54 protein-coding genes and 1 pseudogene (1 of these 55 running past the window's edge) are annotated in these 54953 nt (G+C 68.1%); 20 read left to right on the top strand and 35 right to left on the bottom strand.

What is annotated here, in order from left to right:
• The 4 genes from AC3WRN_RS02775 to dusA all read right to left on the bottom strand — a co-directional run.
• Positions 1-804 carry the 5' portion of an ATP-binding protein gene (locus AC3WRN_RS02775; protein ID WP_068095852.1) on the bottom strand. The gene continues 615 nt to the left of window position 1, outside the view, so 804 of the gene's 1419 nt are visible here — the first part of the coding sequence; it begins with the start codon at positions 802-804; its stop codon lies beyond the left edge, outside the window.
• A complete protein-coding gene (locus AC3WRN_RS02770; RefSeq protein WP_492621801.1) occupies positions 770-1462 on the bottom strand; it encodes a response regulator transcription factor in 693 nt (230 codons plus the stop codon). The genes AC3WRN_RS02775 and AC3WRN_RS02770 overlap by 35 nt, the downstream gene beginning before the upstream one ends.
• Positions 1462-1821 (bottom strand): PepSY domain-containing protein, encoded by a 360-nt coding sequence (locus AC3WRN_RS02765; protein WP_492621800.1) that lies wholly within the window; start codon positions 1819-1821, stop codon positions 1462-1464. Before AC3WRN_RS02765 ends, AC3WRN_RS02770 begins: the two co-directional genes overlap by 1 nt.
• 89 nt (positions 1822-1910) lie before the next feature.
• Positions 1911-2930, bottom strand: a complete 1020-nt coding sequence (gene dusA / locus AC3WRN_RS02760) for a tRNA dihydrouridine(20/20a) synthase DusA (protein ID WP_492621799.1) — start codon at positions 2928-2930, stop codon at positions 1911-1913.
• A 239-nt stretch (positions 2931-3169) separates the two neighbouring features.
• Here dusA and AC3WRN_RS02755 point away from each other — a divergent pair, with 239 nt between their 5' ends.
• The 3 genes from AC3WRN_RS02755 to AC3WRN_RS02745 all read left to right on the top strand — a co-directional run bounded on the left by AC3WRN_RS02755 (position 3170) and on the right by AC3WRN_RS02745 (position 6372).
• The gene (locus tag AC3WRN_RS02755; protein ID WP_492621798.1) at positions 3170-3946 is read left to right on the top strand and encodes a ferredoxin--NADP reductase; all 777 of its coding nucleotides are present in this window, start codon (positions 3170-3172) and stop codon (positions 3944-3946) included.
• 103 nt (positions 3947-4049) lie between these two features.
• Positions 4050-4535, top strand: a complete 486-nt coding sequence (locus AC3WRN_RS02750; RefSeq protein ID WP_492621797.1) for a DUF456 domain-containing protein — start codon at positions 4050-4052, stop codon at positions 4533-4535.
• A 64-nt stretch (positions 4536-4599) separates the two neighbouring features.
• Positions 4600-6372 (top strand): DUF885 domain-containing protein, encoded by a 1773-nt coding sequence (locus AC3WRN_RS02745; RefSeq protein ID WP_492621796.1) that lies wholly within the window; start codon positions 4600-4602, stop codon positions 6370-6372.
• Between the two features lie 3 nt (positions 6373-6375).
• Here the strand turns inward: AC3WRN_RS02745 and AC3WRN_RS02740 are convergent, their stop codons facing one another.
• The 3 genes from AC3WRN_RS02740 to AC3WRN_RS02730 all read right to left on the bottom strand — a co-directional run bounded on the left by AC3WRN_RS02740 (position 6376) and on the right by AC3WRN_RS02730 (position 7890).
• On the bottom strand, positions 6376-6702 hold the full coding sequence (locus AC3WRN_RS02740) for a TfoX/Sxy family protein (RefSeq protein WP_492621795.1): 327 nt from the start codon (positions 6700-6702) through the stop codon (positions 6376-6378).
• A 2-nt stretch (positions 6703-6704) separates the two neighbouring features.
• Positions 6705-7370, bottom strand: coding sequence for a PAQR family membrane homeostasis protein TrhA (gene trhA, locus AC3WRN_RS02735; protein ID WP_492621794.1), 666 nt, complete (start codon positions 7368-7370; stop codon positions 6705-6707).
• Between the two features lie 91 nt (positions 7371-7461).
• Positions 7462-7890 carry a hypothetical protein gene (locus AC3WRN_RS02730; RefSeq protein ID WP_492622036.1) on the bottom strand — a complete coding sequence of 143 codons (429 nt, stop codon included), beginning with the start codon at positions 7888-7890 and terminating at the stop codon, positions 7462-7464.
• A 368-nt stretch (positions 7891-8258) separates the two neighbouring features.
• Here AC3WRN_RS02730 and AC3WRN_RS02725 point away from each other — a divergent pair, with 368 nt between their 5' ends.
• The 4 genes from AC3WRN_RS02725 to cls all read left to right on the top strand — a co-directional run bounded on the left by AC3WRN_RS02725 (position 8259) and on the right by cls (position 12475).
• A complete protein-coding gene (locus tag AC3WRN_RS02725) occupies positions 8259-8927 on the top strand; it encodes an energy transducer TonB (protein WP_492621793.1) in 669 nt (222 codons plus the stop codon).
• A 169-nt stretch (positions 8928-9096) separates the two neighbouring features.
• A complete protein-coding gene (locus AC3WRN_RS02720; RefSeq protein WP_492621792.1) occupies positions 9097-9675 on the top strand; it encodes a cysteine dioxygenase in 579 nt (192 codons plus the stop codon).
• Between the two features lie 31 nt (positions 9676-9706).
• Positions 9707-11074: an FAD/NAD(P)-binding protein gene (locus AC3WRN_RS02715; protein ID WP_492621791.1), complete on the top strand. Its 1368-nt coding sequence runs from the start codon at positions 9707-9709 to the stop codon at positions 11072-11074.
• 30 nt (positions 11075-11104) lie between these two features.
• Positions 11105-12475, top strand: a complete 1371-nt coding sequence (cls, locus tag AC3WRN_RS02710) for a cardiolipin synthase (RefSeq protein ID WP_492621790.1) — start codon at positions 11105-11107, stop codon at positions 12473-12475.
• Positions 12476-12569: 94 nt separating this feature from the next.
• Here the strand turns inward: cls and AC3WRN_RS02705 are convergent, their stop codons facing one another.
• Complete coding sequence (locus AC3WRN_RS02705; RefSeq protein ID WP_492621789.1) at positions 12570-12938, bottom strand: hypothetical protein; 369 nt, start codon at positions 12936-12938, stop codon at positions 12570-12572.
• Between the two features lie 123 nt (positions 12939-13061).
• On the opposite strand from AC3WRN_RS02705, the gene pncA reads away from it, so the two are divergent.
• Positions 13062-13715, top strand: a complete 654-nt coding sequence (gene pncA, locus AC3WRN_RS02700) for a bifunctional nicotinamidase/pyrazinamidase (protein ID WP_492621788.1) — start codon at positions 13062-13064, stop codon at positions 13713-13715.
• A 3-nt stretch (positions 13716-13718) separates the two neighbouring features.
• Here the strand turns inward: pncA and AC3WRN_RS02695 are convergent, their stop codons facing one another.
• The gene (locus tag AC3WRN_RS02695) at positions 13719-13907 is read right to left on the bottom strand and encodes a CPXCG motif-containing cysteine-rich protein (protein ID WP_492621787.1); all 189 of its coding nucleotides are present in this window, start codon (positions 13905-13907) and stop codon (positions 13719-13721) included.
• Between the two features lie 83 nt (positions 13908-13990).
• Positions 13991-14449 carry a putative toxin-antitoxin system toxin component, PIN family gene (locus AC3WRN_RS02690; RefSeq protein ID WP_068097152.1) on the bottom strand — a complete coding sequence of 153 codons (459 nt, stop codon included), beginning with the start codon at positions 14447-14449 and terminating at the stop codon, positions 13991-13993.
• 65 nt (positions 14450-14514) lie between these two features.
• On the opposite strand from AC3WRN_RS02690, the gene AC3WRN_RS02685 reads away from it, so the two are divergent.
• Positions 14515-14769, top strand: a complete 255-nt coding sequence (locus AC3WRN_RS02685; RefSeq protein WP_068097149.1) for a hypothetical protein — start codon at positions 14515-14517, stop codon at positions 14767-14769.
• A gap of 160 nt (positions 14770-14929) precedes the next feature.
• Here AC3WRN_RS02685 and AC3WRN_RS02680 read toward each other — a convergent pair whose 3' ends face one another.
• From AC3WRN_RS02680 to AC3WRN_RS02670, 3 genes are read right to left on the bottom strand one after another with little or no spacing between them, the layout of a single operon-like run.
• Positions 14930-15646: an HAD family hydrolase gene (locus AC3WRN_RS02680; RefSeq protein ID WP_492621786.1), complete on the bottom strand. Its 717-nt coding sequence runs from the start codon at positions 15644-15646 to the stop codon at positions 14930-14932.
• Between the two features lie 28 nt (positions 15647-15674).
• Positions 15675-16196, bottom strand: a complete 522-nt coding sequence (locus tag AC3WRN_RS02675; protein ID WP_492622035.1) for a DUF6630 family protein — start codon at positions 16194-16196, stop codon at positions 15675-15677.
• Between the two features lie 2 nt (positions 16197-16198).
• The gene (locus AC3WRN_RS02670; RefSeq protein ID WP_068097141.1) at positions 16199-16573 is read right to left on the bottom strand and encodes a YciI family protein; all 375 of its coding nucleotides are present in this window, start codon (positions 16571-16573) and stop codon (positions 16199-16201) included.
• Positions 16574-16640: 67 nt separating this feature from the next.
• Here AC3WRN_RS02670 and tsaA point away from each other — a divergent pair, with 67 nt between their 5' ends.
• Positions 16641-17207 carry a tRNA (N6-threonylcarbamoyladenosine(37)-N6)-methyltransferase TrmO gene (gene tsaA, locus AC3WRN_RS02665; RefSeq protein WP_492621785.1) on the top strand — a complete coding sequence of 189 codons (567 nt, stop codon included), beginning with the start codon at positions 16641-16643 and terminating at the stop codon, positions 17205-17207.
• On the opposite strand, the gene AC3WRN_RS02660 is transcribed toward tsaA, so the two are convergent.
• Both AC3WRN_RS02660 and AC3WRN_RS02655 read right to left on the bottom strand, forming a co-directional pair.
• Entirely contained in the window at positions 17202-17447 is a 246-nt protein-coding gene (locus tag AC3WRN_RS02660) for a hypothetical protein (protein ID WP_068097138.1), read from the bottom strand. The two genes, tsaA and AC3WRN_RS02660, sit on opposite strands and share 6 nt — an antisense overlap.
• A gap of 270 nt (positions 17448-17717) precedes the next feature.
• Complete coding sequence (locus AC3WRN_RS02655; protein ID WP_492621784.1) at positions 17718-19382, bottom strand: L,D-transpeptidase family protein; 1665 nt, start codon at positions 19380-19382, stop codon at positions 17718-17720.
• A 154-nt stretch (positions 19383-19536) separates the two neighbouring features.
• Here AC3WRN_RS02655 and AC3WRN_RS02650 point away from each other — a divergent pair, with 154 nt between their 5' ends.
• Entirely contained in the window at positions 19537-20238 is a 702-nt protein-coding gene (locus tag AC3WRN_RS02650; protein ID WP_492621783.1) for a murein L,D-transpeptidase catalytic domain family protein, read from the top strand.
• Between the two features lie 7 nt (positions 20239-20245).
• On the opposite strand, the gene AC3WRN_RS02645 is transcribed toward AC3WRN_RS02650, so the two are convergent.
• Positions 20246-21949 carry a trehalase family glycosidase gene (locus AC3WRN_RS02645; protein ID WP_492621782.1) on the bottom strand — a complete coding sequence of 568 codons (1704 nt, stop codon included), beginning with the start codon at positions 21947-21949 and terminating at the stop codon, positions 20246-20248.
• 263 nt (positions 21950-22212) lie between these two features.
• On the opposite strand from AC3WRN_RS02645, the gene AC3WRN_RS02640 reads away from it, so the two are divergent.
• Positions 22213-23220 carry a transporter gene (locus AC3WRN_RS02640; RefSeq protein WP_492621781.1) on the top strand — a complete coding sequence of 336 codons (1008 nt, stop codon included), beginning with the start codon at positions 22213-22215 and terminating at the stop codon, positions 23218-23220.
• Between the two features lie 18 nt (positions 23221-23238).
• On the opposite strand, the gene AC3WRN_RS02635 is transcribed toward AC3WRN_RS02640, so the two are convergent.
• From AC3WRN_RS02635 to AC3WRN_RS02600, 8 genes are all read right to left on the bottom strand, one after another.
• Positions 23239-24369, bottom strand: coding sequence for an acyltransferase family protein (locus tag AC3WRN_RS02635; RefSeq protein ID WP_492621780.1), 1131 nt, complete (start codon positions 24367-24369; stop codon positions 23239-23241).
• 229 nt (positions 24370-24598) lie between these two features.
• Positions 24599-26791 carry a M3 family metallopeptidase gene (locus AC3WRN_RS02630; protein ID WP_492621779.1) on the bottom strand — a complete coding sequence of 731 codons (2193 nt, stop codon included), beginning with the start codon at positions 26789-26791 and terminating at the stop codon, positions 24599-24601.
• A 117-nt stretch (positions 26792-26908) separates the two neighbouring features.
• Complete coding sequence (locus AC3WRN_RS02625) at positions 26909-27403, bottom strand: DUF2127 domain-containing protein (protein ID WP_492621778.1); 495 nt, start codon at positions 27401-27403, stop codon at positions 26909-26911.
• Between the two features lie 79 nt (positions 27404-27482).
• Positions 27483-28184, bottom strand: coding sequence for an alpha/beta fold hydrolase (locus AC3WRN_RS02620; protein ID WP_492622034.1), 702 nt, complete (start codon positions 28182-28184; stop codon positions 27483-27485).
• A gap of 101 nt (positions 28185-28285) precedes the next feature.
• Positions 28286-28507 carry a TonB-dependent receptor gene (locus AC3WRN_RS02615; protein WP_492621777.1) on the bottom strand — a complete coding sequence of 74 codons (222 nt, stop codon included), beginning with the start codon at positions 28505-28507 and terminating at the stop codon, positions 28286-28288.
• Between the two features lie 93 nt (positions 28508-28600).
• Entirely contained in the window at positions 28601-29116 is a 516-nt protein-coding gene (locus AC3WRN_RS02610; protein ID WP_492621776.1) for a GNAT family N-acetyltransferase, read from the bottom strand.
• Positions 29117-29323: 207 nt separating this feature from the next.
• A complete protein-coding gene (locus tag AC3WRN_RS02605) occupies positions 29324-30715 on the bottom strand; it encodes a sensor histidine kinase (protein WP_492621775.1) in 1392 nt (463 codons plus the stop codon).
• Complete coding sequence (locus AC3WRN_RS02600) at positions 30712-31371, bottom strand: response regulator transcription factor (protein WP_068097107.1); 660 nt, start codon at positions 31369-31371, stop codon at positions 30712-30714. The genes AC3WRN_RS02605 and AC3WRN_RS02600 overlap by 4 nt, the downstream gene beginning before the upstream one ends.
• Before the next feature lie 405 nt (positions 31372-31776).
• On the opposite strand from AC3WRN_RS02600, the gene AC3WRN_RS02595 reads away from it, so the two are divergent.
• The 4 genes from AC3WRN_RS02595 (at position 31777) to AC3WRN_RS02580 (ending at position 39269) form a co-directional block, all read left to right on the top strand.
• Positions 31777-33606: a YncE family protein gene (locus tag AC3WRN_RS02595; RefSeq protein WP_492621774.1), complete on the top strand. Its 1830-nt coding sequence runs from the start codon at positions 31777-31779 to the stop codon at positions 33604-33606.
• Positions 33607-33669: 63 nt separating this feature from the next.
• A complete protein-coding gene (locus AC3WRN_RS02590) occupies positions 33670-34719 on the top strand; it encodes a YncE family protein (protein ID WP_492621773.1) in 1050 nt (349 codons plus the stop codon).
• A gap of 96 nt (positions 34720-34815) precedes the next feature.
• Positions 34816-37737, top strand: coding sequence for a TonB-dependent receptor domain-containing protein (locus AC3WRN_RS02585; protein WP_492621772.1), 2922 nt, complete (start codon positions 34816-34818; stop codon positions 37735-37737).
• A gap of 131 nt (positions 37738-37868) precedes the next feature.
• Positions 37869-39269: an MFS transporter gene (locus tag AC3WRN_RS02580; protein WP_492621771.1), complete on the top strand. Its 1401-nt coding sequence runs from the start codon at positions 37869-37871 to the stop codon at positions 39267-39269.
• A 111-nt stretch (positions 39270-39380) separates the two neighbouring features.
• On the opposite strand, the gene AC3WRN_RS02575 is transcribed toward AC3WRN_RS02580, so the two are convergent.
• From AC3WRN_RS02575 to AC3WRN_RS02535, 9 genes are all read right to left on the bottom strand, one after another.
• Positions 39381-40307, bottom strand: coding sequence for a M14 family metallopeptidase (locus tag AC3WRN_RS02575; protein WP_492621770.1), 927 nt, complete (start codon positions 40305-40307; stop codon positions 39381-39383).
• 139 nt (positions 40308-40446) lie between these two features.
• Complete coding sequence (locus tag AC3WRN_RS02570; protein ID WP_492621769.1) at positions 40447-41853, bottom strand: alkaline phosphatase family protein; 1407 nt, start codon at positions 41851-41853, stop codon at positions 40447-40449.
• A 43-nt stretch (positions 41854-41896) separates the two neighbouring features.
• The gene (locus AC3WRN_RS02565) at positions 41897-43507 is read right to left on the bottom strand and encodes a glycoside hydrolase family 30 protein (RefSeq protein WP_492621768.1); all 1611 of its coding nucleotides are present in this window, start codon (positions 43505-43507) and stop codon (positions 41897-41899) included.
• A 205-nt stretch (positions 43508-43712) separates the two neighbouring features.
• On the bottom strand, positions 43713-44228 hold the full coding sequence (locus tag AC3WRN_RS02560) for a DUF3016 domain-containing protein (protein WP_068097090.1): 516 nt from the start codon (positions 44226-44228) through the stop codon (positions 43713-43715).
• Between the two features lie 254 nt (positions 44229-44482).
• Complete coding sequence (locus AC3WRN_RS02555) at positions 44483-44875, bottom strand: ASCH domain-containing protein (RefSeq protein ID WP_068097087.1); 393 nt, start codon at positions 44873-44875, stop codon at positions 44483-44485.
• A gap of 122 nt (positions 44876-44997) precedes the next feature.
• Positions 44998-45399 (bottom strand): tetratricopeptide repeat protein, encoded by a 402-nt coding sequence (locus tag AC3WRN_RS02550; RefSeq protein WP_492621767.1) that lies wholly within the window; start codon positions 45397-45399, stop codon positions 44998-45000.
• Complete coding sequence (locus tag AC3WRN_RS02545) at positions 45348-46079, bottom strand: hypothetical protein (RefSeq protein ID WP_492621766.1); 732 nt, start codon at positions 46077-46079, stop codon at positions 45348-45350. The genes AC3WRN_RS02550 and AC3WRN_RS02545 overlap by 52 nt, the downstream gene beginning before the upstream one ends.
• A 330-nt stretch (positions 46080-46409) precedes the next feature.
• Positions 46410-47048 carry an ATPase gene (locus tag AC3WRN_RS02540; RefSeq protein ID WP_492621765.1) on the bottom strand — a complete coding sequence of 213 codons (639 nt, stop codon included), beginning with the start codon at positions 47046-47048 and terminating at the stop codon, positions 46410-46412.
• On the bottom strand, positions 47045-47401 hold the full coding sequence (locus AC3WRN_RS02535) for a type II toxin-antitoxin system prevent-host-death family antitoxin (protein WP_492621764.1): 357 nt from the start codon (positions 47399-47401) through the stop codon (positions 47045-47047). Before AC3WRN_RS02535 ends, AC3WRN_RS02540 begins: the two co-directional genes overlap by 4 nt.
• A gap of 655 nt (positions 47402-48056) precedes the next feature.
• On the opposite strand from AC3WRN_RS02535, the gene AC3WRN_RS02530 reads away from it, so the two are divergent.
• The 4 genes from AC3WRN_RS02530 to AC3WRN_RS02515 all read left to right on the top strand — a co-directional run bounded on the left by AC3WRN_RS02530 (position 48057) and on the right by AC3WRN_RS02515 (position 51545).
• Positions 48057-48686, top strand: a complete 630-nt coding sequence (locus tag AC3WRN_RS02530; protein ID WP_492621763.1) for a GntR family transcriptional regulator — start codon at positions 48057-48059, stop codon at positions 48684-48686.
• A gap of 223 nt (positions 48687-48909) precedes the next feature.
• On the top strand, positions 48910-49056 hold the full coding sequence (locus AC3WRN_RS02525; protein WP_492621762.1) for a benenodin family lasso peptide: 147 nt from the start codon (positions 48910-48912) through the stop codon (positions 49054-49056).
• Between the two features lie 51 nt (positions 49057-49107).
• A complete protein-coding gene (locus AC3WRN_RS02520) occupies positions 49108-49794 on the top strand; it encodes a lasso peptide biosynthesis B2 protein (protein ID WP_492621761.1) in 687 nt (228 codons plus the stop codon).
• Positions 49794-51545 (top strand): asparagine synthase-related protein, encoded by a 1752-nt coding sequence (locus AC3WRN_RS02515; RefSeq protein WP_492621760.1) that lies wholly within the window; start codon positions 49794-49796, stop codon positions 51543-51545. Before AC3WRN_RS02520 ends, AC3WRN_RS02515 begins: the two co-directional genes overlap by 1 nt.
• Here AC3WRN_RS02515 and AC3WRN_RS02510 read toward each other — a convergent pair.
• Both AC3WRN_RS02510 and AC3WRN_RS02505 read right to left on the bottom strand, forming a co-directional pair.
• Positions 51530-53713 carry an Atxe2 family lasso peptide isopeptidase gene (locus AC3WRN_RS02510; RefSeq protein ID WP_492621759.1) on the bottom strand — a complete coding sequence of 728 codons (2184 nt, stop codon included), beginning with the start codon at positions 53711-53713 and terminating at the stop codon, positions 51530-51532. The two genes, AC3WRN_RS02515 and AC3WRN_RS02510, sit on opposite strands and share 16 nt — an antisense overlap.
• A gap of 10 nt (positions 53714-53723) precedes the next feature.
• A pseudogene (locus AC3WRN_RS02505) lies at positions 53724-54866 on the bottom strand (TonB-dependent receptor domain-containing protein); the annotation flags it as partial.
• Between the last annotated feature and the right edge of the window lie 87 nt (positions 54867-54953).

Below are 54953 nucleotides of genomic sequence, written 5' to 3'. Positions count from 1 at the left end.
CAGGCTGTGCGCCAGGTCGGCCAGCGTGTGCCGGTAGCGCGTGCGCTGCTCGCGTTCGTTGGTGATGAACGCGTTGATGCGCTCGGTCAGGCCGGTCAGCTCCAGCGGGTACTGGCTGTCCAGCTGCTCGCTGTCGCCGCGCTCGACCCGGCTCATGTCGCTGGCCACCTCGCGCAGCGGGGTCAGGCTCCAGCGCAGCAGCAGCAGTTGCAGCACGATCAGCATCACGCCGAGGATCGACAGCCAGATCACCAGGGTATGGCGGAAGACCGCGTTCTCGCCTTCGAGCTGGTCCTCGGTCTGCGCCACCATCATGGTGAGCCTTACGACCTTCTTGTTCGGCGCGTCGAACGCCACGCCGTAGCTGTAGTAGTACAGCCGCCCCATGCGCGTGTTGATCGGGCCGACGAACTGGCTCTGGCCCGGCTTCAGCGGTTTCAGGAAGGTGAAGTCACGGCCGATCGCCGACGAGGACTCCCAGTGGAAGCCGTCGCCGATCGCCACGGCGTACAGGCCCGAACCCGGCCGCGAGAAGTTGGGGTCCGGCGGCGTATCCGGCGGCAGCAGCTTGCCGTACCGGTTGACGTCGGTATTGGTGATGTACGCGATCGCGAAGTTCTCGAGCCGGTCATGCAGCGTCTGCAGTGCGCGCGCCTTGTTGGTCTGCGTGAGGGTCAGCCCGACCAGGCCGAGAAACCCGGCCAGAACGAAGCTGGTGGCGATCGCCGCGCGAGCCGCCAGCGACAGCGGGCGGCTCGGCGGCTTCGTCTCACTCGTCGTCGCCGTCAGTGCGCGGTATGGCAAAGCGGTATCCGCGTCCACGTACCGTCTCGATGGGTTTGAGGGTGCCTTCCGGGTCGAGCTTGCGCCGCAGGCGGCCGATGAACACTTCCAGCACGTTGGAGTCGCGGTCGAAATCCTGCTGGTAGATGTGCTCGGTGAGGTCGGCCTTGGAGACCAGCTCGCCGGCATGCAGCATCAGGTATTCCAGCACCTTGTACTCGTAGCTGGTGAGATCGACCGGCTTGCCTTCCACCGTCACCGTCTGCGCAGTGGTGTCCAGCTTGATCATGCCGCAGGCCAGGATCGGCTTCGACCAGCCGCTGGCGCGGCGCACCAGCGCGTTGATGCGCGCCAGCAGTTCCTCGACGTGGAACGGCTTGACCAGGTAGTCGTCGGCGCCGTGCTTGAGTCCCTCGACCTTGTCCTGCCAGCTGCCGCGCGCCGTCAGGATCAGGATCGGGTAGCGCTGGCCGTGCTCGCGCAGCGCCTTGACCAGCTCCATGCCGGACATCTTGGGCAGGCCCAGGTCGATGATCGCCAGGTCGAACGGCACCTCGCGGCCGAGGTAGATGCCCTCCTCGCCATCCTGCGCCGCATCGACGGCGAAGCCGTCGCGTTTCAGGCGCGCCGCCAGCGTCTCGCGCAACGGCGCCTCGTCCTCCACCAACAGGATGCGCATTAGTGTCTCCCTCTGTTGCCTAAGTCGATGATGGCCGGACGCGGAATCGAGTCAACCGGGGCCGGATTGCCCCGGGGCGGGTCGATCGGCGCCGCCACCGGCGGACCGCCCCGGGGGACGTCGGCCGGTACGGCCACCACCCGCACGTGGCCATCCGGGTCGAGTACCTTGATACGGTATTCGGTGTGACGACCGAATTTGCGCGGATCAGCCGACAGCACCTTGCCGCCGGTCTCCCGCTGCACCTTGGCCACCGCCTGCTCCAGCGTCAACGACGGCGCGGCCGGCTGGGCCGCGCGTGCGCCGCCGGCTGCGATCAGCAGCAGTGTCAGGACCAGCGGGAGGCGTTGCTTCGACATCGTTGCCTGGATTCCATGCCGGATTCGGTTCCGGTTGCCGTTCAGCCTAGGGAACCGCAGCTGAATACTGGCCGGACGGGCGTGCGCTGTCACGCCGCGACCGGGCGCGGCGCCAGCGCCCGCTCGATCAGCGCCCAGCCGGCGCCCGGCAGGTGCGCACCCTCGCTGAGGATGCGGCGGAAGCCGCGCGCGCCCGGCTCGCCCTGGTACAGGCCCAGCAGGTGCCGGCTGATGTGCTTCAGCGCGGTGCCGCGCGCCAGCTCGGCCTCGACGTACGGTCGCAGGCGCTGCAGCACGCTTTCGCGGGTGGGCAGCGGCTCGCCGTGCAGCGCATGCTCGACCTGCGCCAGCAGGTACGGATCGTGGTACGCCGCGCGGCCCAGCATCACCCCGTCCAGCTGCGCCAGGTGCGCCTGCACCTGCGCCACCGTGGTGATGCCGCCGTTGATCACCACCGCCAGCCCGGGGAATTCGCGCTTGAGCCGGTACACCCGCTCGTAGTCCAGCGGCGGCACCTCGCGGTTCTCCTTCGGCGACAGGCCCTGGAGCCAGGCCTTGCGCGCGTGCACCACCAGCACCCCGACGCCGGCTTCCAGCATCAGCTCGGTGAAGTGCTGCAGGCCGGCGTAGTCGTCCTGGTCGTCCACGCCGATGCGGCACTTCACCGTCACCGGGACGGGCCGGCCGGAATCCGCGACCGCATCGCGCATCGCCTTGACGCAATCGGCCACCAGCGCCGGTTCGCGCATCAGGCAGGCACCGAAGCGGCCCGATTGCACCCGGTCCGACGGACAGCCCACGTTGAGGTTGATCTCGTCGTAGCCGGCTTCGACGCCGAAGCGCGCCGCCTGCGCCAGTTCGTGCGGCTCGCTGCCGCCCAGTTGCAGGGCCAGCGGGTGCTCCTGCTGGCTGTGCTCGAGCAGGCGCAGCTGCCTGCCGCGCACCAGCGCCGCACTGGTCACCATCTCGGTATACAGCCGCCCCCGCGGCGTCAGCAGCCGATGGAAGTAGCGGCAATGGCGGTCGGTCCAGTCCATCATCGGGGCGACGCTGATCCGCCAATCGTCGGCGGGGAGAGCGCTGGTTCGTGGTGAAGGCGGGCTGGACATGCCGCCATTGTAGTGGCTGGCAGCCCGCGACTCGTCGCCGCAGCGGCCGGCACAGGCGCCGCGCGGCCTGCTCGCGTATCCTAGGCGCCTGTCGCCGCGTCCATCCCGGCGCTCGCAAGGCACCGCGGCCATGGCCGCCCTCCCCGCGAGTCCCCATCGCCGGCCTGCCGGATGGCTTGGCGTGCGACTTCCCCGGCACCCCGACAACGCAACAACGCAACAACGCGAGACGACCGACCATGGTGGCAATGGCAACCGAGCACGTGATCGACGTGCGGCACTGGAATGACAGCCTGTTCTCCTTCCGCACCACCCGCGACCCGGGTTTCCGCTTCGACAGCGGCCAGTTCGTGATGATCGGGCTGGAAACGGAGGGTCGTCCGCTGATGCGCGCCTACTCGATCGCCAGCGCCAGCTGGGAGGAGCACCTGGAGTTCTTCTCGATCAAGGTGCCGGACGGCCCGCTGACCTCGCGCCTGCAGTACCTACAACCCGGCGACCCGCTGATCGTCACGCGCAAGCCCACCGGCACCCTGGTGCTGACCGACCTCAAGCCCGGCAGGCACCTGTACCTGCTCGGCACCGGCACCGGGTTGGCGCCGTTCATGAGCATCATCCGCGACCCCGACACCTACGAGCGCTTCGACCGGATCGTGCTGGCCCACGGCGTGCGCCGGGTCGACGACCTGGCTTACGCCGACTACCTGGAAAACCAGCTGCCGCAGCACGATTACCTGGGTGAGCTGGTACGCGAGAAGCTGATTTACTACCCCACCGTGACGCGCGAGCCGTTCAAGAACCACGGCCGCATCACCGACGCGATCGTCGACGGCGCGATGGGCAAGGTCACCGGCCTGCCGCCGCTGAACCCGGACACCGACCGCGTGATGCTGTGCGGCAGCCCGGCGATGCTGGACGACCTGTGCGCCCTGCTCGACGGCCGCGGCTTCCACGCTTCGCCGCGCACGCGCGAGCCGGGCGACTACGTGGTCGAGCGGGCGTTCGTGGAAAAGTAGGAGCCCGCTCGCGGGCGATGCCTTTGCTCTAGTCTGCGTCGTAGCACCAGAGCAACAGCATCGCCCGCGAGCGGGCTCCTACTTCTTGTTCGCCGGAACACCCATGCTCGATATCGCGCTCTACATCCTCGCCGCGCTGCTGATCGTCGGCGGCCTGGCCGGCGCCGTGCTGCCGACCCTGCCCGGCATCCCGATGCTGTTCGGCGGCATCTGGCTGGCCGCGGCGGTGGACGGTTACCGGCACCTGGGCCTGTGGTGGCTGCTGGTCATCGGCGCGCTGGGCACGCTCGGGGTGATCGTCGACTTCGTCGCCGGTACGCTCGGCGCCAGGCGCGTCGGCGCCAGCAAGCGGGCCCTGTGGGGCGCCGGGATGGGCACCTTTGTAGGCATGTTCTTCGGCATCCCCGGCCTGCTGCTCGGGCCGTTCCTCGGCGCGCTCGCCGGCGAGCTGTCCTCCGGCACCAGCGTGCTGCGCTCGGCCCATGTCGGCATCGGCACCTGGCTCGGCCTGCTGTTCGGCACCCTGGTGAAACTGGTGCTCTCGTTCGTGATGGTCGGCCTGTTCGGGCTGGCGATGCTGTTCGGCTGAGCTTCCGGCACATGCCTCCGGGACGCGCCACGGCCTAGGCTTGGGCTTCCCCAGGGAGAACACCATGTCCAGACGCCTCGCCCTCGCCTTCGCCGCCCTGCTGGCGGCGACCGGTTCGCTGCATGCCCAGGCCGCACCGCCGGCATGGATCGCGCGCAGCAATGCCGACTCGCAGATCCTGCTCGACCAGATCGCCCGCTTCCGCCCGGAGTTCGCCTCGCAGGTGGGCGTGTCCGGCTACGACGACAAGGTCGCCGACCTCCAGCCCGGCGTGGACGAGCGCTCGCGCGCCGCGCTGGTCGCGGCGAAAGCGAAACTCCAGGGCATGCTGGCCAACGAACGTGACGCCAACGTGCGGCAGGACCTGCAGATCCTGATCAAGGCCGCCGCCGAACAGATCGAGGGCATCGACCTCGACCGCAAATACCTGTTGCCGTATACCGACGTCGGCGCACTGGTGTTCGGCGGCGAATTCAGCCTGCTGAAGGACGGCGTGCCCGCCGCGCGCCACCCCTCGGCGCTGAAGCGGCTGCAGTGCTACGTGGGCAAGGCGCCCGGCTGCACGCCGATCGCCGAGCTGGCGAAGGCGCAGACCATCGCCCGGCTCGGCGACAAGGCGCTGCTCGGCCCGTACCAGGGCGAAGTGGAGCAGAAGCTGTCCAACACCTCGCGCTACGTGGACGGCATCCGCCAGCTGTTCGCCAAGTACCGGCTGGACGACGCCGCGGGCAAGGCCGCGCTGGACGCGCTGGATGCGCAGCTGAAGGCGTACGACGGCTGGGTGCGCAGCACCGTGCTGCCGCGCGCCCGCAGCGACTTCCGCCTGCCCGAGCCGCTGTACGCCTACAACCTGCGCCGGGTCGGCATCGACATCCCGCCGCAGCAGCTGCTGGAGCAGGCGCAGCTGGAGTTCGTCGAGCTGCGCGGCATGATGCAGGTGCTGGCGCCGGTGGTGGCGAAGGCCGAAGGCATCGATGCCACCGACTACCGCGACGTGCTGAAGGCGCTGAAGCGGCAGCAGCTGGGCAAGGACCAGGTGACGCCGTGGTACCACGAGGTGCTCGGCCACATCGAGGACACCATCCGCCGCGAACGCATCGTCACCCTGCCGCAGCGCAAGATGCAGATGCGCCTCGCCTCGGAAGCCGAATCCGCGGCGCAGCCGGCGCCGCACATGGATCCGCCGCCGTTCATCAACAACCACGGCGAGCAGGGCACCTTCGTGCTGACCATGGGCAACCCGGCAGCGAACGGCGACAAGACCCAGGCCTACGACGACTTCACCTTCAAGGCCGCGGCGTGGACGCTCACCGCGCACGAGGGCCGGCCCGGCCACGAGCTGCAGTTCGCGGCGATGGTCGAGCGCGGCGTGTCGCTGGCGCGCAGCCTGTTCGCGTTCAACAGCGTCAACGTGGAAGGCTGGGCGCTGTACGCCGAGTCCGAGATGCTGCCCTACGAGCCGCCGGCCGGCCAGTTCGCCGCGCTGCAGGCACGCCTGCTGCGTGCCGCGCGCGCGTGGCTCGATCCCATGCTCAACCTGGGCCTGATCACGCCCGAGCGCGCGCACCAGGTGCTGGTCCACGACGTCGGCCTGTCCGAGGCGATGGCGCGGCAGGAGATCAGCCGCTACACGTTCCGCTCACCCGGCCAGGCCACCGCGTATTTCTACGGCTACCTGCGCCTGCAGCAGCTGCGCCTGCAGACCGAACTGGCACTGGGCCCGAAGTTCGACCGCATGGCCTTCAACGATTTCGTGATCGGCCAGGGCCTGCTGCCGCCGGAACAGCTGGCCGAAGCGGTGCGCACGCAGTTCGTGCCGGCCCGGCAGAAACCGTGACCCTCAGCACCGCGCGCTTTTCGCCAGCCAGCCGGCAAGCCGTGCGGTGTCGCGGCTGAGCGCGGCGGGCAGCACGATGTAGTGTCGGCTCGGCGCCGCGCCGGGCTTGGCGACCAGTCGCGCGGCGCCTTCGATCCGCAACAGCGCCGGCTGATCGGCCGGCGCCAGTTTCAAGGCCAGCCCGCCGTGGGTCAGCCACGCGCATGGCTTTTCATCGAGGTACGCCATCAGCCCGCCGAACATCGGCTGGAAGCGCAAGTCGTGCGGCCGGCCCAGGTGGGTGGCCGCATCCTCCAGTTCGCGGCGCAGGGCCGCGAGGCTCGGCGGCATGCTCACGCCGGGTCGGGAATCACGTACAACAGCACGGCGAGGAAGTGCAGCACGCTGCCGGCCAGCACGAACACGTGCCACAGCGCGTGGTGGTACGGCAGCCGCCGCCACAGGTAGAACGGCACGCCCAGCGTATAGGCCAACCCGCCGGCGAGCAGCAGCACGGTGCCGCCGGTCTGCAGATGCTCGCTGAGCGGCTTGAACGCGACCATGCCGATCCAGCCCATGCCCACGTACAGCAGCACCGCCAGCTTGCGGTAGCGCCCGAGCAGGCCCAGCTCCAGCGCGCTGCCGGCCAGCGCCAGCGCCCACACCGCCACGAACAGGCTCCAGCCCCACGCGCCCGGCAAGGCGACCAGGGTGAACGGGGTGTAGGTGCCGGCGATCAGCACGTAGATCGCGATGTGGTCGAGCGCGCGCAACGCCGGCTTGGCCGCCGCCACGGGAATCGAGTGGTACAGCGTGGAGGCGGTGTACAGCAGCACCAGCGAGGTGCCGAACACCGCGCAGGCCACCACGGTCAGCGCGCTGCCGTGCAGCGCGGCGAACGCCACCAGCGTCGCCAGCCCGGCGATGCTGAGCGCGATGCCGAGGCCGTGCACGATGCTGCTGGCCAGCTCGTCGCCGAAGCTGTAGCGGGGAATCGCCGCAACGGATGAGGCGGGCATGGCATGGCTCCCGGGCCTGGTTCCCGCCTACCTTAGCGGGCGCACCGGCGCTTGCATACACGACGCACGGCCGCGCCGGCACGCCGTCACGTCATTCGATGATGAATGCGCCGAACGCCACGCCCAGGTTCCAGCCCTCGCCCTTGCCGCTGAGCGCCAGCGAGACGCTGCCCTTGGTCAGCACCTGCGCCGCGGCCGACTTCTCCGCACCGGCGTGCGCCTCGGCATTCGCGTAATGGCCCAGCACGTCGCGCACGTCGCTGACGCCGCTGAACTTGCCGACGCCATCGGTGATCTTGGTCTTGCCGAAGGTCAGCCCGCCGCCCTTGGCGCGCAGCTTCACGTTCAGGCTCTGGCCGTTGCTGCAATGGACCGTGCCGCTGCCGCTGGCGGTCTTGTAGAACACCGACCAGCCGGACAGCTGGAAATCCATCCTGCAGGAAATGTCGGCAGCCAGCGCCGGCGCGCCGGCCAGCCATGCCGCACACGCGAGCGTCGCCACGCCCGCCCCTCTGACCATGTTCATCGCCGTTCCCCGCCTGCCGTCCCGGCCCGCCGCCGGGAGCCGATTGTTGCAGGGCCGATGCGCCGGCGGCGAGCGCAGCGCGTGAAAACGGCTTTCACGCTGCATCCACGTCGGTCGGCCGGGTGCATGGCAATACTGAAAGTGCGTGGGTGCAACCATTCCCCCCTGCACCCGCATTCCACCCCGCCCCGGCGGGGTTCTTTTTTGCCGGCCTCGCAGATGCGCCATCCGTAATATGGCCGTCCAGCCGTCTACTTGCGCCCCTGCTCCGGGCGGGCATACGCTGCAGTCGCGGCGACACGATCCCCCTGCCCGTGCAGCGTGAGCGCCGCGACAACCCCAACGATGTCAGGAGGTCGCCCATGTCGTCCGCCAGCCTGGCCGTATTCCGTCGCACCCACCCCGACCGTGCCCGCATCGCCGCCATCAGCGTCGCGGTCGCCCTCAATCTTGCTGTGATCCTGGTCGCCTCGCGACCCACTGCGCCGACGCCGTTGCGGCTGCCGCAGTCGCTGGTTCCGGCGCAGCTGGTCCGTTTCATCGATCCGCCGCCGCCGATACCCACGCCACCGATCGAAATGCTGCCGCGGCCGCATCCGCCGGCGGCGCCGGTCGTCGTCCACCCGCGGCCGCTGCCGGTCACCACGCCGGCCGTCGTGCCCAGTGACGAAGGCAGGCTCGCTGCGCCACCGGTCGGCACACCCACCCTGCAGCCCGCCGGCGACGCGGCCGGCAGCGCGACCGGAACAACGCCGGTCGAGGCTACCCTCGCCTACCGCTCGGCACCGCTGCACTTCCCCACCCGCGCCCTGCAGCAGCGCATGCAGGGCACCGTGATGCTGCGGGTGCTGGTGGACGAGAACGGCAAACCGGTGCAGGTGCTGGTGGAACATGGCAGCGGCTACCTCCTGCTCGATCGCAGCGCGGTCGAGCAGGTGCTGGCCGGCTGGCTGTTCCAGCCTGCGGTGGTGGACGGCCGGGCCGTGCGTGCCTGGGCGCGGGTGCCGGTGGCGTTCAGCCTGCGCGAATGACGATCCAGGCGCAGGGGCCCGGCCGGCGATACCAACCGGGCCTTTCCGCCATGGCGGAAACCACGCCTTCGCCGGCCTGTGCGGGGGCCTGCCCGGCGGCCCTCGGCTTACGTGTCTTTAACGATACGCATGCTCCACTGGCGCCCACTCACCCTGCCGGGTTTCAAGCATGGGCAAGCACAAGAACATCCTGAATTCCCTGCGCACGATCGCGCTGGAGCACACCACCGCGCAGCCGGACCTCGCCTTGATGGCGCGCGAACTGGGACGCGTGGTGCATCAGGATGCGTTGGCGCTGTCCACCCGGCTGACCTCGTTGCGCACCCGCCAGCATGGCTTCGAACGCTGGCTGCTGGCCGAGCGCGGCAAGCCGCCGGTCAGCGTGCTGGTGCTGGCGTGGCCGCCGAACCACGTCACCCCGGTACACGACCATGCCGGGTTGTGGGGTCTGGAAATGACCCTGGTAGGTGCGCTGGAGGTGCATTCGTACCTCCGCGACGCCGCCACCGGCGACCTGCGCCTGCGTGGCCGCGACTGGCTCGGCCCCGGCGACGGCACCTGGTTCGAGGGCGACCGCCACCACGCGCACCGCTGCCGCAACCTGTCGCGGCACGAGACGGCGCTGTCGCTCCACGTCTACGGCGGCAACCTGGCCGAGTACTTCGCCTACGAGCGGGCCGAGCCCACCGGGCAATGGAGCGCGCCGCAGCTACGACGCAGCGCCATTGCCGGCCGCCTGCACGGCTGATCCGCACGACACCAGACGCACAGGGAATCCCATGTATCGACGGGTCGCCATCATCGGCGGCGGTGCCGCCGCCGCCACCCTGCTCAGCGAGTTGCTGGAGCGTGCATCGCCGCAGCCGCTGCACCTGGACTGGTTCACCGGCGGCGGCACTCCTGCGCGCGGGGTGGCCTACGGCACCGCCTCGGACCGCCATCTGCTGAACGTGCGCGCGGCCTCGATGAGCATGTTCGCCGGCAGGCCGCGCGGCTTCCTGGACTTCGTGCAGCGCGACGACCCCGCCATCGCCGGCACCGACTTCCTGCCGCGCCGCCGCTACGGCGATTACCTGGAGGCCGAGGTGACGCGCGCACTGCAACAGGGCAAGCTGCACGGGCACGACGTCAACATCGTCCCGTTCGCGGTCGATGCGCTGGTGCCCGAGCCGGGCGGCGTCACCGTGATCCATGGCGAGGAAAGCCACCGGGCGGATGCGGCCGTGCTGGCGCTGGGCGCGCTGCCGCCGCAGCCGCTGGCCGCGGTCGGCGCTGCCGCGCTGGCCAGCGGCCGCTACGAGGTCGATCCATGGCGCCTGCTGGCCCGGCTCGACGAGCGGCAACCGCCGCCGCGCCGGGTGGTGATCATCGGCCTGGGACTGACCGCGGTCGACGTGGTGCTGGAACTGTCCGCATGCTGGCCGCAGGCCGAATTCGTCGCGGTTTCGCGCCACGGCCTGCTGCCCGAGGCGCACCTGCACGCTGCCGGCACGCCTGCCGGCGACGGCGCCGAACTGGTCGAGGCGATGCGCGATGCGCCGGAGATCCGCCGCTGGATGCACCTGCTGCGCGAGACGATCGCGCAGGAAGGCACCGAATGGCGTCCCGTCATCGACAGCCTGCGGCCGCACCTGCCCGGCCTGTGGGCCGAGCTGTCGGCGGAGCAGCGCGCGCGCTTCATGCGCCACGCGCGCTGGGCATGGGAACGCGTGCGCCACCGCATGCCGCCGCAGGTGCGCGAAACCATCGCCGCGCTGGAGCAGGAGGGCCGGCTGCAACGCCGGCGCGGGCGCGTGCACGCGGTGGACGTCGCCGGCGACGCGCTGCAACTGAGCGTGAGCCATGCCGGCACGACCCGGCTGCTTGACGCCGACCTGGTGATCCAGACCGTCGGCCTGGATACCGACGTGCGCCGCAGCAACCACCGGCTGGTCAGCCAGCTGCTCACCAACGCGCACATCGTGCCCGATCCGCTCGGCCTCGGCGTGACGGCGAGCGCGGACGGCCGCCTGCAGCACGACGGCCAGCACTGGCCCCACCTGTTCGCCATCGGCAGCCTGTTGCGCGGCACGCTGTGGGAATCCACCGCGATGCCGGAGATCTGCCAGCAGGCGCGCAACCTCGCCGACCGGCTGCTGGGCGACTGAGCGCCCGGCCGTGATATCCGGTTACCCGCGATGATCGCCGCCTGCGTCGTCCTGCTGCACCTGCTGGGCATGCTCGCGGCGATGCATGCGGTGATGCACACGCGCACGCCGCAAGGGGCGATCGGCTGGACCCTGGGCCTGCTGCTGCTGCCGTACGTCACCCTGCTGCCGTACCTCTACCTCGGTTCCAGCCGCTTCCGCGGCTATCGGATCAGGCATCTGCAACCGCACCCATCGGCCACGGGCGTCGCGCCGTCGGCCGACCCGGCCTGCGCCCGCTACGCGTCGATCAGCGCGCTGCAGGGCCGGCCGTTCCGCAGCGGCCACCGCTTGCGCCTGCTGATCGACGGCGCCGCGGCCTTCGACGCCATGCTGGCGGCGATGGCCGCGGCCGAACATTGCCTGCTGGTGCAGTTCTTCATCATCCACGACGACGCGCTGGGCCGGCGCCTGCAGCAGGTGCTGCTGGATCGCGCCGCGGCCGGCGTGCGCGTGTACGTGCTGTTCGACGGCATCGGCAGCCACGCCCTGCCGCAGCGCTACGTCGACGAACTGCGCGGCGGCGGCGTGGCGATCCACCGCTTCGCCACCCACCGCTGGCGCAACCGCCTGCAGCTGAACTTCCGCAACCACCGCAAGATCGTGGTGGTGGACGGCGCGCGCGGCTTCGTCGGCGGGCTCAACGTGGGCGACGAATACCTGGGCCTGAAACCGCCGCTGGCGCCGTGGCGCGACACCCAGCTGGAACTGCGCGGGCCGGCGGTGGCCGACCTGCAGCAGTTGTTCGCCGAGGACTGGCGATGGATCACCGGCGCATCGCCGCCGCTGCCGCCCGCGCCGCCCGCCGATGGCGACGCCAGTGCGCTGGTGGTGGCCAGCGGCCCGGCCGATCCGCAGGAAACCGGCTCGCTGTTCTTCACCGCCGCGATCAACGCGGCGCGCCAGCGCGTGTGGCTGAGCACGCCGTACTTCGTGCCCGACCATGCGGTGCGCGCGGCGCTGCAGCTGGCGGTGCTGCGCGGGGTGGACGTGCGCATCCTGATCCCCTCGCAACCCGACCACCGCACCGTGTTCCTCGCCTCCACCCTGCACGCCTACACCGCCGTGCGCGCCGGCATCCGGGTGTTCCGCTACCAGCCCGGCTTCCTGCACCAGAAGGCGCTGCTGATCGACCGCGACACCGCCGCGATCGGCAGCCTGAACCTGGACAGCCGCTCGTTCCGGCTCAACTTCGAGGTCGCCGCCCTCGCCGTCGACCATGCCTTCGCCGCCGAAGTCGCAGCGATGCTCAACGCGGACTTCGAGCGCGCGAAGGCCATCGACGAGCGCGAATACCGCGACACGCCCTACCTGGGCCGGGTGGCGATGCATGTGGCACGATTGTTCGACCCGCTGCTGTAGCCCGCCGGCCCGGAGTACCCGCCATGCGCCGGTTCGCCCCGCTGCCTAGCCTGATGGCCGCGAGCGCGACCGGCCGCGCCGGCGCGCTGGACGCCTAACCGCGTCCGCCGAAGCGCCGGCGCCAGTCGCCGCTGCACAGCGCCCAGCCCAGGTAGATGCCCAGCGCCACGCCCAGCAATTCGCACAGTGCGCGCAGGCCGATGTGGTCCGGGTCGTGCACCTCGGCCAGCTTCACCTTCAGCAGCTGCAGCGACTGCAGCTGGCCATAATTGAAATAGAACAGGTTCCACAGGTCGCCGCTGGCGGTCAGCGCGGTCGCCAGCAGGAACGACCAGCCGATCTGCGGCCCCAGCCCCAGCCGTTGCGCCGGCCCAGCCAGTGGAACACGAAAAACAGCAGCAGCCCTGCCGCCGCCGAGATCAGGCCGGCCTGGATCCCGCCGACGATCCCGTAACCCATCCATGACTGGTCGTACTGCATCGCGCACCCCTGGACCGTGTTGCCACTGCATCACGCATTATGGGACATCGCCGCTGAGGGCACGCCGCGCGCTAGACTCCGTCGGAGTATCCGCGCAAGCCAGCCCATGAACCAGCCACTCTCGCCGCGCAGCGCACTGATCCTGGTCGACGTGCAGCCGGACTTCATGCCCGGCGGCGCGCTGGCCTGCCACGAGGGCGACGCGATCGTGCCGGGCATCGACGCACTGTTGCGCCAGCGCCGCTTCCGCCACGTGGTGGCCACCCAGGACTGGCACCCGCGCGGGCACGTCTCGTTCGCCGGCTCGCACCCCGGCCGCGCGCCGTTCGAACAGATCACGCTGTACGGCCAGCCGCAGACGCTGTGGCCGGAGCATTGCGTGCAGGGCACGCCTGGCGCCGCACTGCACCCGGGCATCGACTGGTCGGCGCTGGACGCGGTGATCCGCAAGGGCAGCGACGGCGCCGTGGATTCCTACAGCGGCTTCCGCGAAAACCATGGCCCACACGGCGCGCGTCCCAGCACCGGCCTGGCCGGCTGGCTGCGCGAGCGCGGCGTGGACGAGGTGTTCGTGTGCGGGCTGGCGCGCGACGTGTGCGTGCTGTGGACCGCGCAGGACGCGCAGTCACTGGGCTTCCGCGCCAGCGTGCTGTGGGACTTGAGCCGCCCGGTCACGCCGACCAGTGACGAGGCCACGCGCGCCACGTTGCAGGCACAAGGCATCGGCATCGTCGCATCGACGGCACTGCCGGGCGCCTGAACTTCAGGCGTCGTTCTCGCCGGAGGCGCGCACCTGCGGCTCGCCGTCCGCATCGATCTCCACGCTGAGCGTGATCGGGCGGCAGCACACCTGGCAGTCCTCGATGTACTGCTGGCTGGGGATCGAGGCGTCGACCAGGATCTCGATCGGCTCGCCGCAATACGGGCAGTCGATGATGTGTGACGTGAGCACGGGTGCGTCTCGACAGGCGGGCACCCAAGTACACCACGGCGGCGTACCGGCGGCGATGCGACGCCGGGAGCCTGTTCAGGCTCTTACCCCTTGCGCAGCGACCACGCCTGCGGCAGGCCGATCCAGAACAGCGCATCGCGCGCGCAGCGCGGGGCCAACTTCAGCAGTTCGTTGTCCTTGCTGACCAGCCAGCGCGCGCCCGATGCCTGCGCCAGTTCCAGGAACTTCTGGTCGTCCGGGTCGGCGCAACGCGGCAACGGCGCATCGGCCGGTGCCGTGGCCAGTTCGTCCGGCAGGCAGCGCACCAGCGCATCGAACGCCGCCTCGATCGCCGGGCGGGCGGCGTCGGTAACCGGCAGCTGCGGATAGTGCAGCACGCGCAGCCATTCGGCGCGGCAATCGGCGCGCGTCACCGCCTCGATCGTGCCGTCCTGCATCGCCACATGCAGCGCCGCGGACTGCGGCTCGCGGAACACGAACAGGTCCAGGCACACATTGGTGTCCAGCACGATGCGCGGCGGCGGCAGGTGGTCGGCGGTCATCGCGCCATGATGAGGCAAGCGCGGCGCGCTATACACTGCACACTTTCCGACCGGAGCCGTCGCCCATGGCCGAGCGCGAGTTCAACGACTACCTTGCCCGCTCCGGCGCCACGCTGGAAGGCTCGCGCTACGCGGCGTGGCTGGCGGTCACCCCGCGCCGCCACGGCTTCCCGGTGTACTACGCGATCTGCGAAAACCGCAGCTTCCGCGACAAGGGCATCGCCGAGGCCGCCGCCGCCAAGGCGCTGGCCGACATGCTGGGCCTGGAAGCGGACGGCACGCCGATCTTCCCCGAGGGCTACACCGGCTTCGACGACTAGGAGCCTGGGCGGTAGAAATTTCCGAGGCGAAAATTCGACTGCGCGAGGACAGCTTTTCGACGCTTCGCCGGCCCATAGCGGTTCTATGGGCCAAGAAGTGGCGGAAAGATGGACCGCGCAGTCGGATTTGCAGCCCGGAAGATTTCTACCGCTCAGGCTCCTAGGCCGCGGCGAGTTCCCGCAAGCGTTCCACCGCCGCCGGGATCGCCGCCGGCGCATCCACCGTGAGCAGGCGCGGCTCGTCGGCATCCAGGCCGTTCTCCAGCTCGTGCGCCCAGGTCACGTGGTACGGCAGGTGCACGCCCCAGCCGCCCAGCCGCAGCACCGGCTCGATGTCCGAGCGCAGCGAGTTGCCGACCATCGCGAACTGCGCCGGCTGCAGCGCGAACTCGCCCAGCACGCGGCGGTAGGTGGCGGCGTTCTTCTCCGAGACGATCTCGATGCGGCGGAACAGGTCGGCCAGGCCCGACTCGGCCACCTTCTTCTCCTGGTGGAACAGGTCGCCCTTGGTGATCAGCACCACTTCGTACTTCGCGGCCACCGCCTCGACCGCCTCGCGGATGCCCGGCAGCAGCTCCACCGGATGCTGCAGCACCGCCTTGCCCAGTTCGACCAGGCGATGGATGTCGGCGGCGCTGACGCGGCCTTCGCTGATCGCGATCGCGGTTTCCACCATCGACAGCGCCATGCCCTTGGCGCCGTAGCCGAACAGCTGGAGGTTGCGCTGCTCGGTGGCCAGCATGCTGTCGTGCACGTGCCGGTCGCCCAGGTCCACGTAGCGCCCCATGATCGCGGCGAACGCCTCGCTGGCCTGGCGGTAGTAGCCCTCGCTGTGCCACAGCGTGTCGTCGCCGTCGAAGCCGATCAATTGCAGCATGGTTGTTCCGTTCCCGTGGGTTCCGCCGTCAGCCGGCGTCGCTGCCGAGGCGCAGGTTGATGTGCAGCGCCGTGGCCAGTTCGCGCATCGGCTCGCTGTCGCGGGCGAGCGTCATCCAGCCCGCCTGCCGGTCGCCGTCGGCTTCCCACAGCCACAGGGTGTAGCCGGATTCGGCCAGGCGGTCGTAGGCGATCGAGAGCAGCCCGGACGCGTCCATGTCGTCGAAGAAGTCGTCGTCGTCCGGATCGCCGCCCCAGTCGATCGACAGGTTCCAGCGCGCGACCAGTTCGTCCAGCGCCTGCACCAGCGTGCACAGATCGCCCGCGTCGACCATGAAGCCGGAGCGCCAGTCGATCACCCGCCCGACCAGCTCGACCGGCTCGGCCTCGTCGCCGTCCGCCACCGCCTCGCGGTAGTCGGCGAACTGCTGCAGCGCGCCCTCCTCGTCGCCGGGGTTGATCAGCAGCAGCAACTGCCAGACCTTCGCCTCGACCGAGTCGTCCTCGTCGTCGAAGTCCGGGCTGTCTTCGAAATCGCCGTCGTCGCGCATGCTCACGCGCCCACCCGCCGCCTGACGGCATCCATGTCGCGCACCGGGCGGACTTCGATCGCGCCGGTGCGCGCCCACGGGAATTCCGCGGCGATGCGCAGCGCCTCGTCCATGTCGGCGGCCTCGATCAGGTTGAACCCGCCCAGGTACTCCTTGGTTTCGGCGAACGGACCGTCGACGACGCTGCTGCGCTGGCCGCGCACGCGCAGGGTGCGCGCCGTGGCCGGGTGTTCCAGCTGCTGCGAGCCGAGCAGGCAGCCGTCGGCCTGCAAGGCGTCGGCGTGGTGGAGGCAGCCGCGCATCATGCGGTCGAACTCGCCGTCCGGCAGCGCGTCCAGCAAGGCGTCGTCGCAGTAGATCATCACGAGAAATTTCATGTCGTCCTCGGCGGGGAACGGTTCGCGGAACCGTGGAGAGGCGGTGCGAGGGTGGATAATGCCGCACATGACCGCCATGCACGATACCTCCGGCACCTTCTGCTGCCATCCGATCGCCTTCGTGCGCTCGCCGTATGCGGCGCGCATCGACGCGCCGCACCAGCCCACCGTGGTGGCCGGCACCGAGACCGGGGCGGCGGCCGAAGCGGTGGTCGAGTTCGTGGCGGGCTTCCCCGCGGCGGCGTTCCGCGACCTCGCCGGCTTCGAGCGGATCTGGCTGCTGTTCGCCTTCCACCGCAGCGAGGGCTGGAAGGCCGAGGTGCGCCCGCCGCGCGGCGGCGGCAAGCGCAGCGTGCTGGCGACGCGCTCGCCGCACCGGCCGAACGCGCTCGGGCTGTCGGCGGTGGAACTGGTGGCGGTGGAGGAAGGCGCGCTGCGGGTGCGCGGGGTGGACCTGCTCGATGGCACGCCGATCCTCGACATCAAGCCGTACGTGCCCTACGCGGACGCGTTCCCGCAGGCGCGTGCGGGCTGGATCGACGCGATCGACGCGGCGCAGGGCCGCCGCTCCGCGCCGGGGCCGCGCAAGCCGCGTGCGCGGCCGCGCGGCGCGGACGACGTCAGCGCGTCATGAGCAGCTGCCGCAGCACGTGCTGCCGCCGCTGACGTGGATCTGCCGCGGCTCGGACAGGCGCTCGGCCGCGTAGCCGGCGGCCTGCAGCGCGGCGATGATCTGGCCGGAAGTCAGCGGCGCGTCCACGTCGATCTGCCCGGCGGCGGGATCGCAGGCGACCTTCGCGTTGGGTTCGAGCGCGAGCACGGCGGCGACCACGGCGCCGGCGTGGCCGGCAAGCTCCTTCACCTGGAACAGCATCGGGGTTTCTCCTCAAGCAGGGTTGCGGACGACGGGTCGGAACGGGCGCGGGCGCCCGCCGGCGGCGATGGTGACGGCCGCGCCGCCCGGTCGCCCTGATCCCGGTCAGGGCGACCGGGATCAAGCCCGTCCCGATCCGTGAGACGCGCCCCCGCCAGACTGCGCGGGCCGCTGCGGATCGCTCCGTCGCCGGCACCCGATGCATTGGCAGTGGATCGGTTCAAGCCTTGGCCGCGCCCGGCTCTTCCCGCCGGCGCGGCCTTTTTTGCTTCAGGGCTGCGGCGCGGCCGCCGACTGCCACGGCGACACGCGCGGGCGTTGCAGTGCGGCGAGCAGCGGCGGATCGCGCTGGTACACGTCGGGGCGGAAGCCGACCCGGCCATCCTCGCGCAGGTCCACCGTCCAGTACGCCAGCAGCAGCGTCACCGGTTCGCGCAGCATCACGGTCTGCGTCTTCAGCGTGTCGATCGCGCGGTCGATCCCCGCGCGGTTCCAGCGCACCGGATCGTCCAGCAGCAGCTCGGCCAGTTCGCGCGGGCGCTCCACCCGGATGCAGCCGGAGCTGTTCGCGCGCTGCTCGTTGGCGAACAGCTCCTGGTGCGGGGTGTCGTGCAGGTAGACCGCGTAGTCGTTCGGGAAGCGGATCACCAGCCGGCCCAGCGAATTGCCCGGGCCGGCATCCTGGCGCAGCACGATGCCGCGCGGGTTGGCCCAGTTCACGCTGGCCGGCGACAGCTCGCGGCCCTGGCTGTCCAGCACGCGGATGCGGTTGGCGTCGAGGTAGCCGCGGTTCTTGCGCAGCTTCGGCAGGATGTCGTTCTTCAGGATGGTCGGCGGCACCGTCCAGGTCGGGTTGAGCGTGAGGTAGGTGATCTTCGACTTGAACACCGGCGTGCTGCGGTACGGCTTGCCCACCTGCACGCGCGAACGCCACACCGGCTTGCCGTCCTTGTAGTAGGCGACCTGGTAGCCGGCGATGTCGACCACCACGAAATCGCCCTGCAGCTGGTACAGCAGCCAGCGCGCGCGCTCCAGGTTCACGCGCAGTTGGTCGATCCGCGCCGCGACCGGCACGTTCAGCGCGGCCAGGGTGGCCTTGCCCAGGTGGCCGTCCGCGGCCAGGTACTGTTCGCGCTGGAACTGCTTCAGCGCGGCCTCGAGCGCCGGGTCGTACAGGTCGTCCGCGCCCTCGCCCACCAGATAGCCGCCCCGCTGCAGCCGCTGGCGCAGCGCCGGCACGCGCGCATCGTGGCTGCCCGGCTTCAGCGTGGGGCCGTCCGCGATCGTGGGCCAGCCGCCCTGCGCCGCCACCTCGCGCAGCTTCGCCAGCGCCGTGCGCAGCTGGCCGTACAGCGGATGCTGCGGCCGCGCGCGCGCGAACAGGTCGCCGATCGTGCCCTGGGCCAGCGCATCGCGCACGGCCTTCAGGCCCTGCGCCTGGTCGAGCTGGCGCGGGTCGTAGTTCCAGTGCGTGTCGAGCGTGGCGGGGTCGACCTTGCCGCGATACAGGTGCAGCAGCGCGGCCAGGCATGCATCGGTGGCCAGCACGTCGAACTGCGCGCGCTGCGCCGGCGCGGCCTGCGGATCGGCCAGCACGGCGCGCCGGCGCTGCAGCTCGGTCAATCCGTAGTCTTCCGGATCGAGACCGTCGCCGGCCACGTCGCGCAGCGCGGAAAGCAGCTGGTCGAGGTCGCCCGGGCGCGTCCACGCCGGCGCGAACCGGTTCTGCTCGTAGAAAGCGGCCACCACGTGGCCGGGCGTCGTGGCGGCATCCCCGTCGGCATGCGCGACGCGCCACTGCTCGACCCGTTCGCGGATCTGCTCGGCCACCGGACTCAACGGCTGCTCGACCGCGGACTGCGCATGCAGCGCGCCCGCCAGCACCAGCATCAACAGGGCGAGGGCCTGCAGGAAACGGCAACGGATGGGCGGCACGACACGATCCTGTTCGAGTATGGCCTGCTGTGATAACACAGCATCCCGCCGGCGCAAACGACCGGCGCATGCGGCCGCGGCCGACGGGTTCTTAACGAGGCGCTGCTAGCATGGACGGCATTGTGTCCGATGACGCCCACGCCCAGCCGTTCCGATGAGCCGACTCCTGCGCCCCGTCGCCACCCTGACCCTGCTTCTCGCTGCCTGCTTCGCCGCGGCCCACGCCGCCACGCCGTCGCTGCAGGACGCACTCAGCAAGCTCGCCCCGAACGCAAACCCAAAGGTGATCGGCCTCGCGCTCGCCGCCACCGAATGCGCCGCCGCACAAGGCCAGCCGCCGTCCGACCGGCTGGCGGTGATCGACTACTCGAAACCTTCCACCGAGCCGCGGCTGTGGGTGTTCGACCTGGCCCGGCGCAAGCTGCTGTACCACGAGCTGGTGGCGCACGGCCGCAACACCGGCGAGAACCTGGCGACGAGGTTCTCGAACATGCCGGAGAGCCTGCAGTCCAGCCTGGGCCTGTTCCGCACGCTGGGCACCTACGCCGGCCACAACGGCTACTCGCTGCGCATGGAAGGCCTCGAACCGGGCACCAACGACCATGCACTGGAGCGCGCGCTGGTGATCCACGGCGCGTCCTACGTCAACCCCGCGCTCGCCCGCCAGCAGGGCCGCATCGGGCGCAGCTACGGCTGCCCGGCCGTGCGCACCGCGATCGCGCGGCCGCTGATCGACGCCCTCAAGGGCGGCCAGTACGTGTTCTCCTACTATCCCGATGCGCGCTGGCTGGGCGCTTCGCCGTACCTCAAGTGCAGCAGCGGACGCGCCATGACCGCGAGCCTCGCCGCACCCTGAGTCCGCGTCAGCGGCGTGACCCGCCGTCGAGCGCGCTGTCGCTGCGCTCGCCGGCGCCCCTTACCGGCCCTCCGGTGCGCTCCTGCAACAGCGCCTGCATCTTCAGGTACACGCCGTTGCTCCAGCCGAAACCGATCACGTTGGCGGTGTAGCCGGCGCTGATCTTCACGTCGGCGTTGCCGCTGGCCATGTTGTATTTCTCGCGGATGGTGCCGTCGGCGGCGAGGCTGCGGTCGATGGTCACGGTGAATTCGCGCGCGATGCGGCGGGCGTCGTCGCCGAAGCCGTAGGCGTCCAGCCCGGCCGCCGCCAGCCAGTTGGTCGGCGCCCAGCCGAACGGCGCATCCCACTGCGCGCCGCTGGCGTGGTCGCTGGTCTGCAGGCCGCCCTTGCGCTCGAAAACACCGAGCCTGCCGCGCAGCGCCGCGGCCTGCTGCGGCGAGGCCGCGCCGGCCCACAGCGGGTAGTAGGTGGCGACGAAGCGGTAACCGGACGGCTTGCCGCGCACGAAGTCGTAGTCCATGTACATGCCCTGGTCGGCGCGCCACAGGTACTTGTCGATCGCCGCGCGCCGCGCTGCGGCGACATCGGCCCAGTGCGCGGCATCCGCCGTGCGCCCCAGCTGCACGGCGAAGTCGTGCAGGTCGCGCTCGTAGCGGTACAGCAGGCTGTTCAGATCCACCGGCGCGTAGTGGTGGGTGGAGCCGCCGAACGGGCCCATGCGGAAGGTGGTGTCGAAACCCGACTCGCGCATCGCGCGGTCGCCCAGGTAGTAGTCGGCGCTCAGGCGATAGCCTTTCGACCAAGCGCCGGCGCAGACTTTCGAGGCCTCGACGTCGCAGCTGGTGGCCTTGAGTCGCACGACTTCCGCCGCGTCGGGATGTTCGGAGGCCTTGACCAGGTAGCCGGGATCCTCCGACGGGTGCGCGATCAGCCAGTCGATCACGCCGCGCAGGTAACTGCTGTCACGCATCTCCAGCACCGGCGCGGCGCCGCCGTAGTCGTAGTAGCGGGCCAGCCCGGTGTCGCCGGCCAGGTGTTCCCTGCGCGTCCACGTGGCGTGGTCGCGCACCGCCAGCGGGTACGCCTGCTGCAGCCACGCACGCGCGGCGGCCTGGTCCTTGAAGCTGGCCGGGTCGTCCAGCAGCGCGCGCATCATCGCGCCGAGGAACGGCGGCTGCGCACGGGTGAGGTAGTAGCTGCGGTTCGCGTTGAGCACCGCGCCGTAGTACTGCACCTCGAACAGCGCGTTGTCGACCATGTCGCGCGCCAGCGCCGTGCGGTGGTCGGCCAGCAGGCCGAGCACGATGAAGTAGCTGTCCCAGCCGTACATCTCGTTGAAGAAGCCGCCCGGCACCACGTACGGATGCGGCAGGTAGAGCAGGCCCTGCCGTGGCAGCGTGGCCGGGGCGATGTCGCCCAGCTCGCCGATCGCCCGCGGCAGCACCTGCACCTCGACGCGGCAATGCGCCTGCATCGCGGCCAGTGCCGGCGGCGCGGGCAGGTTTGCCGGCAGGTACAGCAGCGGCCGCGTGCCCACCTTGCTGTCGCCCAGCGCCGAGCAGTCGTCCATCGAGCGGGTCAGCGTGGTCCACGCGTGGTCGATGTAGGCGCGGGTCTTCTGCGCATCGGGCCGGGCCGCCGCCGCCGTGGCGACGAACAGGACCGACCATCCGCACAGGGCAAGGGGCAGCAGGGATTTCATCGTCATGGGCCGATCCTGTGGGTGCATGCACCACAGCGTGTCGCCACGGCCCCGCCAATGCAACCGGCACGCCCCGGCGGCCGATGTATCCTGCGCCGTCGACCGCGCGCCGTCGCGGCCGGCCCGCCGCGCATGGCATGGCAAAAAACGGGGTGTCGCACCCCGTTCATCGAAAGCATGCTGTGCGTCCTCCCGGCAGGGACGGCGGTGCACCGCATGCGGCGGCGACGGTCCGGGCAATCGAAGATCAGTGGCAGGGAGAACGACGCATGCGTGTGGGGAAAGGCAGGGCGGGACCGATCATCAAGAACCGGCCCGGCGGCCGCCGGATCCTGCTGCTGTGCGGCGTGCTGGGCATCGCGTTGCCGTTGCAGGCGGCGTACCCGCAGAGCGCGCCGGCACCACGCCAGTCGCTGGACGATGCATGGTGGACCGGGCCGATGCTGGCCAACTCGGCGGCGACGCTGCCGCGCGGCCACGTCCTGGTCGAGCCCTACCTGTACGACGTGCACTCGGCGCATGCGGACGGCTACGGCTCGCTCACCTACATGCTGTACGGACTCACCGACCGGCTCACCGTGGGGCTGGTGCCGGTGCTGGGCTACAACCGGGTGGATGGCGGCCCCGGCAGTTCCGGCGTGGGCTTCGGCGACGTCAGCGTGCAGGCGCAGTACCGGCTGACCCAGTTCCACGAGGGCAGCTGGCTTCCCGCGATCTCGCTGCAGCTGCAGGAAACGCTGCCCACCGGCAAGTACGACCGGCTGGGCAACCGCCCCGCCGACGGCCTCGGCGGCGGCGCCCGCACCACCACGCTGCAGCTCAACACGCAAACGTACTTCTGGCTGGGCAACGGCCGCATCCTGCGCATGCGCTTCAACGTGGCGCAGTCGTTTTCCGGTACGGCGGAGGTCGAGGACGTCAGCGTCTACGGCACGCCCGACGGCTTCCGCGGCAGCGCCCGGCCCGGCCGTTCCTTCTTCGTCAACGCGGCGTGGGAATACAGCCTGAGCCAGCGCTGGGTGCTCGCGCTCGACCTCACCTACCGCCACGACAGCGCCACTCGCGTGCGCGGCGGCGTCGCGCTTCCCGGCAGCGCGCAGACAACCTCACCCCTGCGCAGCGATTCCGGCACCAGCACGGCGTTCGGTTTCGCGCCGGCGGTCGAGTACAACTGGAACGCCCGCGTGGGCATGCTGGTGGGCGTGCGCGTGATCACCGGCGGCCACGGCACCGCCACCACGGTCACCCCGGCAGTGGCGCTCAACTACGTGCACTGAGGCCGCTGGCCTGTCGAGTCAGTAGCCGGCGCCGCAGGCCGGGCTGCGGTTCTCGGCGAGCGGATTCGCGCCGGCCTTGCCGCGTTCGCGCAGTCGCAGGAACGGGCGCTCGACCAGGTAATGCAGCGCCGCGCCCAGCAGCAGTACGGCCAGCGCATAGGTGGCGAAAGCGAGCGCGCGCTGTCCCTGCAACGCGGCGCCGAACGTCACCTGCACCAGATGGAAGGCGATCTTGTGGCTGAGGTAGAGGCTGTAGGAAACCGCGGCCAGCCAGCCCGCGCCCGGCACGCGCCAGCGGCCGATCAGGCTGTGCCGGTCTGCGCCAGCAAATACCAGCAGGCCGAAGCCGAACGACAGCAGCGGCCAGCCCAGCGCATTGGCGAGCAGTCCGGTGCGCTCGCGGAACAGCCAGAACGCGAGGCACGACATCGCCAGGCCGCCCAGCAGCACGGCGTTCGAGCGCGCCTGCCACCGCGTCCAGGCCTGTGGCCGGAAGACCCGCAACGCCGCCAGCAGCACGCCCGCCAGCAAGCCGTCCAGGCGCATCCAGGTCGGGTAGTAGATGTCCTCGATGAACCAGTTGCGCGGCGGATCGATCGCCGCGTCGTGCAGCCATACCGCGCTGCGCAGGACGATGCCGAGCACCACCACGCCCACGCACACGCCCAGGCACTTCCACGTCGACGGCCACCGCGTCAGCCACCACGCCAGCAGCGGAAAGACCAGGTAAAAGTGCTCCTCCACGCACAGCGACCACGCGTGCGAGAACGCCTGGTTGTGCGTGTAGTCGATCAGCAGGTTCAGCGTAAACGTGGCGAACTGCCACCACGGCTGCAACCCCGGCGCTTCACGCAGCGCGGGGAAAAACACGTACAGCGCCAGCACCACCGCAAACGCCGGCAGGATGCGCCAGGCCCGCCGCGCGTAGAACCCGCGAAACGACAGCCGCTCGCCGCGCTGCAACGGCCGCAGCACCTGGCTGCCGATCAGCAAGCCGCTGAGCACGAAGAAGATGTCCACCCCGGCCCACCCGTAGCGCGACAGCCAGGCGAAGTCGGGGCCGAGCCCGCCGACGATGTACGAGTGGAACAACATCACCCAGACGATGGCGATGGCGCGCAGCAGGTCGAGGCCCGGGAGACGATGCATGGACGTCCTTGTCGCGGCAAATGTAGGCGATGGAGCGGGTTCCTGCACCGGATTCTTCTTGAATGGCTGGGGCAGTTCAATGAATCACTTGGGGCAATCCGATGGCAGCCACCTGCACCGCTCTTCGATCGCCGGCGGATTCCCGGAAGGCGATCCTGGTGTGACCGGATGCAAAAAAAAACCGCCCGGATCGCTCCGGGCGGCTTCGTTTCCAACGGACGGTTCCGGATCAGTCGGCCGCGGCATCCAGCCCGCGACGCTTCAGCAGCGGCTCGATTTGCGGCTCGTGCCCGGCGAAATCGCGGAACAGCTGCAGCGCGTCCTTGCTGCCGCCCTGCGAGAGCAGGGTGGCGCGGAAGCGGTCGCCGTTGGCGCGGGTGAGGCCGCCGTTCGCCTTGATCCACTCGACCGTGTTCGCGTCCAGCACCTCCGACCAGATGTAGGCGTAGTAGCCGGCCGCGTAGCCGCCCATGATGTGGCTGAAGTACGGCGTGCGGTAGCGCGGCGGCACCGGCGCGTAGTCGGTGCCGTTCGCCTTCAGCGCGGCGGCCTCGAACGCCATCACGCCGGCGGCGTCGGGGATCTTGTCCGCGCCGATCCGGTGCCAGCTCTGGTCGAGCATCGCCGAGCCGAGGTACTCGGTGGTGGTGAAGCCCTGGTTGAACTTCGAGGCGGCCAGCACCTTGTCCAGCAGCGCCTTCGGCATCGGCGCCCCGGTCTGGTGGTGCTTCGCGTAGTTCGCCAGCACGCTGGGCCAGTCGGCCCACATCTCGTTCACCTGCGAGGGGAACTCGACGAAGTCGCGCGGCACGCTGGTGCCGCTGAAGTACGGGTACTTCACGTTCGAGAACATGCCGTGCAGCGCATGGCCGAATTCGTGGAACATCGTGTTCACCTCGGTCCAGGTCAGCAGGGTCGGGCCGCTGGCCGGCTTGGTGATGTTGAGGTGGTTGGCCACCACCGGCAGGTTGCCGGTCAGCGCGGACTGCTGCACGTAGGAGTTCATCCACGCGCCGCCGCGCTTGGACGGCCGCGCGTACATGTCGGCGAGGAAGATCGCCAGCTGGCTGCCATCCGCGTTGTACACGTCGTACACCAGCACGTCGGGGTTGTAGACCGGCAGGTCGGTGCGCTGCCTGAAGCTGAGCCCGTAGAGCTGGCCGGCGGCGTAGAACACGCCGTTCTCCAGCACGTTCTTCATCTCCAGGTAGGGCTTGAGCTGGCTCTCGTCGAAGTCGTACTTCTCGGCGCGCACCTTCTCGGTGTAGTACGCCCAGTCCCACGGCTGCAGCGCGAACGCGGGCCCGCCCTTCGCCGCCTGCTCCTTGTCGATCAGGGCCTGGATCGCCGCGCCCTCGCGCTTCGCGTTGGCCACCGCCGGCGGCGCCAGCCGGGTCAGCATGGCGTTGACCGCTTCGGGCGTCTTCGCGGTCTCGTCGGCCAGCACATAGGCGGCGTAGGTGGGATAGCCGAGCATCGTCGCCTTCTCGGCGCGCAGCTTCAGTACCTGCGACACGATCGCGGTGTTGTCGTACGCGTTGCCGCGGCTGCCGCGCGCAACCGACGCCTCATGCAGGCGCTGGCGCAGGGCACGGTTCTGCAATTGGGCTTCCGCTGGTTGCCCGGTGGTGTTGAGCAGGGCGATCACGTACTTGCCGTCCAGTCCCTTCGCCCTCGCGGCGGCCGCGGCGGCGCCGATCTGCTCGTCGGTGAGGCCGGCCAGCTCTTCCTTCGTGTCGACCACCAGGGCGGAGTCGTTCACCTCGGCCAGCACATTCTGGCTGAACCGGGTGCCCAGCTTCGCCAGCTCGCCGTTGATCTCCTTCAGGTGCGCCTTGTCGGCGTCGGACAACCTGGCGCCGGCGCGCACGAAGTCGGTGTGGTAGCGCTCGACCAGGCGCACGCCCTCGGCGTCCAGGCCCAGGCTGTCGCGCGTGTCGTACAGCTGCTGGATGCGCGCGAACAGCTTCGGGTTCAACGAGATCGCGTCGCGGTGCGCCGCCAGCTTCGGCGCGTATTCGGCCTGGATCGCCTTGCGCGCGTCGTTGATGTCCACGCCGACCAGGCTGAAGAACGCGGTCGAGGTGCGGCTGAGGATCTGCCCGGATTTCTCCAGCGCCACGATGGTGTTGTCGAACGTGGGCGCCTCGGCGGCGGCGGCGACCGCCTGGACTTCCTTGAGGTGTTCGGCCATGCCGCGGTCGAAGCCGGGCGCGAAGTCGCTGTCCCTGATCTTGTCGAACTGCGGGTAGTGCAGCGGCAGCGGGCTTTCGCTGAAGAACGGATTGCCGGCGACGGCCACCGCCGCGCTGGCTCGCGCCTGCGGCGCGGCGGCGTTCTTCTTGTCGGAGCCGGCGTCGGAGCAGGCGGCCACGGAGCCGGACAGCGCGATGGCCAGGGTCAGGGCGAGAGGATGCTTCATGGGTGCGTATCTCGTCGGGTAAAGCCCCGATCCTAACCAATTCGCGAAGGCATCGCCCATGACTAAAGCCATGCAGCCGCGACGCGTGCTCCGCCCGCACCGCTGCGGCAGCTCCGCTCAGCCGCCGGCGTGATGCCGCAGCTTGCGGTACTCCACCACGGTGAGCGCGATGATCAGCAGGTCGAACAGGGTCAAGGCCACGAACGCGAACGAGGGGCCGGCCACGGCCATGTGGTAGACCTGGTAGGCGGCAAACGCGGCGGTCAGCCAGATCAGGCCCGGGTAGGCCCACAGCCTGCCGCGCAGGATCTCCACGATCACCACCAGTTTCGCCACGCCGTGGGACAGCAGGTAGATCGCCGCGAACAGCACCGAGCCCTGGTCGAACTGCGCGGCCCAATGCAGGATGTGCGTCGCGATGATGTCGTCGGGATCCTGGCGCAATTCCGGCGCGATCAGCGCGCCGATCCAGGCCTGCAACCGCAGCGGCCCGAGCAGCAGCAGCCAGAGTCCGCCGACGACCTCGCCGATGCCGTCGAGGCCCTTCAGCCCGAGCCCGACGGCGAAGGCCTTGTCGGATACCGTTCGAACGCGCAAACCGATCATCGACATGCTCTCCCGCGGCGGACCCGGAAACCCGTGGCCCCCGGTCCGGAACACGCGCCGTGGTCCGGCGCCGGTGACAGCCGGCCTACGCCGACAGCCATGCCCGCATCGCCCCGGTGACCGCCGCGGGCTGCTCCATCGGACTCAAGTGGCCGCTGTCCTCGACCACCACCAACTTTGCCTGCGGCATCAGCGCCGCCATCGCCTCGTGCAGCGGCAGCGGCGTGAGCGCGTCCAGCCGGCCGCACAGCACCAGCACCGGGCAGGCCAGTCCGCGCAACACCGCGGCGCCATCCTCGCGCAGCATCGCGTTCTGCCGGATGAACACCTCGCGGCCCTGGCGCAAGGTCATCGCGTTGATCCGCTGCGCCAGCGCCGCATCGTGCAGCCGCGCCGGCGCCACGAAGCTCGGCAGCAGCTGCTCGGTCATGCCGCGGAACTTCCCGGGCAGGCTGACCGTGCGGTTGGCCGCCCGGCGCTGCGCGATGCGCTCGGGCGTATCGGCGTGGAACGAGGTATCGAGCAGCGCCAGCCGTTCGATGCGCGGCGACGCCTGCCGGGCGATTTCCTGGGCGACGTAGCCGCCGAACGAGAAGCCGGCCAGCGCAAAGCGCGGCGGCGCCGTCGCCAGCACCTGCTGCGCCAGCGCGGCGATGCTGTCGGCATGGCCCAGGTCGGCCACCCGGCAGTCGGCGACGTCGGCCAGGCCCGCCAGCTGGTCGCGCCACAGGTCTTCGTCGCACAGGAATCCGGGGAGCAGCAGCAACGGCTGCCGATGGTCAGTCACGGTCATGCCCGGCAGTCGAAAGAGCGGACATTATCGACTACAGCACGTGCCGTTCGACACACCCGGCGCGGGAGACGCGGCGTGGCCGGGGCAAGCGCCGGTCAGGTCGCGTTGGTCCAGGTCGACTCGACATCGGCCTTCACCAGGTCGTCGAGCGCCGCCGGCGCGACATCCTGCATGCCATAGAGGCAGCCATGCCGCATGCCGGCGTAATCGCCGTCGCGGCGGAACGTCGCCGTCCAGATGACGCGGCCGGCACTCGCCTGCTCGTAATCGCCTGCGTAGTCGAACCCGTTTTTCGTCTTGCCGGAGACCGTGGTCATGGCGGGAAGCTCCTGGCGTGATCGCCCGTCCAGCATAACTCCTTGCCGCCGCGGCAAGGTGGCAGATTTCCCGGCGGCGATCGGGGACAGCCGTCAGCCGTGGCCGGCCAGCGGCGTGTCACCCGCGCCGACTTCGAGCGCCTGCAGCGAAACGGTCTTGCGGCCGCCATGCAGTTGCTGCCGGCCGACTTCGCGGAAACCCAGCCCGGCATGGAAGCGCTCGGACGCCGGGTTGGGCGGCTCGAGATCGAACTCGCAGGTGACCAGCGGCACCGCGTCGCGCACCGCCAGCGCGTAGAGCTCGCGGTACAGCCGGCGACCGGCGCCGCGCGCCTGCGCGTCGCCGGCCACCACGATGCGGTCCACATACAGGAAATGCGGATAGCGCTGCGCGAACCAGCGGTAGTTGGGGCTGTCGTAGTCCGCCCCTTCGCGGAACGCGAGCAGGAACGCCTCGACCCGCCCCTCCCGCTCGATCACCCGATGCAGCGCCGACTGCGCATGCAGCCGCGCCAGCCGCGCGCCGTCGAGCGGACTGAGCACGGCCACGAACGCCTCGTTGAGGGCGAGGATGGCGGAAAAATCGGCGGGGGTGGCGTCGCGGAGCATCGGGCGGCCTTTGCGGAATCGGGCGAAAGCGAAGCATGTCGGGGGCCACAGAAAGTGCACCGGGACCCTTCGATTCATCGCCGGGACACACGGTGAGCCGACATGTCGCGCGCCACCTTCGCACTGGGGCGATCCCGCGCAACGTTCGCGGAAGTCCGGCTGCGACCGGCAAAACTTCCCGCTGCACCGACACCGTCCCCGACGCAATCAAAAGGCCGCGTGCACCTTGTCGACCGCGTCGTGGTGGATTGCGGGAATCTCGAATACCACCCGCAAACCGGCACCCCCGGTGCCGCATTCGGCGTGGATGCGTCCGTTGTGAAGCTGGATGATGCTGCGGCAGATGGCGAGGCCCAGGCCACTGCCCTTGTCTTCGGTGTTCACCTGGTTGAAGCGGACGAAGCGCTCAAAAGCGCGTTCGTACTGGTCGTCCGTGAGTCCGGGGCCCTCGTCTTCGATGCTTACCCTCCAGATATGGCCTTCCAGCTCCGAGCGCAGCGTGATCAGGCCTCCGGGAGGCGACATCCTGAGCGCATTGGTGAGGACGTTCAGGACGACCTGGCGCAGCCAGCGCTCCTCGAAAGCAACCAGCCCCTCGCCGTGGTGGGTACAGCTGAAACGGCAGCCCCGGTGCTCGGTGAGAGCCTGGACGTCCTGCTCGAAACTCCGCAGGAACCGGTGGGGATCCTGCACCACGAGATCCATGCGGATTCCCTGCGCCTCGGCGCGGGAGAGGAACAGCAGCTCATCGACCATCTGGTTGACGCGGGCCAGTTCCTCCAGCTGGACGAGGACCGCTTCCTCGTGCGAATGGCCCAGATTGCCCTCGACCAGCAGCTTCTCGGCATGCAGCCTCACCAGGGAGAGCGGCGTCTTCAGCTCGTGCGATACCTCGGCCGCGAACTGGCGCACCTGGTTGAACGACGATTCCAGGCGGTCGAACATCTGGTTGAGCAGGGTGGCCAGGCCCGAGATCTCGTCCTCGACGCCGGTAACGGCAATCCGCTCGGTCAGGTTGTCCGAGCGGATGCGGTTTGCCGTTTCGCCGATCAGGCGAACCGGGCGCAGCATCACGCGGGAAAGCCCCAGCCCGATCGCGATGCTGGCCAGCAGCATGCCGATGAGCAGGGCGAGGCACACTTCGGTGTAGGCGACCATGGTCCGCCGGACCTGACCCATGGGCGTGCCGATACTGACGTCGAACGGCGGTAGCACGAACTCGGCTATCCGCAACTCGCCGACGCCCGGCATGATGCCCTTGAAGACATGTCTTTTAGGCACGTCGGGCAGCGGATTGCCGGCCAGGTTCTTCGAGCGGAACAGGTTCCCGCGACTGGGCGAATCGATGCTTATGTAGAACAATACCGACGCATATTCCGTGGTCTGGCGTATGCGTTCCTCGATGACTTCCCGGTTCAGCGACGGATAGTCCGAGCCGAGGCGCGCCTTGATCTGCTGGAACTCGGTGGCGTTCAGCAGATCCAGGTCGCGGATGACGTAGTTCTGCAGGAGCTGGTACCCGGCGATGAACAGGCTGGCGACCGTCAGCGTGGCGCTCAACGCATACCAGAACGTGATGCGCGCACCGATCGATTTCATACCAGCTGATAGCCGATCCCGCGCAGGGTCTTGAACAGCGGTTCGGCCGGATTGGACTCCAGCTTCATGCGCAGCCGGCTCATGTAGACGTCCAGCAAGTTGTTGTCCGTCAGGCCGGGCCAGATCCTTTCGGAGATGTACGAGCGGGTAAGGGTGCGCCCCACGTTTTGCATGAAGATCTCGAGCAACGCGAATTCCCGGCTGGTGAGGTCGACGTTTTGCTCCTTCAGCTTGACCGTGTGGCCCAGCAGATCCATTCGCACGCAGCGGTGGGTGATCACCGTCTGCTTGACCGCCGACTGGCGGCGCAACAGTGAGCGGACGTGGGCGCGCAGCTCCTCGAAGCTGAAGGGTTTCGGGAGATAATCATCGGCGCCGAGGTCGAGTCCCTTGATGCGGTCCTCCACGCTGTCGCGCGCACTGAGGATCAGCACCGGTTCGTTGAAACCCGCCCGGCGCCATTCGGAAAGCAGATGCAGTCCGTCACCGTCCGGCAGGCTCAGGTCGAGAATGATGACGTCGTAGCTGGTTTCCGCGAGCGCGTCGCGCGCCTCCCGACACGTCACCACCCAGGTGACGGTGTAGGCACATTCGCTCAGCCCCTGCTTGAGAAACGTCCCCAGGCGTTGCTGGTCTTCGACGATGAGTATTTTCATGCTGCCCCAGCCGATTGACACTGGTGCAGCGAGTCTAGGATAGCGGCGCGCGAAACCGATGATGCGTCGCACAACCCTGTGCGCACCGAACCGCCGCACGCGAGGCGATGGCCCGGGCGGTGGAGCACCGTACCTGCGCAGCCATCGACCGGCGGCTTCGCAGACCCGCCACGGCATGGTGTTGCGCGGCTGCCCGCGGCGCACATCCGCCCCTGAATATCTTTTAAGAATGGCTACAGGTATCCGCAAGGTGATGCATCTAGGGTGCAGCCGTGCCTCGGATCTTCGAGGCGCGTTTCAGGCAACAAGCCCGTTGTTTCAAGGACACCTGACGCCGTTCGCCAATCGCCAATCGCCAATCGCCGCTGCAATCATCCAGCCATCCAGCCGTCGAGGAAAGTTTCCATGGTTCGTTCCGCACTGTTTCTGGCTACTGCCCTGCTGGCCCCATCGCTGTTTGCCCAGGTTCCCTCAAAAATCTATGCCCAGGAGCTGGTGGACGGCACGCTCGCGGCGCACCCCGACATCGCCATCCTGGCGATGCACGTGACGCCGCCGAAGCAGGCGGACAACGTCATCATCGCCTCCAACATCGGCCGCATCGGCAAGAAGGCGGATGACGACGACATGAATGTCGTCAACAACGGCAAGACGAACCTGGAGGTCAACAAGGCGGGCGACCACTTCGAGGTCGAGCTGCCGCTGCTGGACGTCACCGGCGACCGCATCGGCGCGCTCAGCGTCGTGTATCCGTACAAGGCCGGCGACGACAAGGCGGCACTGGAGAAGCGGGCCGAGGCGGTGCGCGACCAGCTGAGCCGGAAAATTTCCAACGTCGGCAATCTGACCCAGCCCTACCAGTTCAATCCGGCCGTTCCCACCCGTACCTATGCGCAGCAGCTGGTCGAGCAGACCATGGCCGCGCATCCCAGGCTGCTTATCCTGATGCTGCACGCCGTGCCGCCGGGCACGTCGACCAACGTGGTAGTGGGATCGAGCATCGGCCGTTTCGGCAAGGCGGCCGACGAAGACGACATGCGCGCGATCAACACCGGCATCCCCAACCTCGAGGTCAACGGCAACCGCTTCGAGGTGGAGACGCGCCTGCTCGACGCCAAGGGCCGGACGCTCGGCGCGGCGGGCATCGTGCTTCCGTACAAGCCGGGCGACGACAAGGCGGCGCTGCAGCGCGAAGGGTTTGCGATCCGCGACGAGCTGCGCGCGAAGATTCCCTCGCTGGCGAAGCTGATGGAACCCATGCCGGCGGCGGCCGTGGCCGACCCGACGGCTACCCTGGCCGGGCGCAGCACCAGCTGGAAGCCCGGGTACGCCGGCGATTTCGATCACTTCGGTATTGACGTCAAGGGCAACCGCCTGTTTCTGGCGGCCGAGGATCACGGCACGCTCGAGCTGTTCAACCTGAAGACCGGCCAGCATGAGCGCACGCTCACCGGTTTCCAGACGCCGCACGCGATCATCTACCTGCCCGAGCACAACCGCCTGATCGTCACCGACAGCGGCAAGGGCATGACCAAGGTGCTCGACGCCACCACCTACAAGATCGTCGGCCACCTCGCGCTGGAACCCGGCGCCGACTCGGCCGAATACGACACCTCGACCGGCCACCTGTACATCGTCACCGGCGGCAAGGATGTGGACATGAAGGACTGCTTCCTCAACGAAGTGGATCCGCTCACCGGAAAACTGTACGCCAAGCTGCGGTTCGACTCGGACCATACCGAGGCGGTCAAGGACGAGCAGCATGGCAACCGGTTGTTCGTGAACGTGGCCGACCACAATGAAGTGGACGTCGTCGACAAGAAGACGTTCAAGGTGATCGCGCGCTGGCCGCTCAGCGGCGCCCAGACCAATCTGACCATGGCGCTGGACGAGGCCGGCCACCGCCTGTTCGTCGGCACCCGCAGCCCCAGCAAACTGCTCGTGCTCAACACCGACACCGGTGCCACCGTGGCCAGCCTGGATGCACCGGCGACGTCGGACGGGCTGTTCTACGACAGCGCCAGGAAGCGCGTGTATGTGCCCGGCGGCGACGGCTACCTCGGCGTGTTCCAGCAGGTCACCCCCGACCTCTACGCCGCGCGGCCGCGCATCCCCAGCGCGACCGGCGCCAAGTCAGGCATCGTGGTGCCGCCGCTGGACCGCCTCTACCTGGCCGCCTCGCCCGGCGAGCACGGCAAGGGCGGCGAAGTGCTGTGGTACTCGCTGGGCCGATAGGAGTCAGTGATGCATCCGGACCATCAACAGGAAAAGACGCGGCCACGCATCCCGTTGGCTGCCATGTCGATCGCACTGCTCGGCCTCGCCCTGCTGCCGTCGCCGGGTCATGCCGCGACGCGCTTCTACCGTCTCGGTTCGGCGGTGGCCCTGCCGGGCAAGGCGCCCGGGTGGGATTACCTGACCTACGATGCCGCCCGCTCGCACCTGTTCATCGGCCGTCGGCATAGTGGCGCCACCGTGTTCGACGTGGCGGCACAAAAGGTCGTTGCGACGATCGCCGATTCCGAAGGCGCGAACAAGGCGATCCTCGTGCCCCAACTCGATCGCGGCTACACCGTCAACGGAGACGGCACCACCACCGAGTTCGAGCTGGCGTCGCTGAAGACGGTCCGGCGCATCCGCTTCGGCGACGACGCCGATGCGGGCAGCTACGAACCGGTGACCGGGCAGGTTCTCTTCACCATGGGCGACAGCGGGAAGGTCGCCTTCCTGGATGCCCGCAGCGGCCAGCCCGTCGCCACGCTGCCGCTGCCCAGCCACAAGATCGAGGCGTCGGCCCCGGACGGCCAAGGCCACATCTTCGTGGCCGAGCGCGACCGCGATGCGGTGGTGCGCATCGACGCCCGCACGCATGCGGTCACGGCAACCTGGTCGACCGCGCCCTGCAGCCAGCCCACCGGGCTGGACTACGACGCCAAGAGCCGGCGCGTCTTCGTCGGTTGCCGCGGCGAGCAGCCGCTGCTGGCCGTACTCGACGCCGACACCGGCGCCGTGGTGGCGAGCCTGCCGATCGGCCGCGGCAACGATGGCGTGGCGTTCAACCCCGCCACCGGCCGCATCTACGCGTCCAACGGCGTGGACGCCAACCTGCTGGTGATCGACCAGTTGGGCGCCGACAGCTACCGGCTCGAACAGGCCATCACCACCCGGCCGATGGCGCGAACGCTGGCGCTCGACCCGCAGCGCGATCGCGTGTACCTGGTCGCCGCCGAAGGGGGCGTCGACCCGGCCATGAAAGTGGACACCGCGGTGGCGCCGTTTTACCCGAACTTCTATTTCGACCATAGCTTCACCGTACTGACCTACCAAAGAACTGAAGCAACAAACTGAATACAGTCGCTGCGCACCGCCCCGGGATGTCGATGCATGGGGAAGGGCCCGTCGCGCAGATTGCCCGGAACCTGACGTGATACCTGGGGAGATACCATGCAGAACCATCCACGCAATGCGCTGTTCGGCGCGCTGTTCCTGAGCGTCGGCCTGGCCGGCCACGCCACGGCGGCGGCCGCCACCGGCGCTGACACCGGCAATCCCGGCCAGGCCAAGAAAGTGACCACCCTGGATGTGGTCACGGTGACCGGGTCGAATATTCCCACCACGCCGGATCAGGCGGTGGTACCGGTAACGTCCATCGACAGCGACGCGATCAAGGCCAGCGGCGTCAATACCAACGTGCTCGACCTGCTGCGCAAGGTGGTGCCGTCGTTCGCCGGCCGCGGCAATGCGGGCAACAGCAACGCCAACAACACCAACCAGAACACCGCCGGCGGCTCGCAGATCCAGCTGCGCAACCTGGACACGCTGGTGCTGGTCAACGGCCGCCGCGTGGCGACCAGCGGCATCAACGGCATCGGCGGCAAGAGCTTCGTCGACGCCAACGAGATACCGGTGGCGGCGATCGACCACATCGAGGTGCTCACCGACGGTGCCTCGGCCATCTACGGCTCGGACGCCATCGGTGGCGTCGTCAACATCATCCTGAAATCGGACTACCAGGGCGTGCAGGTGGGCGCGCGCTACGGCTCGGCCAAGGGACATTACGGCGAGCGTTCCGCCTATGTGGTGGCCGGCACGTCCGGGCACGGCATCAGCGTCACGGCCACGGCGAGCACCTCGAAGAGCGATCCGCTGCGCCAGAACGCGCGCAGTTTCAGCAGCCCGTTCACCGGGCACCTGTCCAACGTGCCCGGCGCGGTCGGCGCCAACGGCCTGTTCCCCGGCGCCCTCCTGGCACCCGGGGTGGATTCGCCCGGCATGCGCAATCCGACCGGTACGCAGGCAACGGCGACCTCGGTCAACGACCTCATCAACAACGGTACCTACGTGGCGACCACGCCGGCCGGGGTGGCGTCCGGCTACGACCTGTCGCGGTTCCAGACCCTGCTGCTGAGGCAGAAGCAGGATGCATTCACCGTCAACGCGACCGCCGACCTGATCGACGACGACCGGCTCAGCGCGTTCGGCGACGCCATCTACTCGCATACCCGCAGCTTCACCCAGTTCCTGCCGATCTCCTCCACCGTGACGGTACCGGCGGGCGCGCCGCACAACCCGCTGGCCGGCCCGTTCAAGCAGGTCATCTTCGCCTATCAGCCGCGGCCCAAGCAGTACTTCAACGACTCCGTGGCCAAGCGGGTGACCGGCGGACTGCGTGGCGACATCGGCGGCGGCTGGAGCTGGGAGGTATCGGGCGTGCACAGCGAGGACAAGCTCGAGCAGCAACAGCGCAACGTGATCTATGCACCCAATCTTTCGCGCGCGATCGCCGGCGGCTACGACGCGCAGGGCAATCCCCTCGCCGGCGGCAGCTACAGCCGCGTGGCGAGCGGGTTTTCCGGCGCCGGCCCGTTCGTGATCCAGCCGGCGCTGGATCCCTTCGCGCGGGCGGGCGGCATCACGCCGGCGATGCTCGGCAACCTCTACGGCACCGAGGTGATCGACGCGAAGAGCACGCTGAACTCGGTCGACGCCAAACTGGTCGGCAAGCTGTTCGAGTTGCCCGCCGGCGCGATCGGATTTGCCGCAGGCGCGGGCACGCGCAGGGAAGCGCTCTCCGCACACACCGATCCCAACGGCACCAATACCGGTCCGACCAACCACAACTGGATCGGCGGCATCGGCGCCGATCCGTTCTCGAAGAGCCGCACCATCGACAGTGCCTATGCCGAATTCCGCGTGCCGATCACCAGCGCGTCGTGGACCCTGCCGGGTGCGCACGCGTTCGATCTGGTGGGCGCGGTGCGCGCCGAGAGATACAGCGACGCCGGCCACTCGCTGGTGCCCAAGATCGGCTTCCGCTGGGAGCCGTTCGACGCCCAGTTCACCGTGCGCGGATCGTTTTCACGTTCGTTCACTGCGCCGACGCTGTATGCGATGTTCGGCCCCACCGATACGCGGCAGATCGGCAGCGGCGTGATCCGGTCGGTGTTCGGCCTGCCGGGACTGCAGTTCAACGGCGAGGACGGCAACAACCCCAACCTGAAGCCGAGCAAGGCGGTTACCCGCTCACTGGGCGTCACCTTCAACCCGGCCGCGCTCAAGGGCCTCACCGTCACGCTGGACTATTCGTCGGTGGACCAGCGCGGCTACCCCGGCGGCATCGGCTTCACCAATATCCTGCAGAGTGTGGACCAGCTCGGTGCGGCATCGCCGTTCTCGGGCAACCTCGCGCTGGGCAATTTCCCCGGGCTGCCCGGCGCCACCGCGTTCACCGCGCCGGGCCAGGTCGGCAGCTACCTGCGCTCGGGCGGCGATCCGAACAACCTCTACGCGATCGACCGCTTCACCAACCTGGGCGGCCTGCGCGTGCGCTCGGCCAACCTCACCGCGCAGTACTACTTCACCACCGCCAACCTGGGCACGTTCACGCTGGCCACCAACGGCGCGATGTTCTTCAAGTACCAGTTCCAGGCCCTGCCGGGGCAGGCGTTCTACAACTACGCCGGCTTCGCCACCAACGGCGGCACCGGCGTGCAGGGAACGATCCCGAAGTACAGCTTCTACACCACCCTCGACTGGCAGTACGGCAACTGGGACGTGAACCTCGGCAATACCTACATGTCCGCAGTCACCGATATCGGCCCGGGCGGACTGGTCTATGCCACCAGCAAGACCTTGAAGCCGCTGGGCGTGAGCAGCTACACCACGTGGGACCTCCGCGTGGGTTACGCCAGGGATCTGGAAACGCCCGGCCTGGTCAAGGGCTGGTCGGTCGGCGCGGGCATCAACAACCTGTTCGACCGCATGCCGCCACGCGCGCCGCAGGCGTTCACCGACAACAACGCCGATGTGTCCACCTATTCGCCGATCGGGCGACTGGTCTATGCCATGGCGTCGATCAAGTTCTGATGCGATCCATCGCCCGCTCCGGTGATTCTCGCCATGGCCAGCCGGTCCTGCGCGATCCTCGCCGGTGCGGCACGTCCACAGCGTCGCCCGGCCCCGCCGGGGACGATCCACACTACCGACAGGCAACCCCCGTGTCCGAAATCGAATCAGCCAGAATCGCCGCCCGCCTCGACCGACTGCCACCGTCGCGTACGGTCTGGACCATCGTCATACTGATTTCGCTGGGCGGCGTCTTCGAGTTCTACGACCTGTTTTTCACCGGCTACGTGGCGCCGGGAATGATCAAGTCGGGCCTGTTCACTCCGCAATCGCTGGGGTTCTTCGCCGCGCTCGACAGCATCAAGGTCGCGGGATTCGGCACGTTCGTCTTCAGCACGTTCGCCGGCCTGTGGTTCGGCGTGGTGCTGCTGGGCCACCTGCCGGACCGCTTCGGCCGGCGGCCGGTGTTCACCTGGTCGCTGATCTGGTACGTCGCCTGCACCGCCATCATGGCGTTCCAGCAAACCGGCGAGATGCTGAACATCTGGCGCTTCATCGCCGGCATCGGCTTCGCCGTGCAGCTGATCACCATCGACACCTACATCTCCGAGCTGATTCCGGGCCCCGAGCGTGGCCGGGCTTTTTCCATCAACCAGTTCATCACCTTCTGCGTGGTTCCCATCGTCGCCCTGCTGGCGTGGCTGCTGGTGCCGCTCAGCCCGCTCGCTCTCGACGGCTGGCGCTGGGTCGTGCTGATCGGCTCGATCGGCGCGGGAGTCGTGTGGCTGCTTGTCCGAAAGATACCGGAGAGTCCGCGCTGGCTTGCCCTGAAAGGGCGTGTCGACGAAGCGGAAGCGGTAGTCGCGATGATCGAAAGGAAGGTCCGCGCGGAAACCGGCCAGGACCTGCCGGCACCCCGACAGGAGTCGACCGAAGAGAAAGGCCGCGGAAGATTCCTGGAGATATTCTCGGCGACCTATCGAAAGCGCACGCTGATGCTTTCGGTATTCAACATGGCACAGGTGATCGGTTTCTACGGTTTCGCGGCATGGGTGCCGACCTTGCTGATCGCCCGCGGAATCACCCTGACGCACAGCCTCGAATACTCCTTCATCATCGCGATCGCCAATCCCTTCGGGCCGCTGCTTGGCACGCTGTTCGCCGACCGCATCGAGCGCAAGCTGCAGATCATCCTCGGGCTGGTGGTCATGGGACTGGCGATGCTGGCTTTCTCGCAGGTCAGCGATCCGCCCGCCCTGATCGCCCTCGGCGTACTGTTCACCCTTGCCGCCAACGTGATGTCGTACGCGTACCACAGCTATCAGGCGGAGCTCTATCCCACCCGCATCCGGGCCCGCGCCATCGGCTTCGTGTACTCGTGGAGCCGGATCGCCGCCGCCTTTGCGGGCCTCGCCATCGGTTATTTCCTGAATGAGGGCGGCGTACTCGCGGTAGCCGTGTTCATTGCCATCGCCATGGTCACCGGCATCGCCGTCATCGGCCTGTTCGGGCCGACGACGAAGGGCATGGCCCTGGAAAGGATCAACCACTGATTCGATCAGGCATGGCCTGGTGGTCTTCGGCCATGCCGCCGCCGACTCCCGGCGAACCGGCGCTGCGCCAAGTCGAAAGCCGCCGGCACGGCAAAACGGCCGGCACGCCGGTCAATGGCCGCCGTGCGCCAGCGCGAAATCGATCGCCGCGCAGATCGCCGTCGCCTGCGCGGCGTTGCACTGTCCCGGCGTCGCCCGCGGGCTGTCGGGGTAGACCTCGGTGGTGGTGCGGTAGTGCGCGTCGGTGATGCCGGCGCACAGGCCCAGCTGGCGGCAGGCGTACTCGATCACGCCATGCGCCACCACCGGCGAGCCGATGATGGTGCCGTCGGGATCGGCCGGCGCGATGTGGGTGACCTTCGCCACCGCCGCGATCACCGCCTGCTGGAAGGCGGGCTCCGGCCGCGCGCTGTCCGCGCACAGGTAGAAGCCGTCCGGGACCGTGCCCGGCGCGTACGGCTTGCCGTCGCGCGCGGCCAGCGCCGGGCGGAACTCGCTCTCGTCGCTGTCGGTGGTCTCGTGCAGGTCGATGTGCACCAGCACGCGATCGCGCAACGGCGCGACCAGCCGCATCAGCGCCGCCGATTCCTGCGCCGGGCTGTCGTCGCGGAACGAGCGGTTCGGGTCGATCGCGTCCGGGTTCCAGCGGTGGATGCGCTCGTAGCCCCACGGGCTGACGCAGGGCGCCACCAGCAGGTTGATCCGCCCCGCATAGTCCGCCGCATGCCGGTCGACGAATTGCAGCGCTCCGTGCACGCCGCTGGTTTCGTAGCCGTGCACGCCGCCGGTCACCAGCGCGATGGGGAGTTCGTCGCGCCAGCCGCGGCTCTCGATCGCGAACAGCGGATAGCTGCCGGAGGCATACTCCAGCCGGCCGTACTCCGCCACGTCGAAGCGTGCGCGCAGCGTCTCGATCACACCCAGCACGTCCGCCGCGTAGCTGCGCTTGATGCTCTGCCGCGAACGCCAGGCCGCCACCTCCGCTTCGCCCCAGGGACGTCCGGGTATGCCGATGGGGTAGAAGGCCTGGGTCGTCATCGCGTGGCTCGCTTCGCTGTGGCGGGGAAGCGAAGCACTTTAGCACCGGACCGGCGACGGCCGCGGCGGCGACCCGATCGCGATGGTCCGCTCGCCATCTGCAGACGCCCCTTGCCGAGCGCGTGGCCCGGCCTTCGGCTCAGCGGCCCGCCGCGGACGCCGCCCGCGCCGGCGCCGAAGCCGCTGGCGGCGATTCCAGGATCCCCGCCAGCGGCTTGCCCTGGACCGTGCCGAGGGAAATGTGCAGGAGCTGCGCGATCGTCGGCGCAACGTCGAGGTTGGGAAAGGCTGGGATTTCGCCCCTGGCCCGAATGCCGGCGCCCGCGGCGATGAAGATGCCCTGCATGAGGGGATTCGAGTTGGGGTAGCCGTGGGCGCCGATTTCCCGGGTCGGCGTCACGAAGTCTCCCGTGTCGCCCTCCTTGAAAGCGTAGCCGTCCGCCGCGTAGAGCAGCAGATCGGGCGCCTGGTCGCTCTGCGCCGGCACCGGCCAGCCTTGCTGCGCCGCTTCGGCGGGAGTCAGCGCCGCGCGGATGCCGGGCTTGCCCGCGAACAGCGATTTCAGCTTTTCGGTCGAGGCTTCCGTGGCGCGCTGCTGGAAGACCAGGGCGAAACCGTCGTCCGGCAGGCAGAAGCTGGGCTGCGCCGCGGAGGCCGCCTGCAGGCCGGCCTCCCTGAGCAGGACGTTGGGGTGCACCAGCCGGCGGACGTTCTGCTGGCCGTGGTCGGAGACGATGATGAAGGCGGTGCGGTCGAGGTCGCCGGCGTCGCGCACCGCGTCGACGACCTCCTTCACGCGGTCATCGAGAAAGCCGATGGTGTTGCGCCCCGAATCGTTGCCGAAGCCCGTCTCGTGCTCGATGTTGTCCAGCGCCAGCAGGTGCAGCAACAGCAGGTCGGGGTGATGCCGCCGGATGATGTCGACCGCCGCGCGGGTGTAGATGCGATCGCGCCACGCCTGGGACGGTTCGCCGAAATGCGCGAGCTGGCCGCGGGTGACGACGCCCTGCCGCACGAGGCTCTGCTCGATGGCGCCGTCGGGATCGGGGTGTTCGGCGAACTGCCAGTCGATGCTCGGTGCGCCTTCGATGGCAACCCAGTCCACCTGCGCCGTGGTGAGGCCGGCCCGGTGCGCGGCGTCGTAGACGGTGGCGGCGGCGACCAGCCGGGACTTCGGCGCCCCCATGTCGATCCGGGGCGGCGTGGCGGTGCGCTGGTTGACGATGAGCCCGTTGACCAGCACGTGATGCCGGCTCGCGTCGACGCCGGTGACCATGGCGGTGTGGTTCGGCCAGGTGACGGTGGGGTTGATCGGCCGCATGGAAACCGCATGGACGCCGCGCTGCATCAGCGCATGCAGCGTCGGCGCGGGCAGCTGCGGCTCGTGCAGGCTGGCCGCGGCGAAGGCGTCCAGGCTGATCACCACGACCTTCGGCCCCCGCGCGGCGGGCGCCGCCTGTGCGCAAAGCGGCAGCGGGACGATGCCCGCAAGCAGCATCGCCGCGGCGGCCACGCTTCGAAGCAAACCGGAAGCTGGGTACATCATGCGACTCCGTCGATGCAGAAAAGGCGCCTGTCGGAACACGGCATCACTCGGCCACCTTGCGTTCGCCGCCGGTCCCGCCGGCGGCCGCGGTGCCGGGCGGCTTTCCGGCCGGCAGCGGATCGACCGGCGATGGGCCCGTCGCTTCCGCGGCGCCGCCTGCCCGGTCCGGGTTCCATTCGAAGGTCGCGACGCTCTGCGGCGGCAACGCGCAGTCGAAACGGGTCCGGCCCTGCTTCACGGAGACGCGGCGCGTCTCCGCATTGCTGTTGACCACCACCAGGACCACCGATCCGCCCGCGGCGTTCTGGAACGCCACATTGTCGATGCCCTTGTCGGTGGCGTTGGAGCCCACGCGGACGGCGCCGGGCAGGACGAACCGGCTGAAGTGCGCGAACGCGTAGTACTCGTCGTTGCGCTCCACCTCGCCCGTGCGCGAGTCGATCGTCACCACGCCCTTGCAGGCATCGCAGCCGCCGAAATGCGGCCCGTGCTGCTCGTCGAGCGCCAGGTTCCAGTACACGACGCCGCGCGCCCACTGCCTGAGCCCAACGAGCAGCAGGTCGCGGGTAAACCACAGCAGCTCGCCGTTCTTGCTGGACTCCCAGTCGCCGCCGGAACACTCGGTGATGTAGGCATCCTTCTTCGGAAACGCACGATGCACCTGGCCCTGCGCATACGGGCTGCCGCTGTAGCAGTGCCAGGCAATGCCATCGACATAGCGCGCGACATCGGGGTCGGCCAGCACGCCCAGGGGTTGCTCCGGCTCGTCCCAGTTGTGGTCCCAGCCGAGGATGAGCGTTCTGGGCTTGCGCCCCGCCAGCGCCGGGCCGAGATACCGCGCGATGATGCGCGCCCGCGTGGCGGCCGGAAAATCCATGCCCGGGTAGGTCTGCGGTATGAAGCCCGGTTCGTTTTGCACGGTCAGCGCGAAGATGGGGATACCGTAGCCGCGGTAGGTGTCGACGTACTTGGCGAGATAGTCCGCGTACGTGCTTTCGAACTGCGGCAGCAACGCCCCGCCGATCAGGTTTTCGCTGTCCTTCATCCACGCCGGCGCGCTCCACGGCGAGGCGATGATGCGCAGCTGGGGGTTGATGGACATCACCTCGCGCACGACCGGGATGACGTCGTGCAAATTGGAGGCGACGTTGAAATGCTGCAGCTCGGGATCGACCTGGCCGGCGGGCAGGTCGTCCAGGGTGTACGGCTGCAGCGAGAAATCCGAGGCGCCGATGGTCAGGCGCAGCATGCCCAGGCCGAGGCCGGGCGGCGGGCCGAACAGCTCGCGCAGCAACGCACTGCGCTGCTGCTCGTTCAGCCGGTTCCGGATCAGCCACGCCGACGAGTCGGTCAGCGCCGCCCCGAAGCCGACGATGGACTGGTATTTCCTGCCGATGTCGACGACCACGTCGGCGGGCGGCGACTCGCCGGCGGCCGCCTCGATGTCGGGCTGCCGCACCAGGCGCAGCCGGCGATCGGCCGTGCTCAACCACAGCTTGACCGCGGCGGTCGGCGAAAGCGGCGTCAGGGTGACTTCAGTCGCCACCGCGAAATGCGCGCGGCGCGGCGCATGAAGGGCAGCCAGTGCGAGCAGGGTCATCAATGCGACGGATGCAACGGCCACCCAGCCGGGAACGCCCTTGCGCTCATCCATGATGCACGCAAACCCCGCCGGCCACGCTGCAGTGCACTTGCGACAACCTCGCGATCACGGAGCCCCCTGGCTTGCGCATGACAAGTCGGTGAAGAGTGCAGCAAAACGGGGGTCAGAGTCGACTTGCAGGCCAAGGTTCGCTCGGACTTGTGATTCCGGTCTCCCTGGACGGGGCGATTCCCGGGAGGAGCGCGCCGGGCGGGCGTCAAAGATTCCCGGCGCCCCGGCGAAGCCAGAGGTCGATCAGGGACTTCTCGTAGCGCAACGAATCCTGGTCGACAGGAGAGCCGCTGCTGAGAAAGGCCGCGTTGCGCAGCTTGCGCTGGCCCTGGCGCAGCACCTTGCCGTCGGCGCCATGCAAGGTGAAGTTGAGGTCGATGCGCGGCGGATAAATGTCCTTGACGATGCGCACGTCGTTGAAGTTGGGGCCGCGCCAGGGCTCGTATGCGCCGGCACGGACCACGTCGGTCACCTCGATGTCCAGCCGCTGGCCCGGCGCCAGGATGCGCGAGGCGCGCTGGACGATATAGGCCTTGAGCGGTTCCAGGTAAGCGTCGGCGTCGACCAGGTGTACCCCGAGGCTGCGCTTCGCCTCGGTGAAGTGCTGCGGGTCCTTGTAGCGCACGCTCACGTTGTCCGGCGGCGTCGCGGCCCGCGCGATGACGGAAGCGAGGGCAAGGCAGGCAAGGCACAGCAGGCGCAGCAGCGAGGAAGATTTCATGACGGCTCTCCCGGAGCAGGACAGGGCGGCCGGAACGGGCGCGTAGCGCGGCCGTGGAGCAGCGAAAACAGTATACGTCCGGGCCAAAGGCGGGGCGGAGAACGGGTCTCCAATCAACTCCCCCGACCCGTCGGCGGTTCCTCGTCGCCGGCGCCCGGCCGGGGCCTGACGCCCCGCCCTTTTCGCGGTGTGATGCCGGCGAAACCTATGGTGGCGTGCTCCTCGCAGAGGCACCTCGCTTTTCGATCGGCCAATCACCCTTGAGCTGGCCCTGGTCGGCCCAGGCGCTCGAGCAATGCATCACTGGCCCGCACCTCGTAAAGCTTGCGCCGGGCAGCGATGCGAAAGGCGCCGCCGATCGGCCGCACATGGGTGACATGCCAGGCCCACATGTCCGGAGTCCATCGGCTGGCACAAGCCGCCTGCAACTCCGATGGCTGCCAGGCATGCACTTCCTCGACATCCACCACGGCGACCGCGATGCCGTCGGGGTCCGTTTCATCCTCCCCGGTGAGGAAGATACGGTTCTCGACGATCAGCAGATCCCGCAACGGCAACCGCGGCGGGCGCCACGTACGGATTTCGAGGGTCTTGCGCCCCGCCGCGATGTTGGCGCCATTCGGAGCGACGATGGAGAGTGCGAGCATCGGGGTTGGGCCTGTGGTCGTTCCGACATGAGCAAACCGGGGCAGCTTATACGGCCAGGAAAAGGGGCTGCGACCCGCTTGGCCATGACCCGCCTGGCCCACCCGAAAACGCGCCCTGTGGCCTAGTTTCTGCCCCCGGCGCTGCTGCGGCCGAGCGCGGCGGCACGGTCCATGGCTCGCTGCGCGTGGCGCTCCTCGCCCAGCTGCTGATAAGCGTGGGCCAGTCCGACGTAGAAACGCGAGTCGCCGTCATAAAGGCGAATGGCCTGCCGGTAGTGCTGCACGGCACCCGCGTAATCGCCCCGCTTCTCATCGTCCTCGGCCTGCATGAACTGGAAGTAGGGGTCTTTCACCTGGGCTTTCTCGAGACGCCGCGCATAGATGGCGCGACGCGCCTCGTCGCCGTTGCTCCGGTACAGCACCACCAGGTTGACAAGCGCACCCGCGTTGACCGGGTCGAGCGCCAGCGCCTTCAGGTAATCGCGTTCGGCCGCTTGCGGGTCGCCCTGGCGCAGCTGCAACACGCCGGCATTGGCCCAGGCGCTGGCATAGCGCGGGGCCAGTTGCAACGCCATGGCCATGTACGGAGCGGCCGCCGCGGGCGAGACGCCGGCAAGCAGCTCGGCGGCGCGGTTGCTGTAGTAGAGCGCCAGCAGACGCTCACCAGATCCCGCGCCACATCCACCGTGAGGCGCGAACGGCCAATGGTGATTCCCGCGTTGACGTGGTTGAACCGGTAGATGACGTCGTCGCCCACGCGCCAGGCCACGATGTCGTCAAGCTCCTGCCCGTAGGCCTGCAAGCCGGACTCGCGTGCCAGCACCACGGTCAGCAGGGTGAAGGTCAGGCAGTTGGCTTTGCGCGTGCGGTAGGCCTGATCGATGGTCAAGGTGGCGTCGGCCGAATACTCCATGCCCAGGCCCGGCTTCTGGAACAGGAAGCCCACCAGCCGCTCCAGTCGCGCCCTTCCAGAACCGCCGGCATCGACGACCTGTTGCTGCAGTTGCGCACGCAACTCCGACGGCACCGCCATGACCTGCTCCGGACGCGGCATCGGCGACACGGCCGGCGTCACTGGCGCGTCCGGCGTCACCGGCGTGACCGGGGGAACCGGCGCGATCGAGGGAACCGGCGCAACCGACGTGACCGGTGCAGGCATGGCAACAAGCCATGCCAGAAGTGCCGCGTACGCCCAGGTCATCATGCCGAAACCCTCCACGCCCTGCGGGCGGGAACGTTTGCCGAGACCAGTCTAGTCCTTCCGCAGGCGCCGGATCAGCTCGGCCATGGGCAGCCGGCGCCAACCGCAATACCGCCCCCGCGCGCCAACATCCTCACCCCCGCGCCTGGACGAACGCAAAGGCGTGTACCTTGCGCCCGGGCCTGCGGCCCACGCGCCACCACGGCAGCCCTGTGCGCCGGCAAAGAACTCCGGAGCGCAAGGTTTGAAGCATCGGATCGCGAAGGTTGCCAGCGTCGGTGGCCAGAGGCATGGCTGGCACCTTTTCGTTCATGCGTCGTACGAACGGCTCGTCTACCCGCGTTCGCTCAAGGCTGCCTCGACCAGTGGCTTGGCCCAGTCGGGCGTCGCCTCGATGGCGGCGGCCGTGTCCGGGAAAAGGATCTTCCCTTCGTGCAGGGCCAGGACCGGTACCGGGTCCGCAATCGATTCCCCCGGCTCGGCTTCCGTGCTGTTGTCGTAGACCGTCAGGGACGACAGGCGGGGAAGCAACGCAACCAGGTTCACCAGGGACGATTCGTACCGTTCGCGGATCTTGCCCTCGGGAATGTCGTGGCCGCCCGAAGCGACGCGAGCCTTCACGCGCGCGATGTGCAGCTCCGGCGAAGCCAGGCCGCAGTACCAGATGACGACGTCGTGCGTGGCAGCCGCCGCCGCGATCTTCGCGGGAACGGTGCGGCCACCCAGGGTGGTCTCGAAGGCATGGCTCGTACCGTTCGCGATGGCCTCGTCGAGGTATCGCGTGCCTTCGCTCCATGCAATGGCGTTGGCCTCCTCCTGGCCGCACCCGACAGCTTCCCGGTACTCGCGCGCGAACGTGTCCGGGTTGAACCAGGGCATCCCGGACACGTCGAGCAGGTGCTGGCCGCCAATGGAACTCTTGCCGGCGCCGTTCACGCCGGCCAGCACATAAAGAACCGGGCGCTCGCTCAATACGAGCCCCCCGCCTTGACCTTGCCGCGGAGCTTCACGGGCTTCCTCGCAGCGGCCAGCAACTTGGCCGCCGCTCCCGGCGCCTTCAGCGCCTTCAGCCGTTCATCGAAGCGCTCACGCAGGGCCTCGAGCGTTGCCTGGTCCCTGCCCCTGGCCTTGTCCAGGGCCTGGATGATCGCCTCGTACTCGCGCGCCGACAGGATGACCGCCTCGGGCGCATCGTGATTGGTCACCACGACACGCCCGCTCTTCTGGACATCGCGCATCACGCCGCGCCAGCCGAGCTTTTTCACATCGGACGCCGGGATCTTCGGCAAGGCGCTGATGGCATCGCGTTTCGTGGCAAAGGACATGGAGATCTCCTGCGTCGTTCCTGGGGCCATAATACCCAAATTGGGAAAATAGGCCATATGCCCAGGAACCTCGCTGCGGGCGAGATTTCTTGGCCACCGGACGACTGCTGCGTGAACCGGCGCTCCTTCCGGTTGGACTCAAGCTCCCGCGTCCCGGTTTCGCCGGGGCCGACTTTTCACCGGACCGCTTCGAAAGCGCGCTGCGCACCCCTGTTTGGACGCACCGGGGGAGATCGCGCCCTTTTCCCGGCTGGTTGGACGTAAGATGTTGCGAGCCGTTATGGAGGGGGTTCATGAAGGCTTGGGTTGCAGCAGGGCCGATGTGGGTTCCGGGCACAGGCACGGTCGCGGCGAAAGACGCACCCCTCGTTCCTGGCATGCAGGGCGCGGACTTTGGCGCCCATTCCCGGCAAGCGGGTTTCGATCGACCACAAGGCGAACCGCGATGACGGCGGCCCGCAGCCTGCGTCCATCTGGAAGGAACGGAGCACCCGACTCCACGATGACCCATGCCGTTCGTACCCATGTGCTCGCCATACCCGCCCGGGCGCTCGCCACTTCGGCGCGCGCCTCGGCCCTGCCGGCAAGTAAAACGGGGACGGGTTCGCTTCCTGGTGGCTGAAGAAGCGAACCCCGTTCCCGGCGGAGTCCAGCTATGGATTCGATCCACTCCAAGAGTGCATTCGCGTACGGACAGGTCAGGCGCGCCCTGCGGTCGGGGCGCTACGCACCCGGGCAGCGGATCGACCCGGTCAGGCTCGCCGCCGAGTTCAAGACCAGTCCTACGCCAGTCCGGTTCGCGCTGTATCGCCTGGTCGGCGAAGCCCTGGTCGTCGATCATGCCCGCGGCGGACTGCACATCCCGTTGCTCACCGAAGTCGCCATGCGCGACCTCTACGACTGGATGGAACGCCTGTTGCTGATGGCATGCGATATCGGTGCAGCACCGGCGGCGCGGAAGACAGAGCCGTTGGAGCTTGCGTCCGCTGACGACGATCTGGTCAAGCTGACGTGGCAACTGTTCGACGCGATCGCCCGCGCGACAGCCCACGGATCCTTGCACCATGCCGTGAAGCAGGCCAACGACCGGCTGGCGCCGATACGCCGTGCCAAGCAAGGATTGCTCGAGCACGGCTTCGAAGAGCTTTCGGAGCTGAACCGGCATTGGCAGGCACGCGACATTCCATCCCTCAAATCCGCACTGCGCGACTACCACGAGCGCCGCAAGCAACTCGTGCCGTGCATCGTGGCCTTGCTGAGCGACGGCAGCGACTACTTCCGCTAGATCTCGCCGATATTCCACCTCGCTGGTCCGCTTTGCGCGACTACAACGGTTGCCCCGCGTCAGCCGAAGAGGCATCGAAGCAGAGCCCGGCATTACAGGACGGCGGTCACGCTTCCCGAATAATCACCGGATGACAGCGCAATAATCATTTGAAAATCAAAATTTTCGACTCCTACGCTGCGCGCGTCATGGGACTGCCATGACGTGACCGTAGGAGACTGAGATGAACACGAACGAGAACATTCGCACCAACCCGCCGGAAGATGTCATCGAGCTCGGCGTCGCCAGTATCGAGACGAAGGGCGGTGCTGGCCCCAGCGAGGCAGGCGGTACCGGCTTTCCGGTGATTCCCGGCATTTCCGAGGAGTAACAACTCCAGGGCGCGCACCATGGTGCGCGCCCTACTCTCGAGGGACAGACGATGCACTACCAACTCAGAGAGGATCTTTCGTACTGTGACGTCGACGGCCACATGATCTTTCTCGACACAGCGCAAGATCGGTACTTCAGGCTGACCGGTCGTCTTGAGGAGGCCATGCGGCGCTTCCGGACACATGAAGACGTCGCTTCCACGCTATTGGAAGACCTCGCGACCACAGGAATTCTTGTACAGGCACAGGACTCGAAAGCGTGGACCACGACAGAAAACATTCAACGCGCGTCCCGCAGCGCAATCGAGCAACCCGCCGCGATCATGCATAACCGGCTCAGCCTGACCGTCGTCTTCGAAGTCATGGCGATCATCTGGTCGACCCGTCGCCAGCTGAAGACTTGCTCACTCAAAGCGAATCTCGACGAAGCCAGCGCATACCGCGATAGAAAAACAGGTCCACACGAGGTCTCTACGCCCCCAGATCTTGAGGACAGCCTGCTCCATGCAAACTGGCAATTCGTTCGTGCGCGCCGCTATGTGCCCATTGAGCCGATCTGCCTCCTGGATTCCTTGTCCTTACTCCGGTTCCTTTCGCGGCGGGGACTGTCGGCGAACATCGTCTTCGGCGTGACGCCGGAGCCTTTCGCAGCGCATTGCTGGGTACAAGCCGGCGACATTGTCTTGAATGAAACACTCTCCGACGCCAATGCGCATACTCCCATCAGGAAGGTCTGATGAAATACCGTTACATCATTCTGCTCGGCGGAAGATTGAACGGAAACGCCGACCACATGCTTCCGCTGCTGGACGGCTCCCTGCGCGCCGCGGGAATGATCTGCAAGCTTCAGTCGGCCTCGGCCATGGTCTTCACCTCCGCCGATGCCCCTACCCTTGTGATACCCGGGCACGGCCTGATCGTGGGCCAGGTGTTCTCCAGGAATGGCCAGCGAATCGCATCCCCTTTGGATTTCGATGGCTCGGCAAGCGAACTCAGCGACCACCTGCTACGGAACACCTGGGGCGAATATCTTGCCGTTTGTATCACCGGCGAAGACAAATCGCAGATCACCTTGCTGCGCGATCCTTCCGGCGCTGTCCCATGCGTCTATTCGCTCGCCGATGGCGAAGGGTTCATCACCTCGGACATCGGCCTCGCAGTGGAACTGGGACTCTATCGCCGCGAAGTGAACTGGCATGCTGTCGCACACAGCCTCAACTTTCCCTACCTCAGGACGGCGCGTACAGCACTGAGGCATGTTAGCGAATTGCTTCCGGGCTGCACGCTGACTTGCCGAGAGAGAAATGCTTCAGCCAGCTCCTCGTGGTCGCCGTGGCGCTTCGTGGAAAAGGGCGTCCGGCACGAGGATCCTCGTGTGGCAGCCCAGGACGTCCGAGCCGCCGTATCCAGGGTGGTCAGGACGCTATCGTCGCTGGACGAGAGGTTCGTCGTCGAGTTATCGGGCGGGCTGGATTCCTCCGTTGTTGCCGCGTGCCTGAGCGACGCCTCGCTGCGCGCCGTCTTCTGCACGCTGGTCATGCCCGTGACCGGAACTGACGAACGCCCATACGCCCGGATGGTGACGGATACATTGGGCCAGGAGCTAATTCCTGTAGAAGTGGGATTCGACAATGTCCGCTTCGAATTTCCCGTACTACGCTCGTCCGTCGTTCCTGCGATCGGAATTCTGCAGAACGCCATCAACGAAGCCTGGGAGGCAGCAGGCGCCCGATATGGCGTGGACGGCTTCTTTTCGGGTGGCGGTGGCGATACCGTCTTCTGCTACTTGAAGACCGCCGCGCCCGCCGCCGACGCGTTCAGGGAGCGGGGCGCAATGGCAGGCATCGCTGCCATCGGAGACCTAGCAGCCCTTCACCAATGCACGGTCTTCAAGGCCGGCCGATTGACTCTCAAGAAAATGCTGCGACGACCACGCATGGCATGGAAAGAAGATCGCTCGCTGCTCAACCCAGCTTGTGCGACAGCAACGTCGGAGCATCATCCTTGGATGGACGCGCCTCCGGGCGCACTGCCCGGCGATCGCGAGAAAATTCATGACCTGATCGGGACTCAGCTATTCAGGGATGCCACACCTCGCGGCGTGGAGCGTTCCATGCACTTTCCGCTGCTGTCTCAGCCGGTCATGGAAGCATGCCTTAAAGTCCCGACCTGGATGTGGATCGCCGACGGTCGAAACCGCGCCGTCGCCCGCCACGCCTTTGCCGATCGCCTGCCGCGCGGCATTCTCGATCGACGCAGCAAAGGCTCGTATACCGGCTACATGGCCGCCGTCTATACGCGCAACAAGCTGAAGATGCGCGAATTCCTCGACGAGGGGCAGCTGTGCGCACATGATCTGCTTGACCGCTCCGCACTGGCAAATTTCTTTGCAAGAGAACTTGCGCCCAGGGACCTGTCGTTTCTTCGCATCTTCGACCTGTGTGCGGCCGAGAACTGGGCGCGTCGACAAGGTCAGGACCCATCGTGAGCCCCCGCGCCAAAACGAGACTTTGCGGCCTTCTTCTTCATTCCACGCCAGATGCGGTATTGCCCGGCTTTGTCCGGACTCGGATCTTCATACCCCTGCAACCAGAAGCGGAACCAGTCGACGTTGCGCTCGTACACAGCCAGTTTGTGCCTGGGCTGGAACTTGATGTGAGGCTCGTCCGGGAACACGTAAATATCCGCTTGGTGCCTACGCACCAGCGGTAGTGCATAGTCCAGGGCCATCCGGTATTCCTGCTCGATCATCTGGAACAGGATCGGTGCCTTGATCCTGTCGAGTTGATACACGGGCGATATTTCCCTCCACCGTTCAGGTGTTTCGTCTGGCGCGCCAAGCTGCCACAGTTTCAGAAGGTTGGAACGGAAGGCATCCCGCAGGCTGTTGAACAGATAGTAGGTCGGCGTCACCGACATGCTGCTGACGGACGCGGCGCTCACCACATCCGAATGTGCCAGCGTCCACAACGTCACCTCGCTGCCATAGCTGAGTCCACCCATGCCCACGCGGGTCCGATCGACGCGCCCCTCTGCGGACAGGAGCTTCACGACGCTCTCGACGGCCGCGCGCCCCTGGTCGTGACGCGCAACAAAGTCGATTCGAAATTCCGGGATCGCGTTGATGCACAGCGCCGAAATGCCGTGCTCGGCCAGGGAAGCAAGCGGCCACTCGTCACCCAGCCCGCCACGCAGAAATCCGTAACAGTTATAGAACGTCACGAACAACGGCGGCGGATGGCCGACGCTCCCTCCGCGCGCCTCGAATAACTGACCGGTGAACTCCCTTCCCTGCTCATCCTTCCAGCGGATCAGCCTTGCCGGCACCGCGGCCGATATATCGGCCTCCAACCCATTGTTCGGCGCGAACAGGATCCGCCGATGGCCGCTTGCCACATCGATCGCCTCGAGACGTGGCGGGCGATCGGCCTCGGCCGCGACGCACACCAGCGTGTCGGAGGACAGCGCGCAGGGAATATCCCAGTAGCGCTGGCTTCCGCTGACAAGCCCATCGGAAATCACGATCAGCCGCACCGTGCCCGTTACGACGTTCCATCCGTAGATCGACTGCGCGCGCCCCTTGTCATAGTCGGTGGCCGTGAACAGGACCTCATCGCTCCCGGGCCGCCATTGGATATCGCTGATGTGTTTGTGGCGGCACAACTCGGCCATGCAACGGATCGGATGCGAAGCGTGCCTGTCCGGCAGCATGGCCAGCTCGACGTCGAGGCTCAACAGCAGCCCCTTCTCCTTCTTTCCAGGCATCAGCACCGCAATGCGCCCATCGCCTGGATGCTGGGCGATCTTCGTCGGCGTCGGCAGATCAGGCGCAAGATCGGCCGTCGTCAGCGGGCGCGCCGGCAGCTCCGATGCGGACAAGTCCCGGGTCGCCATCTTTGTCAGGTCGACGGCCTTCCAACGGTCCGGCACCTTCGCCAGCAATGGCCCGGTCGAGAACCAATCCCCCAGGAACCGCTGCGTGGTCGGTCGCCCATCGAGCTTGTTCGACCGGAACAGCCCGGCAGCAATAACCACCGTGTCGTCGATGCGGATGCCGCGGTCGTACTCGGACTCTTCTGCGGCAATGACCTCTTTCCGTGTCGCGCCGATGCTGTACTTCAGCGTTTGGCCATCGCCGCTCAGCGTGAAATCCCGCACGTCCGCCGTATCCGACGTCACCGCGCGAGCCCCGGAGCCATCCGCTGCCGCGCGCCAAACGGAGACGCGGCCATCGAGGCGGGCGCGATAGTAGATCCACCTCCCATCCGGCGACCACACGGCCGGTGATGGCAGCACGAGACCGCTGACGTACTCGCGCAACGGCACACCTCCATCCGATACACGGCGTGGCGGAGATTGCCCATCCAAGCCCTGTACGTACCACGTGGTGTCGTACGTGTTGCGTTCGATCGAAGCCTGCTCGGCCCGGAACGCCACGTACCGCCCATCGGGTGAGATCACCGGGTTGCCCAGGTCGGTCACCTCCAGCAGGCGCCGCGGCGAGATCGTCTCCGCGGGCGACGGCCCGGCGACAGCCACGCCCAATACCAGGGCAAACGCCGGAACCCAACACGTATGGCGCTTCCTGGTCGAGGGATCCGAGCGCACGCGTGACATCACGGCCGCCCACGGAGCCGATTGAAGAAAAAATTGCATGACCCCTCCCCTACCAGCGCTTGGAAACCGAGACGCTGACGAAGCGTCCGATCGCCGAGTAGTTGGTGGCGTCGTACGGCACGTATGTCGCGACCGCAGCGGTATAGAGCGGAGGCGCGCGATTCAGCAGGTTCTGCACCGACAAGCCGAGCGTCAGCCCCGAGAAAGCGCCAGCACGTTCGCCGACGTCGTAGTTCATCGCGGTATCTATCGTGGTGAACGAAGCGGTCTTCTCCGTCACCGTCGCGAGGCGGTTGGTCACGCCGCTGGTGTAGTTGACGAAACCCGACGCGGTGAAGCCCCCCGATGCCCAGACCGCACCGACGCGGCCATTGAGCCTGGCCGGATTGAAGACAGTGCCGGCGAGTGCGTGTTCGGGCTGTCCGGCGCTGGTCGTCTGCGTACTGTCCAGCCAACTGGTCGAACCGCGCATCGTCAGCTGACCATCGCCGAGATCGAAGCGGTACGAGCCCGACAAATCGACGCCCTTGATCCGTTGCCGTGCCGCGTTCACGTACTGGTCGCGGATGATCGCCACCACCTTGCCTGGGTCATAGGCGACACCGGACAGGTTGTAGAAAGCGCTGTCGTAGACCGCGAGAAGACCCTGAATCTGCTTGAGCGTCGGCGACCGATCCACAAAGTCCGCATAGGTCGGGTTGCTCAGCGACTGCAGGTAGTTGACCGGTTCGACCACCCGATCGGTGTAGTCGATGTCGAACCAGGTGAGCTCTGCGTCCAGTCCGGGCAGCGCCTCTGGATGCAGGGCCAACGAAGCCGTCGAGGTCCGTGCCCGCTCGGCGTGAAGGTCGGCGTTGCCGCCATAGGACATCAGCACGGTGGCATCGGAGGGACCGCCGCTGGCGCCCACCGCAGAGGCACTCCACAGAAAGGCGACCTTGTTCTGATAGCGCTGCAGCAGCGTCGGCGCCTTGAACGATTTCCCCCAGGAGGCCTTGAATGTGAAGTCGGCGGTCGGGTCGTAGATCACCCCGAACTTCGGTGTGGTCACCCGGCCAAAGCTGTCGTAGTCCTCGCCACGCATCGCGGCACTGAATTCCAGGCGATGGATGCCCGGGATACCCGAAGCAGGCGAGACGATCGGAACATTGAGTTCGGCGTAAGCGAACCGGGCTCGTTCGTCGCCGCCGTAGCGACTGCCGGGGTTCTACCCCGTTAACGCGGACACTTCTAAGAAGACCGATCATGGTCAAAAAGGAGTGTCATGTCCAAGCGAAGA

This window comes from Rhodanobacter sp. FW101-FHT13A11 (genome assembly GCF_058790335.1).
Note: the sequence above shows the minus strand (reverse complement) of the source record. Positions and strands in the feature narration are given on the sequence as shown.

Excerpts from the sequence above, each read along its gene's own strand:
- AC3WRN_RS02770 (WP_492621801.1), bottom strand. The coding sequence starts at position 1,462 with ATGCGCATCCTGTTGGTGGAGGACGAGGCGCCGTTGCGCGAGACGCTG.
- AC3WRN_RS02765 (WP_492621800.1), bottom strand. The coding sequence starts at position 1,821 with ATGTCGAAGCAACGCCTCCCGCTGGTCCTGACACTGCTGCTGATCGCA.
- dusA (WP_492621799.1), bottom strand. The coding sequence starts at position 2,930 with ATGTCCAGCCCGCCTTCACCACGAACCAGCGCTCTCCCCGCCGACGAT.
- AC3WRN_RS02755 (WP_492621798.1), top strand. The coding sequence starts at position 3,170 with ATGGTGGCAATGGCAACCGAGCACGTGATCGACGTGCGGCACTGGAAT.
- AC3WRN_RS02750 (WP_492621797.1), top strand. The coding sequence starts at position 4,050 with ATGCTCGATATCGCGCTCTACATCCTCGCCGCGCTGCTGATCGTCGGC.
- AC3WRN_RS02745 (WP_492621796.1), top strand. The coding sequence starts at position 4,600 with ATGTCCAGACGCCTCGCCCTCGCCTTCGCCGCCCTGCTGGCGGCGACC.
- AC3WRN_RS02740 (WP_492621795.1), bottom strand. The coding sequence starts at position 6,702 with ATGCCGCCGAGCCTCGCGGCCCTGCGCCGCGAACTGGAGGATGCGGCC.
- trhA (WP_492621794.1), bottom strand. The coding sequence starts at position 7,370 with ATGCCCGCCTCATCCGTTGCGGCGATTCCCCGCTACAGCTTCGGCGAC.
- AC3WRN_RS02730 (WP_492622036.1), bottom strand. The coding sequence starts at position 7,890 with ATGGTCAGAGGGGCGGGCGTGGCGACGCTCGCGTGTGCGGCATGGCTG.
- AC3WRN_RS02725 (WP_492621793.1), top strand. The coding sequence starts at position 8,259 with ATGTCGTCCGCCAGCCTGGCCGTATTCCGTCGCACCCACCCCGACCGT.
- AC3WRN_RS02720 (WP_492621792.1), top strand. The coding sequence starts at position 9,097 with ATGGGCAAGCACAAGAACATCCTGAATTCCCTGCGCACGATCGCGCTG.
- AC3WRN_RS02715 (WP_492621791.1), top strand. The coding sequence starts at position 9,707 with ATGTATCGACGGGTCGCCATCATCGGCGGCGGTGCCGCCGCCGCCACC.
- cls (WP_492621790.1), top strand. The coding sequence starts at position 11,105 with ATGATCGCCGCCTGCGTCGTCCTGCTGCACCTGCTGGGCATGCTCGCG.
- AC3WRN_RS02705 (WP_492621789.1), bottom strand. The coding sequence starts at position 12,938 with ATGGATGGGTTACGGGATCGTCGGCGGGATCCAGGCCGGCCTGATCTC.
- pncA (WP_492621788.1), top strand. The coding sequence starts at position 13,062 with ATGAACCAGCCACTCTCGCCGCGCAGCGCACTGATCCTGGTCGACGTG.
- AC3WRN_RS02690 (WP_068097152.1), bottom strand. The coding sequence starts at position 14,449 with ATGACCGCCGACCACCTGCCGCCGCCGCGCATCGTGCTGGACACCAAT.
- AC3WRN_RS02685 (WP_068097149.1), top strand. The coding sequence starts at position 14,515 with ATGGCCGAGCGCGAGTTCAACGACTACCTTGCCCGCTCCGGCGCCACG.
- AC3WRN_RS02680 (WP_492621786.1), bottom strand. The coding sequence starts at position 15,646 with ATGCTGCAATTGATCGGCTTCGACGGCGACGACACGCTGTGGCACAGC.
- AC3WRN_RS02675 (WP_492622035.1), bottom strand. The coding sequence starts at position 16,196 with ATGCGCGACGACGGCGATTTCGAAGACAGCCCGGACTTCGACGACGAG.
- AC3WRN_RS02670 (WP_068097141.1), bottom strand. The coding sequence starts at position 16,573 with ATGAAATTTCTCGTGATGATCTACTGCGACGACGCCTTGCTGGACGCG.
- tsaA (WP_492621785.1), top strand. The coding sequence starts at position 16,641 with ATGACCGCCATGCACGATACCTCCGGCACCTTCTGCTGCCATCCGATC.
- AC3WRN_RS02660 (WP_068097138.1), bottom strand. The coding sequence starts at position 17,447 with ATGCTGTTCCAGGTGAAGGAGCTTGCCGGCCACGCCGGCGCCGTGGTC.
- AC3WRN_RS02650 (WP_492621783.1), top strand. The coding sequence starts at position 19,537 with ATGAGCCGACTCCTGCGCCCCGTCGCCACCCTGACCCTGCTTCTCGCT.
- AC3WRN_RS02645 (WP_492621782.1), bottom strand. The coding sequence starts at position 21,949 with ATGACGATGAAATCCCTGCTGCCCCTTGCCCTGTGCGGATGGTCGGTC.
- AC3WRN_RS02640 (WP_492621781.1), top strand. The coding sequence starts at position 22,213 with ATGCGTGTGGGGAAAGGCAGGGCGGGACCGATCATCAAGAACCGGCCC.
- AC3WRN_RS02635 (WP_492621780.1), bottom strand. The coding sequence starts at position 24,369 with ATGCATCGTCTCCCGGGCCTCGACCTGCTGCGCGCCATCGCCATCGTC.
- AC3WRN_RS02630 (WP_492621779.1), bottom strand. The coding sequence starts at position 26,791 with ATGAAGCATCCTCTCGCCCTGACCCTGGCCATCGCGCTGTCCGGCTCC.
- AC3WRN_RS02625 (WP_492621778.1), bottom strand. The coding sequence starts at position 27,403 with ATGTCGATGATCGGTTTGCGCGTTCGAACGGTATCCGACAAGGCCTTC.
- AC3WRN_RS02615 (WP_492621777.1), bottom strand. The coding sequence starts at position 28,507 with ATGACCACGGTCTCCGGCAAGACGAAAAACGGGTTCGACTACGCAGGC.
- AC3WRN_RS02610 (WP_492621776.1), bottom strand. The coding sequence starts at position 29,116 with ATGCTCCGCGACGCCACCCCCGCCGATTTTTCCGCCATCCTCGCCCTC.
- AC3WRN_RS02605 (WP_492621775.1), bottom strand. The coding sequence starts at position 30,715 with ATGAAATCGATCGGTGCGCGCATCACGTTCTGGTATGCGTTGAGCGCC.
- AC3WRN_RS02600 (WP_068097107.1), bottom strand. The coding sequence starts at position 31,371 with ATGAAAATACTCATCGTCGAAGACCAGCAACGCCTGGGGACGTTTCTC.
- AC3WRN_RS02595 (WP_492621774.1), top strand. The coding sequence starts at position 31,777 with ATGGTTCGTTCCGCACTGTTTCTGGCTACTGCCCTGCTGGCCCCATCG.
- AC3WRN_RS02590 (WP_492621773.1), top strand. The coding sequence starts at position 33,670 with ATGTCGATCGCACTGCTCGGCCTCGCCCTGCTGCCGTCGCCGGGTCAT.
- AC3WRN_RS02585 (WP_492621772.1), top strand. The coding sequence starts at position 34,816 with ATGCAGAACCATCCACGCAATGCGCTGTTCGGCGCGCTGTTCCTGAGC.
- AC3WRN_RS02575 (WP_492621770.1), bottom strand. The coding sequence starts at position 40,307 with ATGACGACCCAGGCCTTCTACCCCATCGGCATACCCGGACGTCCCTGG.
- AC3WRN_RS02570 (WP_492621769.1), bottom strand. The coding sequence starts at position 41,853 with ATGATGTACCCAGCTTCCGGTTTGCTTCGAAGCGTGGCCGCCGCGGCG.
- AC3WRN_RS02565 (WP_492621768.1), bottom strand. The coding sequence starts at position 43,507 with ATGGATGAGCGCAAGGGCGTTCCCGGCTGGGTGGCCGTTGCATCCGTC.
- AC3WRN_RS02560 (WP_068097090.1), bottom strand. The coding sequence starts at position 44,228 with ATGAAATCTTCCTCGCTGCTGCGCCTGCTGTGCCTTGCCTGCCTTGCC.
- AC3WRN_RS02555 (WP_068097087.1), bottom strand. The coding sequence starts at position 44,875 with ATGCTCGCACTCTCCATCGTCGCTCCGAATGGCGCCAACATCGCGGCG.
- AC3WRN_RS02545 (WP_492621766.1), bottom strand. The coding sequence starts at position 46,079 with ATGATGACCTGGGCGTACGCGGCACTTCTGGCATGGCTTGTTGCCATG.
- AC3WRN_RS02535 (WP_492621764.1), bottom strand. The coding sequence starts at position 47,401 with ATGTCCTTTGCCACGAAACGCGATGCCATCAGCGCCTTGCCGAAGATC.
- AC3WRN_RS02530 (WP_492621763.1), top strand. The coding sequence starts at position 48,057 with ATGGATTCGATCCACTCCAAGAGTGCATTCGCGTACGGACAGGTCAGG.
- AC3WRN_RS02525 (WP_492621762.1), top strand. The coding sequence starts at position 48,910 with ATGAACACGAACGAGAACATTCGCACCAACCCGCCGGAAGATGTCATC.
- AC3WRN_RS02520 (WP_492621761.1), top strand. The coding sequence starts at position 49,108 with ATGCACTACCAACTCAGAGAGGATCTTTCGTACTGTGACGTCGACGGC.
- AC3WRN_RS02515 (WP_492621760.1), top strand. The coding sequence starts at position 49,794 with ATGAAATACCGTTACATCATTCTGCTCGGCGGAAGATTGAACGGAAAC.
- AC3WRN_RS02510 (WP_492621759.1), bottom strand. The coding sequence starts at position 53,713 with ATGCAATTTTTTCTTCAATCGGCTCCGTGGGCGGCCGTGATGTCACGC.